The organism is Candidatus Aegiribacteria sp. (assembly GCA_021108005.1).
Classification (GTDB): domain Bacteria; phylum Fermentibacterota; class Fermentibacteria; order Fermentibacterales; family JCC-6; genus Aegiribacteria.
Genome location: JAIORS010000134.1, coordinates 1 through 55,642, shown reverse-complemented (window position 1 = coordinate 55,642; position 55,642 = coordinate 1). Strand labels below are relative to the sequence as shown.

General features: G+C 46.5%; 40 protein-coding genes, 2 tRNA genes, 3 rRNA genes and 1 pseudogene. 29 read left to right on the top strand and 17 right to left on the bottom strand.

Annotated features, from left to right (window positions below; all coding sequences use genetic code 11):
- From K8S15_08115 to K8S15_08090, 6 genes are all read left to right on the top strand, one after another.
- Positions 1 to 484 (top strand): 16S ribosomal RNA (locus K8S15_08115); the annotation flags it as partial.
- Between the two features lie 117 nt (positions 485 to 601).
- A tRNA-Ile gene (locus tag K8S15_08110) sits at positions 602 to 678 on the top strand.
- 26 nt (positions 679 to 704) lie between these two features.
- Positions 705 to 780: transfer RNA gene (locus K8S15_08105), tRNA-Ala, on the top strand.
- 108 nt (positions 781 to 888) lie between these two features.
- Positions 889 to 3,893: ribosomal RNA gene (locus tag K8S15_08100) — 23S ribosomal RNA — on the top strand.
- A 65-nt stretch (positions 3,894 to 3,958) separates the two neighbouring features.
- Positions 3,959 to 4,075, top strand: a 5S ribosomal RNA gene (rrf, locus tag K8S15_08095).
- 89 nt (positions 4,076 to 4,164) lie between these two features.
- Positions 4,165 to 4,311, top strand: a complete 147-nt coding sequence (locus K8S15_08090; GenBank protein ID MCD4775997.1) for a hypothetical protein — start codon at positions 4,165 to 4,167, stop codon at positions 4,309 to 4,311.
- Here the strand turns inward: K8S15_08090 and K8S15_08085 are convergent.
- Positions 4,278 to 6,602, bottom strand: coding sequence for a T9SS type A sorting domain-containing protein (locus tag K8S15_08085; protein MCD4775996.1), 2,325 nt, complete (start codon positions 6,600 to 6,602; stop codon positions 4,278 to 4,280). The two genes, K8S15_08090 and K8S15_08085, sit on opposite strands and share 34 nt — an antisense overlap.
- 262 nt (positions 6,603 to 6,864) lie before the next feature.
- Here K8S15_08085 and K8S15_08080 point away from each other — a divergent pair, with 262 nt between their 5' ends.
- Complete coding sequence (locus tag K8S15_08080; protein MCD4775995.1) at positions 6,865 to 7,674, top strand: hypothetical protein; 810 nt, start codon at positions 6,865 to 6,867, stop codon at positions 7,672 to 7,674.
- 87 nt (positions 7,675 to 7,761) lie between these two features.
- On the opposite strand, the gene K8S15_08075 is transcribed toward K8S15_08080, so the two are convergent.
- Positions 7,762 to 9,450 carry a hypothetical protein gene (locus K8S15_08075; protein MCD4775994.1) on the bottom strand — a complete coding sequence of 563 codons (1,689 nt, stop codon included), beginning with the start codon at positions 9,448 to 9,450 and terminating at the stop codon, positions 7,762 to 7,764.
- A 221-nt stretch (positions 9,451 to 9,671) separates the two neighbouring features.
- Here K8S15_08075 and K8S15_08070 point away from each other — a divergent pair, with 221 nt between their 5' ends.
- Positions 9,672 to 10,214, top strand: coding sequence for a 4Fe-4S binding protein (locus K8S15_08070; GenBank protein ID MCD4775993.1), 543 nt, complete (start codon positions 9,672 to 9,674; stop codon positions 10,212 to 10,214).
- On the opposite strand, the gene K8S15_08065 is transcribed toward K8S15_08070, so the two are convergent.
- Both K8S15_08065 and K8S15_08060 read right to left on the bottom strand, forming a co-directional pair.
- On the bottom strand, positions 10,206 to 10,814 hold the full coding sequence (locus K8S15_08065) for a response regulator (GenBank protein MCD4775992.1): 609 nt from the start codon (positions 10,812 to 10,814) through the stop codon (positions 10,206 to 10,208). The two genes, K8S15_08070 and K8S15_08065, sit on opposite strands and share 9 nt — an antisense overlap.
- 12 nt (positions 10,815 to 10,826) lie before the next feature.
- Positions 10,827 to 13,211 (bottom strand): PAS domain-containing protein, encoded by a 2,385-nt coding sequence (locus K8S15_08060; protein ID MCD4775991.1) that lies wholly within the window; start codon positions 13,209 to 13,211, stop codon positions 10,827 to 10,829.
- Between the two features lie 110 nt (positions 13,212 to 13,321).
- On the opposite strand from K8S15_08060, the gene K8S15_08055 reads away from it, so the two are divergent.
- The 3 genes from K8S15_08055 (at position 13,322) to K8S15_08045 (ending at position 16,269) form a co-directional block, all read left to right on the top strand.
- Positions 13,322 to 13,753 (top strand): cache domain-containing protein, encoded by a 432-nt coding sequence (locus K8S15_08055; GenBank protein MCD4775990.1) that lies wholly within the window; start codon positions 13,322 to 13,324, stop codon positions 13,751 to 13,753.
- Complete coding sequence (locus tag K8S15_08050; GenBank protein ID MCD4775989.1) at positions 13,750 to 15,153, top strand: FAD-dependent oxidoreductase; 1,404 nt, start codon at positions 13,750 to 13,752, stop codon at positions 15,151 to 15,153. The genes K8S15_08055 and K8S15_08050 overlap by 4 nt, the downstream gene beginning before the upstream one ends.
- A gap of 144 nt (positions 15,154 to 15,297) precedes the next feature.
- Positions 15,298 to 16,269: a cyclic nucleotide-binding domain-containing protein gene (locus K8S15_08045; GenBank protein MCD4775988.1), complete on the top strand. Its 972-nt coding sequence runs from the start codon at positions 15,298 to 15,300 to the stop codon at positions 16,267 to 16,269.
- A gap of 94 nt (positions 16,270 to 16,363) precedes the next feature.
- On the opposite strand, the gene K8S15_08040 is transcribed toward K8S15_08045, so the two are convergent.
- Positions 16,364 to 18,016, bottom strand: coding sequence for a T9SS type A sorting domain-containing protein (locus K8S15_08040; GenBank protein ID MCD4775987.1), 1,653 nt, complete (start codon positions 18,014 to 18,016; stop codon positions 16,364 to 16,366).
- A gap of 427 nt (positions 18,017 to 18,443) precedes the next feature.
- Between K8S15_08040 and K8S15_08035 the strand changes: the two genes are divergently transcribed.
- Together K8S15_08035 and K8S15_08030 are read left to right on the top strand one after the other, a co-directional pair.
- A complete protein-coding gene (locus tag K8S15_08035) occupies positions 18,444 to 21,119 on the top strand; it encodes a TonB-dependent receptor (protein MCD4775986.1) in 2,676 nt (891 codons plus the stop codon).
- A gap of 20 nt (positions 21,120 to 21,139) precedes the next feature.
- Positions 21,140 to 22,165 carry a hypothetical protein gene (locus tag K8S15_08030; GenBank protein MCD4775985.1) on the top strand — a complete coding sequence of 342 codons (1,026 nt, stop codon included), beginning with the start codon at positions 21,140 to 21,142 and terminating at the stop codon, positions 22,163 to 22,165.
- Here K8S15_08030 and K8S15_08025 read toward each other — a convergent pair.
- On the bottom strand, positions 22,162 to 23,232 hold the full coding sequence (locus K8S15_08025; GenBank protein MCD4775984.1) for a hypothetical protein: 1,071 nt from the start codon (positions 23,230 to 23,232) through the stop codon (positions 22,162 to 22,164). The two genes, K8S15_08030 and K8S15_08025, sit on opposite strands and share 4 nt — an antisense overlap.
- A gap of 275 nt (positions 23,233 to 23,507) precedes the next feature.
- Here K8S15_08025 and K8S15_08020 point away from each other — a divergent pair, with 275 nt between their 5' ends.
- The 5 genes and pseudogenes from K8S15_08020 to K8S15_08000 all read left to right on the top strand — a co-directional run bounded on the left by K8S15_08020 (position 23,508) and on the right by K8S15_08000 (position 28,189).
- Entirely contained in the window at positions 23,508 to 24,440 is a 933-nt protein-coding gene (locus K8S15_08020; protein MCD4775983.1) for an ABC transporter ATP-binding protein, read from the top strand.
- On the top strand, positions 24,437 to 25,201 hold the full coding sequence (locus K8S15_08015; protein ID MCD4775982.1) for an ABC transporter permease: 765 nt from the start codon (positions 24,437 to 24,439) through the stop codon (positions 25,199 to 25,201). Before K8S15_08020 ends, K8S15_08015 begins: the two co-directional genes overlap by 4 nt.
- 14 nt (positions 25,202 to 25,215) lie before the next feature.
- Positions 25,216 to 26,346, top strand: coding sequence for a hypothetical protein (locus K8S15_08010; protein ID MCD4775981.1), 1,131 nt, complete (start codon positions 25,216 to 25,218; stop codon positions 26,344 to 26,346).
- Positions 26,347 to 26,392: 46 nt separating this feature from the next.
- A pseudogene (locus K8S15_08005) lies at positions 26,393 to 26,488 on the top strand (type II toxin-antitoxin system YoeB family toxin).
- 144 nt (positions 26,489 to 26,632) lie between these two features.
- On the top strand, positions 26,633 to 28,189 hold the full coding sequence (locus K8S15_08000) for a hypothetical protein (protein MCD4775980.1): 1,557 nt from the start codon (positions 26,633 to 26,635) through the stop codon (positions 28,187 to 28,189).
- Between the two features lie 49 nt (positions 28,190 to 28,238).
- Here K8S15_08000 and K8S15_07995 read toward each other — a convergent pair whose 3' ends face one another.
- Positions 28,239 to 29,111 (bottom strand): linear amide C-N hydrolase, encoded by an 873-nt coding sequence (locus tag K8S15_07995; protein MCD4775979.1) that lies wholly within the window; start codon positions 29,109 to 29,111, stop codon positions 28,239 to 28,241.
- A gap of 132 nt (positions 29,112 to 29,243) precedes the next feature.
- On the opposite strand from K8S15_07995, the gene K8S15_07990 reads away from it, so the two are divergent.
- On the top strand, positions 29,244 to 30,671 hold the full coding sequence (locus tag K8S15_07990; protein ID MCD4775978.1) for a Do family serine endopeptidase: 1,428 nt from the start codon (positions 29,244 to 29,246) through the stop codon (positions 30,669 to 30,671).
- 91 nt (positions 30,672 to 30,762) lie between these two features.
- Here the strand turns inward: K8S15_07990 and K8S15_07985 are convergent, their stop codons facing one another.
- The 3 genes from K8S15_07985 to K8S15_07975 all read right to left on the bottom strand — a co-directional run bounded on the left by K8S15_07985 (position 30,763) and on the right by K8S15_07975 (position 34,437).
- Complete coding sequence (locus K8S15_07985; protein MCD4775977.1) at positions 30,763 to 31,458, bottom strand: hypothetical protein; 696 nt, start codon at positions 31,456 to 31,458, stop codon at positions 30,763 to 30,765.
- A 126-nt stretch (positions 31,459 to 31,584) separates the two neighbouring features.
- Positions 31,585 to 32,724 (bottom strand): amidohydrolase, encoded by a 1,140-nt coding sequence (locus K8S15_07980; GenBank protein MCD4775976.1) that lies wholly within the window; start codon positions 32,722 to 32,724, stop codon positions 31,585 to 31,587.
- 36 nt (positions 32,725 to 32,760) lie between these two features.
- Positions 32,761 to 34,437: a glutamine--tRNA ligase/YqeY domain fusion protein gene (locus K8S15_07975; protein ID MCD4775975.1), complete on the bottom strand. Its 1,677-nt coding sequence runs from the start codon at positions 34,435 to 34,437 to the stop codon at positions 32,761 to 32,763.
- Between the two features lie 189 nt (positions 34,438 to 34,626).
- On the opposite strand from K8S15_07975, the gene K8S15_07970 reads away from it, so the two are divergent.
- Together K8S15_07970 and K8S15_07965 are read left to right on the top strand one after the other, a co-directional pair.
- On the top strand, positions 34,627 to 35,031 hold the full coding sequence (locus tag K8S15_07970) for a PadR family transcriptional regulator (GenBank protein MCD4775974.1): 405 nt from the start codon (positions 34,627 to 34,629) through the stop codon (positions 35,029 to 35,031).
- Positions 35,024 to 35,905 carry a sensor domain-containing protein gene (locus tag K8S15_07965; protein ID MCD4775973.1) on the top strand — a complete coding sequence of 294 codons (882 nt, stop codon included), beginning with the start codon at positions 35,024 to 35,026 and terminating at the stop codon, positions 35,903 to 35,905. Before K8S15_07970 ends, K8S15_07965 begins: the two co-directional genes overlap by 8 nt.
- Before the next feature lie 155 nt (positions 35,906 to 36,060).
- On the opposite strand, the gene K8S15_07960 is transcribed toward K8S15_07965, so the two are convergent.
- The 3 genes from K8S15_07960 to K8S15_07950 form a co-directional block, all read right to left on the bottom strand.
- Positions 36,061 to 37,017 carry a methyltransferase domain-containing protein gene (locus tag K8S15_07960; protein MCD4775972.1) on the bottom strand — a complete coding sequence of 319 codons (957 nt, stop codon included), beginning with the start codon at positions 37,015 to 37,017 and terminating at the stop codon, positions 36,061 to 36,063.
- Positions 37,007 to 37,333 (bottom strand): MGMT family protein, encoded by a 327-nt coding sequence (locus tag K8S15_07955; GenBank protein ID MCD4775971.1) that lies wholly within the window; start codon positions 37,331 to 37,333, stop codon positions 37,007 to 37,009. Before K8S15_07955 ends, K8S15_07960 begins: the two co-directional genes overlap by 11 nt.
- 92 nt (positions 37,334 to 37,425) lie before the next feature.
- Entirely contained in the window at positions 37,426 to 38,178 is a 753-nt protein-coding gene (locus tag K8S15_07950; protein ID MCD4775970.1) for a sulfite exporter TauE/SafE family protein, read from the bottom strand.
- 136 nt (positions 38,179 to 38,314) lie between these two features.
- Between K8S15_07950 and K8S15_07945 the strand changes: the two genes are divergently transcribed.
- Together K8S15_07945 and K8S15_07940 are read left to right on the top strand one after the other, a co-directional pair.
- On the top strand, positions 38,315 to 38,689 hold the full coding sequence (locus K8S15_07945) for a hypothetical protein (protein MCD4775969.1): 375 nt from the start codon (positions 38,315 to 38,317) through the stop codon (positions 38,687 to 38,689).
- A gap of 41 nt (positions 38,690 to 38,730) precedes the next feature.
- Positions 38,731 to 39,174, top strand: a complete 444-nt coding sequence (locus K8S15_07940; GenBank protein MCD4775968.1) for a hypothetical protein — start codon at positions 38,731 to 38,733, stop codon at positions 39,172 to 39,174.
- A 28-nt stretch (positions 39,175 to 39,202) separates the two neighbouring features.
- On the opposite strand, the gene K8S15_07935 is transcribed toward K8S15_07940, so the two are convergent.
- Entirely contained in the window at positions 39,203 to 39,736 is a 534-nt protein-coding gene (locus tag K8S15_07935; GenBank protein MCD4775967.1) for a PUR family DNA/RNA-binding protein, read from the bottom strand.
- Positions 39,737 to 39,772: 36 nt separating this feature from the next.
- On the opposite strand from K8S15_07935, the gene K8S15_07930 reads away from it, so the two are divergent.
- Positions 39,773 to 41,488 (top strand): YgiQ family radical SAM protein, encoded by a 1,716-nt coding sequence (locus K8S15_07930; protein MCD4775966.1) that lies wholly within the window; start codon positions 39,773 to 39,775, stop codon positions 41,486 to 41,488.
- A 70-nt stretch (positions 41,489 to 41,558) separates the two neighbouring features.
- On the opposite strand, the gene K8S15_07925 is transcribed toward K8S15_07930, so the two are convergent.
- Positions 41,559 to 44,318 (bottom strand): PAS domain S-box protein, encoded by a 2,760-nt coding sequence (locus K8S15_07925; protein ID MCD4775965.1) that lies wholly within the window; start codon positions 44,316 to 44,318, stop codon positions 41,559 to 41,561.
- Between the two features lie 400 nt (positions 44,319 to 44,718).
- Between K8S15_07925 and K8S15_07920 the strand changes: the two genes are divergently transcribed.
- The 4 genes from K8S15_07920 to K8S15_07905 all read left to right on the top strand — a co-directional run bounded on the left by K8S15_07920 (position 44,719) and on the right by K8S15_07905 (position 51,592).
- Entirely contained in the window at positions 44,719 to 46,710 is a 1,992-nt protein-coding gene (locus K8S15_07920; GenBank protein ID MCD4775964.1) for a hypothetical protein, read from the top strand.
- Complete coding sequence (locus K8S15_07915) at positions 46,707 to 48,185, top strand: cobalamin-dependent protein (protein MCD4775963.1); 1,479 nt, start codon at positions 46,707 to 46,709, stop codon at positions 48,183 to 48,185. The genes K8S15_07920 and K8S15_07915 overlap by 4 nt, the downstream gene beginning before the upstream one ends.
- A gap of 112 nt (positions 48,186 to 48,297) precedes the next feature.
- Complete coding sequence (locus K8S15_07910; protein MCD4775962.1) at positions 48,298 to 49,506, top strand: FIST C-terminal domain-containing protein; 1,209 nt, start codon at positions 48,298 to 48,300, stop codon at positions 49,504 to 49,506.
- 4 nt (positions 49,507 to 49,510) lie between these two features.
- On the top strand, positions 49,511 to 51,592 hold the full coding sequence (locus tag K8S15_07905) for a PAS domain S-box protein (GenBank protein ID MCD4775961.1): 2,082 nt from the start codon (positions 49,511 to 49,513) through the stop codon (positions 51,590 to 51,592).
- Positions 51,593 to 51,663: 71 nt separating this feature from the next.
- On the opposite strand, the gene K8S15_07900 is transcribed toward K8S15_07905, so the two are convergent.
- Positions 51,664 to 53,466, bottom strand: coding sequence for a T9SS type A sorting domain-containing protein (locus tag K8S15_07900; GenBank protein ID MCD4775960.1), 1,803 nt, complete (start codon positions 53,464 to 53,466; stop codon positions 51,664 to 51,666).
- Between the two features lie 310 nt (positions 53,467 to 53,776).
- Between K8S15_07900 and K8S15_07895 the strand changes: the two genes are divergently transcribed.
- Entirely contained in the window at positions 53,777 to 55,261 is a 1,485-nt protein-coding gene (locus tag K8S15_07895; GenBank protein ID MCD4775959.1) for a hypothetical protein, read from the top strand.
- Positions 55,262 to 55,337: 76 nt separating this feature from the next.
- Here the strand turns inward: K8S15_07895 and K8S15_07890 are convergent.
- The coding region (locus tag K8S15_07890; GenBank protein MCD4775958.1) for a type II secretion system protein GspG at positions 55,338 to 55,642 on the bottom strand (305 nt) is incomplete at its 5' end.

The following is a 55,642-nucleotide window of genomic DNA, read 5'->3' as shown; positions in this document are numbered from 1 at the left end:
TGTCGTCAGCTCGTGTCGTGAGATGTTGGGTTAAGTCCCGCAACGAGCGCAACCCTTGCTGTTAGTTACCATCGGGTAATGCCGGGGACTCTAGCAGGACTGCCGGTGATAAACCGGAGGAAGGTGGGGATGATGTCAAGTCATTATGACCCTTTACACCCTGGGCTAACCACGTGCTACAATGGTCGGTACAAAGGGGAGCAATACCGTGAGGTGGAGCAAATCCCATAAAGCCGGCCTCAGTACGGATTGCAGTCTGCAACTCGACTGCATGAAGCTGGAATCGCTAGTAATCGTGGATCAGCATGCCACGGTGAATACGTTCCCGGGCCTTGTACACACCGCCCGTCAAGCCATGGAAGTTGGTAGCACTCGAAGTCGTCGACCCAACCTCGTGAGGGAGACGCCGAAAGTGAGACTAATGACTGGGGCTAAGTCGTAACAAGGTAGCCGTACCGGAAGGTGTGGCTGGATCACCTCCTTTCTAAGGTGTACAATGAATGGTTAAATCCATTCATGTTACTCAGGTTGAGCGCAGGCCAGGCCTGCGATTCCGTCTTCTCCTTAACAGGTTAACCTGGAGAGATCGCACGTCTGACATGGGCCTGTAGCTCAGTTGGTTAGAGCGCACGCCTGATAAGCGTGAGGTCACTAGTTCAACTCTAGTCAGGCCCACCACGCTTGTTACTCCAGATGATTATCTCGGGGGTGTAGCTCAGTTGGGAGAGCACCGGCTTTGCAAGCCGGGGGTCGCCGGTTCGAGCCCGGCCATCTCCACCAGACAGCCTGATAAAATAATTTCAACGAGTTTATCGTACAGTTCTTTGACATCTATGCAGGGAAAACGAGATCAAAATCCGTTTCTGTAATCTTAGTATTAATATTTGTGTAGAAGCTACTAAGAGCATACGGTGGATGCCTTGGCACAGGCAGGCGATGAAGGACGTAGTAAGTTGCGATAAGCTTCGGTGAGGTACAAACAACCTTTGACCCGAAGATTTCCGAATGGGGAAACCCACTCAGGCTAATCCCTGAGTATCCCTTTACTGAACACATAGGTTTAGGGAAGCAAACCCGGAGAACTGAAACATCTAAGTACCCGGAGGAAAAGAAAGAGAATTCGATTCCCCCAGTAGTGGCGAGCGAAAAGGGAACAGTCCAAACCGAGCGGCGTGTAAGCAGCGCGTGCGTTGCGCCGTCGGTGTTGCGGGAAGTAATCGGAGGAGCGCGTATCTCCTCGGATCGAAATGTCATTTAGCAGAATGTTCTGGAAAGTACTCCCAAAGAGGGTGAAAGGCCCGTAAGCGAAAAATGACACTGGATCTGGAATACTCTCCCAAGTAGTGCCGGACACGTGAAATCTGGTATGAATCTGGGCAGACCACTGCCTAAGACTAAATACTCGCCTGTGACCGATAGTGAACTAGTACCGTGAGGGAAAGGTGAAAAGTACCGCTGGCGCGGAGTGAAATAGTACCTGAAACCGTATGCTTACAAGCAGTCGGAGCCCCCTTGAGGGGTGACGGCGTGCCTTTCGTATAATGAGCCGGGGAGTTACTCGTATGTAGCAAGGTTAAGGCCTTAAGGGCCGGAGCCGAAGGGAAACCGAGTCTGAATAGGGCGTATAGTTGCATGCGGTAGACCCGAAGCCAGGTGATCTACCCATGGTCAGGATGAAGCTTGGGTAAAACCAAGTGGAGGTCCGAACCCACTAATGATGAAAAATTAGGGGATGAACTGTGGGTAGGGGTGAAAGGCCAAACAAACCTGGAAATAGCTGGTTCTCTTCGAAATAGCTTTAGGGCTAGCGTCGTGCAAAAATGTACCGGAGGTAGAGCACTGGATGGGTGAGGGGGCCAACAAACCTACTGACCCCAACCAAACTCCGAATGCCGGTTACATGTTCCACGGCAGTCAGGCTACGAGGGATAAGCTCCGTAGCCGAGAGGGAAACAACCCAGACCACCAGCTAAGGCCCCTAAGAGTACGCTGAGTGCATCAAAGGAAGTGAGAGCGCTCAGACAACTGGGATGTTGGCTTAGAAGCAGCCATTCATTTAAAGAGTGCGTAATAGCTCACCAGTCAAGCTTTCATGCGCCGATAATAATCGGGGCTAAGCGTACCGCCGAAGCTGTGGACTCCGACCTTTGGTCGGAGTGGTAGAAGAGCGTTCCATTCGCGCCGAAGGTGTTCTGTAAGGAATGCTGGAGCGTATGGAAGTGATCATCCCGGCATCAGTAGCGACAATGAGGGTGAGAAACCTTCACACCGATAGCCTAAGGTTTCCTGGGCAAGGCTGATCCGCCCAGGGTTAGTCGGATCCTAAGCCGAGGCCGAAAGGCGTAGGCGATGGGAAGCAGGTTAATATTCCTGCACCACCGGATAGGTGTTTGAGCGATGGAGTGACGCAGAAGGTAGGGTCATCCGGGTGATGGAAATCCCGGTTCAAGCTCGTAGGGAGAAGAGACAGGAAAATCCGTCTTTTTGTTAATTCTGAGGAGTGATGACGAGAGCCCTAGGCTCATAAAGTGACCGGTTCCATGCTGCCAAGAAAAACTTCTAAGCGAATCTATCAGGTGTCCGTACCCCAAACCGACACAGGTAGGCAAGGAGAGAATCCTGAGGTGTTCGAGATAACTATGGTTAAGGAACTCGGCAAAATTATCCCGTAACTTCGGAAGAAGGGATGCCAGATCTGGTGAAGATGCTTGCCATCGGAGCTGGATCAGGCCGCAGTGAAATGGCCTGGGCGACTGTTTACTAAAAACACAGGTCTCTGCTAAGTCGCAAGACGATGTATAGGGACTGACACCTGCCCGGTGCTGGAGCGTTAAGGGGAAGAGTTAGCCTTCAATTATGTTGGCGAAGCTTAGAACTGAAGCCCCAGTAAACGGCGGCCGTAACTATAACGGTCCTAAGGTAGCGAAATTCCTCGTCGGGTAAGTTCCGACCCGCACGAATGGTGTAACGACTTGGGCACTGTCTCAACCATGGACTCGGCGAAGTTGCAGTAGCGGTGAAGATACCGTTTACCCGTGGAAGGACAGAAAGACCCCGTGCACCTTTACTGCAGCTTGACATTGGCTTTCGGCGTATAATGTGCAGGATAGGCGGGAGACTATGAAACCATGGCGCCAGTTGTGGTTGAGTCGCCCTTGAAATACCGCCCTTTGTATGGTGGAATTCTAACGGAGAACCGTTATCCGGTTCCCGAACAGTGTCAGGTGGGTAGTTTGACTGGGGTGGTCGCCTCCTAAAGCGTAACGGAGGCGCACAAAGGTTCCCTCAGCGCGGTCGGCAATCGCGCGTCGAGTGTAAAGGCATAAGGGAGCTTAACTGCGAGACAGACAAGTCGAGCAGATACGAAAGTAGGTCTTAGTGATCCTGCGGTCCCGAGTGGAAGGGCCGTGGCTCACCGGATAAAAGGTACGCCGGGGATAACAGGCTTATCGCCACCGAGAGTTCATATCGACGTGGCGGATTGGCACCTCGATGTCGGCTCAGCGCATCCTGGGGCTGGACCAGGTCCCAAGGGTTGGGCTGTTCGCCCATTAAAGCGCTACGCGAGCTGGGTTTAGAACGTCGCGAGACAGTTCGGTCCCTATCCTCCACGGGCGTAGGAAGTTTGAGGGGTTCTGCTCTTAGTACGAGAGGACCGGAGTGGACGCACCTCTAGTGTACCGGTTGTCCCGCCAGGGGCATCGCCGGGTAGCTATGTGCGGACTAGGATAAACGCTGAAAGCATCTAAGTGTGAAACCGGCCCCGAGATTAGACTTCACGATCATTTATGATCCTTAAGGCCACTCAGAGACTATGAGTTTGATAGGCTGCAGGTGTAAGCATGGTAACATGTTCAGCCGAGCAGTACTAATCGGCCGTGAGGCTTCTACACTAAATATTACTACGGTTATAACGGATTTCTTGATTTCCTGCATAGATTTGAAAGAACTGGCAAATGCCGGTGGTCTTAGCGGAGGGGCCACACCCGTTTCCATTCCGAACACGGAAGTTAAGCCCTCCAGCGCCGATGGTACTAGTTGGGTCACCTTCTGGGAGAGTAGGACACTGCCGGCTTTAATTTCGCAAAGAAGACCCCCGGGTTTCCAACCCTCCCGGGGGTTTTCTCGTTCAGTTCACGCATAGGAGGGTAATATGAGCTTTCAATGGATGCTATCAGAGGCATCTTCGAAGGTGAGATAACCAACTGGAGTGATTTGGGCGGAAGTGATGAGATCATCATTACCGTAGCCAGAGAAGAGGGACGGTCAGCTGGGTATCACCTTAACAGCATCATTCTCCGAACTGCCTGATGATTACCAACTGTGATAACTGCAAAATAGATACCCTGCCCAAGCGATTCTCCGGAGTTGTCTCTGCCATCCCAGAAGAGCAGCAGCTCTCCGGCGGGACGCATTTCTTCCATAAGCGATGCAACCTGCCTGCCGCTTATATCGTAAACCACAGCAAGCACCTTGCTTGAAGTCGGCAGGGTAAGACGTAATGCTGTCGATGACGTGAACGGATTGGGATATGCAGGGAAAAGAGAAGGGGGCATCATTCCCGGAGCTGTTTCCCCCCCCTCAATACCGGTCGGGTAGCCTGCAACCTCCAGAGATGGATCACCAAAAAGGTTGACATTGTATAGATTCCCGTACTCGTAGATATGTGACCAGCCGTAAACGGTCGTAGCATCGTACTTGCCGTCGTACAGGGCAACTCCCACATGCTCGCCTTCACTTATAAGGTAACGGTTGAAATCGAAGCATATCTGCTCCGCTCCGCCGGGGTTATTTTTCCAGTCTGACGAGATAGCCGAAGGTCTCGAAGCGCTCACCATGCCTACCGCTGAGCCAGACCCCGGTTTAGTTGCAAGGTCAATGCCCAGGTTCCCCCATGCGTTTGGTTCAGGATAACCCACATTGCACGAGATCGCAAATACAACCGAAGGATAATCATCATCCAGATTGGTTGAAGTAACAGTGTTAAGCAACGAGAGGTTATAAAACTCTCCATTACTCGATTCGGGAACACCATCACCGTCATCCCATTCCCAAACCGACCGAGAGACACTGTTAGACCAGCCATGTCCTGACCAGTTGACCACCGCAAACTGGCCGTTGCGCCAATGATTGATAAATACACCCTCACTCACAGCTGGCCAATCGAACAGAGATGTCACGATACCAAACTGTTCACTCATGTGTGTGATATTCCAGCCGTCCATAAGACCGGTTTCGATGGAGTCTATCACAGAAGCTCCGTCAATAAACGGATATCCGCTGAAATTCTGATTCTCAAAAAACAGAATGGTGGTCGGATGGAGAACATTCTTTTTCCAGCTCCCGGCATCCTGCTCAAAAGTAACGGTTTTATTAAGGGTGTACGTAATACGACCGGTGTCATTCACCGGAATCCTTCCAACATAGATCTCCGGAAGAAAGTCGGGAAGATCCTGGTTGTACTCACCGACAAATCCATCTCCGTCCAGATCCCAGGACAGCGAATCAGGATAGGACAAGTCTGTGTAGTACTGGTCGGTGGGCGTACCTGGCGCGAAAAGATTTGGATTGGACGGATCATATACGTGAAAAGACGAGTCAGGATAGCATATACGCATCGGGACTGTGGCATAGTCACCTACAAAGAGTACATATTCAATTCCCCATAGCCCGTAGTACTCCCTGAGGAAGTTCCTTATCTGCTCCTCCAGATCCACACCCGGCTGATCAGCTATCAAAGGGTCGGTTGTAAGAACGGTTTTCAGACTGTACCCGAGTTCCGCCTTCCATGCGGGAAAAGCGGATGATGTAACAGAGCCGATCAGGTCGCTGGTGGTTACGATAACGTAATCGTACAGATCGTCAAATTGCGCCTCAATTCTGCTGGAAGTGTATTGTCCGGCGAATGTCCGGTAGTTGATAAAAAGCCGCTCTGCCCTTTCATCGGCAACGCAGTCTGCAAGGAGTCGCTCTATATGCTCCGCCTCGGCATCTCCCTCGTCAGGCAGCGTGTAGTTAATGGCTACATCAACACGATCATGGTAAATAAGCCGCCGGGAAATCGGATGATAGGTGATCGGGCAGAAAGCTATCGATGCATAAGAGTATTTGCGAAGGGTGCCTGCTCCGGATAGCCAGGCGATCCTGTCAGGATACGGTTGGTCACTGAGGTAAACGATTTCGTGGTTTGCATGCCACTCTTCATCAAGCCTGACAAGCTCTTCTTCCAGATACGGTGTGTTGAGAAGAGGGAGAACTCCCTCGAATGGCTGAATGTCGTAATAAGAGGGTAATTCATCTGCACCGGAACCGATCACGTCCACAGATACCGCTCTGGCGCCCGGGGGAAGCAGAATCTGGAATCGTTTCATGGGAAGCATGGGCTTTCCGGGGGTCATCAGCTGGCTGAAGCCTTCCATCTCTATTCTGTGACCATCGAGATTTTGAACTATTTCATACTCTCCGGAATGGAGACTTACCACCAGACTCCCTGAATAGGCAGCGGCTATCGATGTCACTGCAAGAAGAACAAACATCTGCAGAAGGACTCCGGACGAAGTACATCTACTCCATCGACTTGTATTCAATGCTACATTTTTCAAAGTATGGTCTCCTTGTCTGATAATGGTGAAGTGGTTTCTGATAATCAATCCAGTATTTCCGGATTCTTCATAGCAATTACCCTGTTCAACAGGCTGTTTTATTAGCATCATTCATTGACGGTAAAGGTTCTAAATAGTATTACAATTATTCTGTTGATAAAAAAGATGCAGAAACGGATACGATTTAGTATAGTAGTATTATAAAGAAATAAGCCTTTTGACAGGGTTCGTTACGATCCATTAAACAAAAAAGGAGTGAAAGATGAAAACTGTGGCACTTTCGATTCTCGTTTCGCTGTTGCTGGTCATTCCTGCAATTGCAAGCGAGACCACTGAGGATACAGGAGCTACTCTTCCTGCAGATATTTCCGAAAGTGGCAATGCCGGGCCCATCTGGGATGGACCCAAGGATGTCCTGTGGGATAACGGTCCCCTCGTTACAAGTGTCGGAACGGGTGTTGGCGGAGCTGACGAATCCATTGTGGACGCTTCGGAGGTTGTTAACGGTTTCGGTTGCCAGTGGGGAGCAGATATCAGGCTGGCTGATGACTTCACGGTTCCATCAGGAGAAACGTGGGAAATTAGTACCTTAACGGTGTTTGGCTACCAGACAGGTTCCGGACCTCCATCAACTATCCTCGAATGTTATATAGAAATATTCGACGGACACCCCGAAACAAGTACATCCGTTTATGGCGATCTTTTCACTGATGTCATGACTTCTTCGTCATGGATGAACTGTTACAGAGTTAAACCTCCCACTTCGGGCACAAGTACCGATAGACCCATTATGGCCAATGTATGTGAGTTTGCATCTCCTATAGTCCTATCGGAGGGAACATACTTCCTTGTCTGGCAGCTTGATGGAACCGGGTCATCAGGTCCCTGGACTCCACCTGTTACAATAAACGGCCAACTGAACACCGGGGATGCTATTCAGTATTTCGATTCCATGTGGAATCCTATAGACGATAGCGCTTCACTGGAGCCAAAGGGACTTCCATTCATACTTGAAAACAATTCAGGTGCCCTCGATAATGAAACCTGGGCTACAATAAAGACGATATTCTAAGCGAGTAGCATCTAAGATAAGAAGGGGATATGGCAGTTATGCCATATCCCCACATCTATTTTACCGGAAACATCAGGCGGGTGCAGGTTACGGGAGCAGTAACAGTTTTGCCACACACTGAGCAGAGCCCACTCTGGCACGGGCGTAGTAGATGCCCGCATTAGCGTGAGTACCGGCCTGAATGTCTCCGTTCCACTGAACCGATGCCTCTCCATCTGAAAGAACATCAGCTGTGAGCCTCTGAACGATTCTCCCCTGCAGATCGTAAATATCGATCGTCGGATTTGCAGCCGCGATAGTACCGTTCCAGTTCAACTGAATATCAACAACGCTGCTGAATGGGTTCGGAGTAAGGATGAGATCGATATTTGTTGTGAGTTGTGATGGATCAATAGAAATTCCAAGAGGATCATATGCGGTGAACTGATAATCAGGGCCACCGGAACTTGAAACACTGGCTATAACAAGAACAATCTGGTCGAGGGGATTGGTTAGGTTGTTTATTTCAAGTGATCCGCTTTGTGTTGGCTCATCAAGAGTCATCGGAAGAACCACGATGGAGTCTGGACGAAGAAACAACACCCGAACACCGAATTTGTTGCTATCGGAACCGTCAAAAGTAAGCGTGAGATTCTCGATAGAGATAACTTCAAAACGGTAGTAGTCTGTCGCCCAGTTATTTACTGTCCCATTGGCAGCCACAGGATACGATGAATATGTTTTTGCGTAAAATGGGGGAAGATCATCACCGATATAACCGTACCTTCCATCTACGAGACTGGTGTCATCCAGGAAATTGGCAACTGACCAGTCAATAAAAATATCATCGGTGTTCTCAGAATAGCCGAAATCATCAAGGACGTTATCGTAACCGGCCATGGAATTGGCAGGCTCATGCACCAGCGCGAAAACAGCAGGATGTCCGCCGTAACGCTCAAAGAAGTAGAGTGACCAGAGATAGGTCTGAATGTAATCGGCCCAGTTACCGTCCCACACCGTCAGGTTGTTGTCGGGGTGGTTGTTGAACGATGTGATTACGTCAGGGTGTCCGTAAAACCACATTGCGAGTTCGGCCATACCCTCATCAACCCATGTGCTTTCATCATCATCGTATTTCCAGTGGATCAAGTGCTCGAACTCATGCGCTGCTACCGCGAGCATATAATCTCCGGAAGGGCCTCCCGAGCTTGCGGTATTGAGGTAGAGAACCTCACATTCGTTGCTTGGATAACCGGGAAATGTGCCATCGGGATACTCATCGAAGTAGAAAAAGAAGCCGTCTGCAGCTACATGGAAGTTGTACCACATAAGGTAAATACGTGGATCGTTATCAAGTTCGTCCGGAGGAACCCCGAAAGAGAGGCTGTCAATTTCATAAATGCCCCGGTTGGGATAGGGGCCGATACTGGAGTTTTCCCAGTGCTCAAGGATGGAGTCCACATCAGCCTGATTTATTGTTACATTCCATTCACAGTCTCTGACCATTACATAGCCACGGTCGCTCTTCCCGCGAACCACGCACGTGTCCTGTATGAAGTGGGGCGGCATAGACTCCCATGTGAAAAGGTACCAGATCCACGAATCTCCGACCTGCGGATTTGGTGGGGGAGTGAGGCGAACTTCAGAATCTGTCACACGGTCGATGGGACCCATTTCTTCAAGGGATGGGAGCTGAATCTCATGGCTGAAAGCAGGCTCCTCCCCGAAGGCAGAAACAGTGAACACAGCTAGAATCGTTACCAGTATCATTGTTCCGTTACAATTGCTTAAAAACACCTGATTCCTCCAGAAGCAAAAGAAAATAGTTTAGTTCCTACTGATGAAATATAGTCTCACTTATATCCCAAAACATAGAGGCATAATCCGGCAAACCATATGAAGTCGAACAGGTTTGCTGTTGCATGATCAAACGTGACGGTGATATTGCTCAATCACCATGCCTTGGAGTATATTTTAATCTGGATAAGTAACATGCTAATATTTCAATTACTGTCGCGATGATCACGGCTGAAATCCAGAGAGGATGTATCTCAGTGTTTTTCAGGAGTAGATGGATTACTGCAGCGATTTTATTCACACTGGTACCTTTAACGTATGCAATAATATGGATATACCAGGTTGATCCACTGATATGCAACGGGTGCGGTAATTGCATTCCGTATTGCACGACAGGTGCCCTTTATATGGATGGTCCTGATGCGGTGATTGACCCTGACCTTTGTAATGGGTGTGGTAATTGCGCTCCCCACTGTATACGCGGAGCGATTTACAAATACTGGTACGAAGGACTATCGGGGGATGAAACCGAAGAACAACTGTTATTCGGGCCAAACCCCTCCTCAGGGCTTGTTCTCCTGACAGGAGCAACTGTCGGCAATCAGGTGGAGGTATTTGATGTCTACGGAAGGCTTGTGTTATCGACTACTGTTTCGTCTGACGGAGAAGCCCTGATTGATCTATCCGATTTAGCTTCCGGAAACTACCGTATTCGGGTTGGCAGCAATGAATTCCAGATTCTTACCGGCTTTCTACTACTCTGAATTGGATTCAGGATACAATTTTTTTCTGCATACCGGACATAATTCGCGACTGAACTCTGCTTCTGAGTGTTTTTGTATGTAGTCTTCCAGAGTATGCCATTCTCCTTCCTCATCCTTGATCCTTTTACAGTTCCTGCAGATTGGGAGTATTCCGGTAAGTTGCTTTACTCTTCTCAGAGCCTCCTGCAGCTTGTTACTCTGTTCTCTTAATTTGGCCATATCGCTGAATCGCGCAAGAGATACTTCAATTGCCCTCATCAGTTCAAGTGCTTTCGGTGGTTTCACAACGTACGCGCCTACTCCTGCCTCGATAGCTTTATCTGTAAGGTCTTCCGTTTCGTACGCGCTCAGTATAACAACCGGAGTCGGGAAGTGCTTCTGAATCAGAATGGCAGCTTCAATCCCGTTCATTCTTGGCATTCTGATATCCATGACTACTACGTCAGGATGTAACAATCTCACCATCTCAACAGCCTCGTGCCCGTCTTCAGCTTCTCCAGCTATACTGTATCCAAGCTCTTTTAGCATACCTTTCACCATCTCGGATACAAGATGATCATCCTCGACAACCAGAACGGATATGTCGCTTCTTTCAGTCATTATCTGTCCTTTCTATATCACTTCGTTTTCAGTGAAAGTTATTTCAGTTATCGCTCCGGCATCATTGGCCATAGTCAATTCGCCCTGCAGATTTTTCGAAACCATATTTCTAATAATGTCAATTCCCAATCCTGATTTTTCCATCCGGAGCACTTCACCGGGAAATCCCGAACCGTTATCCCGGTAATTTATACTGATCGTACCGGACTCATCCTGATGAATATTCACTGATATCCGTAGGTGTTCAATGTCTCTAAATGCGTACTTCATAGAATTCCTGACCAGTTCATTGAATATCAGCGCAAGTGAATGAGCCTGGTTCGAGTTAACCTTGGCATCTGAATCATGTACTGTAGAGAATACTCTCTGTCCTCCCGGTTTGACGGATATGGTACCGCTGATTATTTCTCTGGCCAGCTCGCTGATCTTCAGAGGCTTCCAACCGGAATTTGACAGCATGCTGTGAACTGTAGCGAGTCCCTGTACTCTTCCTATTAGACTGGGAACAAAATCACTTATGCTCTTTGTCTCCTCAGTATACCGCAGCTGTGCGTAAAGAAGTCCGATAATTTCGGATAAGTTGTTTTTTACCCTGTGGTTCACTTCCTTAAGCAGAGTAGCATTCATTCTGGCTTCTTCATCAGCTTTAAGATACATATTCCTGAGTTCGGTTTCCATTCGATTTCGCAGAAGCGCATTACTCATCGCGACTCCCACAATCCGGAGAAGATCGATGATGTCTTCGCTCCACGTTCTTTCCCGGTGAACCGAATCGAATCCCAGAAAACCAATCAGATTCTCGCCATGTACAATTGGAACTGCCACCATCGACTGATTGCACAGCTGTTCGAGAATAGCCTTTTCAGCTGAAGCCTCCTCTGGAAGGTTTGCAACGGAGGGAATGCTGATAGTATCGTGTCTCGTCAATTTGCTTATCCACCATGGAATGGAAGTAAAAGGAAGATTCTGAAGATTATCTATATGGGTTTCTATTGCATCAGCACACCATTCATGAGTATTGGATACTGTTCGGGCCGCATTGTCAACCTGAAACAGGTACGATCTATCAGCCTGGATAGATGTACCGACCTTCATAAGCGCATCGTTAATGCCAGGATTAAGAGCGTTTCCCTGCATTTCAATAAACCCGGTGGATATATCGATTAAAAGGTTTTCGAATCTGCTTTTGAAATCGAGTTTTTCCTTTGCTTTTTCTGAGGCTGTGATATCTTGCAATATAGCAAGAACTCCATCAGGAAGAGATGAGAAGAATACATTCCAGATATGATCTTCGTGTTCAACCAGAACATGTCGTGGCTTTCCTGTTTCAAACACTTCTCCGAATTCCCGGATTAGTACTTTTTCCAGTTGTCCTGAAAAGACGGTACTTACCAATTCCCCATTAATTGATCTGTTATCAAGAACATTCTCAAGTACTATGTTGCTGAAAAGAATCTTCATGTTTCCATTAACCGCAAGAATGGGGCTTCCTATCCGTTCCAATAGAATCCTGTGTTTTTCTTCACTGACTCTCATTCTGTTCTCTGCTCTGATTCTGCCTATAGTTCCACTGATTTTCTGTACTATTCCCTCAATTTCATCGTAGACGGATGGCGGTATGTCCTTTTTTGTCCTGGAGGCGAGAAAAAGCACGGCTTCAAGTTTTCCAAGGTGTTTTATTGGCAGGAGAGCATTTATTGACATTTGATCCGTCTCGTTGTGCTCCTCCGGGAAAGGTGAATGCTCATCGTACTGAAGATAGATGGTTCTCTCGTTTTTCATTAGCATACCCATCGAGGAACCAGCAGAATAGTATTTATTGTTCTCAACAAACCAATCCGGTAACCCTCTGTATTCGATAAGTTCAAAAGTATCTGTTTCATGATTAAGTAAATACACACCGCCTGCATCAACAGTATTGAACTGCAGAACTGCTTCCAGAGAAATCTGCACAGCGGTATTCAGATCAGTTGTTGAGCTGAGGGCAATTCCAAGATCACGATGAAACCGCAGATAATCATGAGTGTTTATATCATCATCAACGATGAACTGGTTACATAAAAAGTAATCAGTTTCATCATTCTCCTGAGCCTTAACGACAGTGCCAATTGATAGTACGGTGATCCAGTTATTGTCCTTTTTTTTGAGGCGATGAGTAGCACGGAATACTGGAATTATTCCATCCCTGCACCTGAAAACCTCATGCATGATATAAACGGATTCGTCGGGATGGAGCAGATCAAGCCAGAAATCAATATTGTGATCGATTTCAGAGGAAGAAAACCCAAGCACATTTTCCCAGACTTCGTTGAACTCCACATAGCCTGTCTTCAATTCCCATTTCCAGATTCCGGCGCTTTCACTTTCCAGAAGGCCGGATAGTTCAGCTGTATTCATTGTGCTTTCCGTGTTCTAAATTTATTCTCTTTTACTCCATATATAATAACTTCAACATATAATAAGCTACAGTCAAGGCGCGTGTACTCAGGAACAGGTGTAATTCATTTCTGCCATTTTCCTGCTGGCGCTGTTACCGGGATGCTCCGGAAGATAAATACCTTTACATCTACGATACGAACGGCAACAATCTCTTCCACGCAGGAATGCTCGAATTAGAGGGGCAGAATCTGCGAAGCATATTGGACATTGACGGCAAGAACATCTTCAACATGATTATCGAAGCGCTGGAGGATACTTATAATTCACACGCATGGGTGCATTACGTATGGTGGGAACCGGGCAGCTTCTACCCCGTTCCGAAATCATCTTGTCACTTCAGAGTATCCACTCCGCAGGGCGAGGATCTGATTGTGGGGGGAGGAATGAATTACCCTCTCGAAGAGAAAGAAGGTGATTATGAACCAGATAGTCAACCTGGATACTATATTCAAGAAGAAAAACTAGTTTTGTATCGCATGCTTAAGGAGAACAACAGATGATCGGAATATCTAAAAAACCGGGTAAGGTCGCGGTTCTGGGAGCAGGTCTTACAGGTTTGAGGGCAGCGGATGTGCTTTCCGAAAACGGTGTGGACGTTGTTGTAATTGAGAAAGAGGCGTATCCTGGTGGTCTTGCTCATACATTTCAGCAGAATGGATTCCACTTTGATCTGGGACCCCACCGGTTTCATACTGAGAATTCAGAAATACTTCAGATGGTAGAAAAACTTCTTCCGGGTGAACTTCTGGAGCTTCAAAGATTAAGCAGAATTCATCTTCTTGACAGGTATTTCATATATCCCCTTTCCTTCGGTGATGTACTAAAAAAAATGCCCCTCCTGAAAGCGGCAGGTATGACAATGAGCTACTTCATGGAAAGAGGGAAGAACCTTTTTTCTTCGGGAGAAAAACCATCCTTTAAAGAATGGGTAATAAGCAGATTTGGAAAGAAGTTATACGATCTGTATTTCGGTCCATATACGGAAAAACTCTGGGGCTGTCCGGCAGAAAAGCTTTCCTCCGACTGGGCAAGCCAGAGAATATCGGTTCCGAAACTTACGGATCTGGTAAGAGCTACAGTATTTCCACAGAAAAATTCAGCCAGGAGCCTTGTAAGCAAGTTTCACTACCCGAGGGGTGGAATCGGCAGGATATCCGAAGCGCTTGCAGAAAAAGCGTTCTCCAGGGGAGCGGATTTCATTTATTCCACCAGCCCTGATTCCATCCAGCCTCTCACCGATGGCGGGTACAGCATATCTTCAGGCGGAAAAGATATAAAGGTTGATGGTATTGTGAGTACAATTCCAGTAACTGAATACGTTGAATTGTTGGGTAACACTCTGTCTGAGAACATTCACAACTGTTCAGAGAAGCTCCATTACAGGGCGATTGTGTTTCTTGTGCTGCAGCTGAAGACTGGAATCATGGCGAATGACCACTGGATATATATACCTGAGGAAAAGTACCTGTTCAACCGAATCTCAATACCCGGGAACTTTGATGCTGAATTGTCTGAAAACGGTTCTCAAATGGTGTTCGAGTTTACCTGCATGGAGGATGATGATATCTGGTCGGGGGACCGCGATCTGCTTGAATCAGCAATTGCGGGAGGAATTGAGCTTGAGCTTTTCCGGAGGGATGATGTTATGGGAAGCATGCTTACTCGGAAAGCTCACGCATATCCGGTTTACTCTTTGGAATACTCCGATAATATATCAACAGTGCTTGACGCTCTTGACGTTCTGGAATCTTCAGTTACAACAGGTCGCCAGGGATTGTTCAGATACAACAATATGGATCACTCCCTGGAAATGGGAGAGTACGCAGCACTGGAGCTTCTGGGGCGGGGAAGCGTGCGGCAGCGGTTTGAATGGACGCGGAAAACATGGGCTGACGGCTGAGAGTTCTAAGATGATTTGACATAGCCCGCCAATTACTGGTATTGTTTTCACAGATGAAGAAGACCACAGATACGGAATTACGGCAGTAATTAAGCTCATTGGCTGGCATGATAGTTGTGATTTATTGACGGTTGAGAGGTTTCCATGAAAAAAGACAGTCTTTTTGATACTGATGATATCCTGTCCGAGAGCGGTGTAAGGGAACTATTCGAGTGCATAGAAGTGCGCGAATCGGATGTACTTGTCAAGCAGGGCGGTTCCGGAACTGACCTTTTCATTGTCGAATCAGGGCAGTTCGTTGTAACGGATGATAAAGGTGGGAATCGAATCCTGGAATCACTTGGAGAAGGAGACGTTTTCGGCGAAATGGCCTTCCTGGGGGGTGAGGAGCGGTCGGCAAGCGTTACCGCGAACACAACAGGAACCTTATTGAAGCTCTCCCGGAAACCCTTCGTCGCATTCCTCAGAAAGAACTCCATTCCAGGAACCAAATTTCTCCTTTTTCTTGAAAGGCTAATTGTTGAAAGGCTGAGAAAGGCCGATGCGCTCAGGCATCTTATCTCAGGAGACCAGGATCTCAGCGAAAAGCATGAACTCAGAAAGCTGAGGGCCGATATCAGGGCTCGAAATAAAAGACCACTGTTGTCCGCGGATGACCCCATACTGTCGGAGATGTGTCAATGGATTTATGCAAGAGATGGTCAGATACTGTTCCGACAGGGAGAAAGAACAACGGATCTCTTCATAATAAGGAAGGGTAAAGTTATCGTTGTTGATGATAACTCCGGAGAATTTGTCCTGGGCAATTTCGGAGCCAATGACGTTGTAGGTGAAAGATCATTCCTTGACGGCAAACCAAGGACGACAACCGGGAAAGCCTCCGGGAGCGCAGAAATACTGATGTTTTCAAGAGAAACTCTGCAAGAACTTCTGGATAAGAACACCAACATGGCAATCAGTTTGAACCTTGGCCTTGGAAGTCTTCTGGCGCGGAGGCTCAGCATGGCCAACAAAACATTGAGGCTTCTTACCTATGAAGAACTGAGGGAAAAAGCGGAGGTCTCAAGATTACTCAGTGAAATGCGAAAATCCCTTCGGATAAAAACTCTCCATTGAAAAGCACCCGTTTTCGTAATTGTCCGATATGAAAAACCGCCCGGAGCTTAGCCCCGGGCGGTAACCTGATACAATTCAGGTTATTTCTGAAGAGTTATCTTACCATCATCATTCTATGAGTCTGACTTATGCCATCAGCGTTGAGGCGACAGAAGTACACACCGGGAGATACAGCAGTGCCGCTGAAGCTATTGCCGTCCCACAGTACCGAGTTTGATCCTCCGTTAAAACTCTGGTTATCGGCCAGAGTTCTTACAAGCTGTCCGGCAATGTTATAGATTGAGATCGTAACAGGACTGCTCTGCGCGAGATTGAAGCTGATATTCGTGCTGGCGCTGAAGGGGTTCGGGGTATTGCGAATCATGCCGGGTTCAACAGATCCCTCTGGTGAGTCATCAATTCCAACATTACTATACCAGTCGTACATGAGCCTGTAGTTGCTTGTAAAATTAGTATAGAGAATTGCCGAATAACCGCTTCCGTTCCAACCGGCGCATGGGCCCCAGTTTCCGGTGGCATTGAAATCGTTGATTCTTAAGGGTATAGTGAAATTGGTAGGATCACCAGCCGCTGCCCAGCAAAACATAACTGAATCTCCAGGATCCACATTGTAAGCGACTGTAAGAGCTCCGGTGGTTTTACGTGCTCGGATGGAACCTAACCTCTCATCTTTGCCGGTGCTGAATAAACTGCCGTATGCCCAGCTCACACCGCTGTTGGCGCTGTGGTAGTACCCGAAGTTGTCATTCGAGCCAAACTCGAATGTAACCGTTATCCAGCCTACCTGCGTGCCAGAATGATTGTAAGCGATATCAACATTCTCAAGATCATCCCAGCTACCAGAGCCCATTACCTCTTCTGAAGCGAGCCAGCTTGAAGCATTATCAGTACTTCTCTTGATTCTGATTTCCGGAACGTCACTTGTCGGGTCATAAATCAATGCTATTGATACATTACCGCCTGCACCTGCTGCTACTGCTGGACGGGGATTAGTAACTCTGGGATTGCCGTAAATATTCGCGTCGTCAACCCAACCGGCTCCGCCAATCGCGTTCCTTACAGCCCGAATACTTTGTATTGTTTCATCTACTACATAGGTTATATAAGCGTAAGCTCCGTTGCCTACATCTGCATCCATGTCAGCGTAATAAACATCAGAGGCCGCCTGCTCCCAGACTGCTGATGTTCCATTGGTTCTCACCCTTCTGGTCCAGAGAACATTGTCACCGGATTCGATCCAGACACCCATCATTACGACCCATGAATTTCCGCTGCCATCCTTGACTACACGGATCTTCGGAAAAGATATACTGCCATCAACATTGCTTCCGTAAATGAAGAAGCTCCAGGTTGCGCCGCCGTCCTGTGAGCGGTAGACTACAAGACTGTCGCCTGTGAAGTGATTGGTATCGAAAATGGCGTAGATGTCGCCGGTGATTTCATCGATATCAAAATCCTGGCCGGTACCAACGCGACCGGGATAGACTATAATGTCATTGTCCCAGTCGTAATCGGGCCATACAGAGGAACCTTCATATCCCCAGATAGTAGCTCTCTCAATGGGGGAAACGTATTCAAATGCTGAAGAGGGGTCGTTGATATCCGATAGGGTTGCAGGGTCAAGTGGTTCCGGTGGCGCAACGTAGTCTATTCCACCAGAATTCTCCGTCGAGAGTATTTCGAGATCTTCAGATGTACCTGCGAAGAGCAGGCTGAAAGAAAGCAAACAAAGTATCATGTATTTCATAGATATCCTTTCTTGAGTTCTGGATTTGAAACTTAATTACATTACAGTTCGAAGTTCATCCTCCCCTTTCTGAATTGAATCTATTTTATACACTACATAAAAGCAACAAACATGTCAATATATCCTACCATGATGGTATGAAATAATTTAGGCAATATTACATTATTGAATTGATTATGAATGTTCATGGGCGGAATAAGCTGCTTAATCCAAAACGGATATTTGAAACCAGGGGTTATCGACTGGAGCACAAAACAGGTGAAACGGCAGTAAGCGTTAGCAGGGAACTTGTATAATCCGTTCACAACAGACGTACTATGGACACCGCGGGTCAAGTAATGTAAGTTTTCGTGACCGTTTGAATATGTTCTGGAATTCCATGAAGGGATAACTATGGTTACTGCTACACTGAAAAACCGGTAATCGTATGAATTGTAATACACCTGTAATAAATCATCATCCCGGATGTTCGATTCTGCTTACTGCTGTTGTATCCTGCCTGCTGCTGGTCAGCGGAACAACCTCCGCAGCTGTTACCGGCACAATTGCTGGATTCGCCAGCAGTAATAATGGAGATATACTTGTAGGGGTAAGTGTAATGATAGAAGGCACACCTTACGGTTCAATGACTGACGCCAATGGTGAATATTACATTCCCCGCCTTTCTCCCGGAACATATTCAGTCACCGCAAGAATGGTTGGAATGGGATCCGTGACCAAAGAGGGTGTTGCCGTGGTTTCAGACCAGGTCACCCGGATTGATTTTATTCTTGAGGAATCCTCTTCTGGAGGCACCGTCATCCAGGTAACTGAGCAGAGGAACCTGATACTTGAAAACGTACCATCCACCATACATGTGATCGATCGCGAGGAGATAGAAACGATGCCTGTTGCCGGGGTGCTGGATATCGTACAGCGGCAACCGGGAATTACGGCACAGGGAGGGGAAATCCATATAAGGGGGGGGAGATCCGGTGAAGTAGCCTTCCTGCTTGATGGTGTTTCCATGCGTTCTCCCGTGACGAACGCATTTGTTTCCGGTATCCCGCTTTCCGCGCTTTCTGAGGCTTCAATAACTACTGGCGGACTCAGTGCCCGTTACGGTAACGCAATGTCCGGCGTGGTCAATATGGTAAGCAAAGAAGGCGGTTCCAGATACGAAGGTGAATTCCACGTCCGCCACGGTGACATGTCGGTGTTCGGTTACGAGAGCGAATCACGAAATTATTCTGAACCTTCCGAGAATGATAACTATCGAAGCGATTGCATTAACTGCGAACTTGCATTCGGAGGGCCTGAACCCATAACAAGTTACCTTCTTCCAGCTATCGGGATCGATCTGCCGGGTGAAGTCAGGTTCTTCGGCGCATGCGAATGGATGCGGAGCGGTTACGATCTTGAAGACAGCCGCGGCAACTGGGAGAACAACTGGCAGAATCTTATTAACGGAAGCGGTAAGCTAACCTGGAGACCCACAGGCGGAACAAAGATGTGGGTCAACGGCCACTATTACTACAGGCAGAACGGGTGGGATGAATGGACCTGGTCCCTCTACGATCATTCGGCATACATAAATGAGGAACCCTACCTGGCTCGTAATCCCGATTACGCAATTCCCATCAGATTCGAAGAGGATTATGGTTTTACGATCGGTCTTACTCAGATGCTCAGTGAAAGATCCTTCATGGATTTCATAGTCAGCTGGAACCGTTTCTGCCAATGGCAGCGAATCAGAGTTGAAGAGGGAGAATATCTCGGCGAGGGATTTTCTCCATCAGACTGGATATTCTTTACCGCTCTTGAGCCGAGAGTTGCCGATTCAACGGGATTTTACCATTCAGGTATCCATCCCGATGTCTGGCTTGAATCAAGCAATTATGTCACGACAGCAAAACTTGATTTTACGGGTAAGCTGAACTCGGTCATGGAATTGAATACAGGGCTGGGAGCGAGCTACTACGATCTTTACGATTACAGTGCGTACATTGAAAATTGGCTCACAACGTACGCCAGCCTCTGGAAAGCGTACCCGTATTCCGGAAGCGCGTACGCGGAATTGTCTTCCCGTTTTTCCGGGGGCCTTGTGCTTAATACTGGTCTCCGTTTCGATTATTTCGAACCTAACGCTGAAATACTTTCCCACGATGATTTCAAGCTTCATACCGTATCAGCGAAATACCATTTAAGCCCGCGGATAGGAATGACGAATCCAATATCGGACAGGGATGTATTCTTTTGCACGTACGGGCACTATTTCCAGATGCCCAATATGAACCAGATGTACTTTGGAACCGATTACAATGCATCTGAAACTGCCACTATCGTTGGAAACCCGGATCTTGATGCACAGCGAACCATAAGTTATGAGGCAGGTCTCAGACATCGTTTCACCAACCGTGCCTCAATGGCCGTATCAGGATTCTACAAGGATATTACAGGACTTGTCAGAACATCAAGTCACTACAGCGAGAGTTTCGGAAATTACTTCCAGTACAGCAACGATGAAAGTTTCGGTTCGGTTCGAGGGATGGAAATTAATTTTGTAAGACTTCCTGGAGATTACATTTCGGGAAGCATCAATTACACATACTCGATTGCGCAGGGGAAGTACTCATCGGCTACTTCCCAGTACGAATATTCTGCACAGGGTGATACCATCCCACCTTCGGAGGACAATTACCTTGACTGGGATCAGCGGCATGTTGCTTCCGCACACTTCAACTACGCGCTTCTCCGGGGAAGCGGACCCCGGGTTTACGGTATTTACCCTCTTGAGGGTATCGAGCTGGCCGTTGATTGTACCTACGGAAGCGGTTTTCCATACTCTCCGCCTTCGGGGGCATCTGATATTCCCAGAGTTAACACCGAACGCTACCCCTGGACTATGCAGACAGATGTAAAACTGTCACGCCGTATCTGGGTAACCCCCCTCGAATTCAGGGCCAGCATCACAATCTACAACATGTTCAACAGAAGCAACCTGGACAGGATATACGATGTAGCTTACTATCAGAGTACAGGAGAGCCAGGCGGTATTATGAATAATCCCGGAGCTTATTCACCTGCAAGGCATTTTCTGCTTAGTCTTGACATATACTTCTAAGTCATTTGAAGGAGTCATCAATGAAGTTCGTCTATATTCCCATTACAATACTGCTGATGGCAGCCCTCGGATGTCATGAGGTAACGGAATACCAGAGTAACGACCAATCATGTATTACATTCATCCGTTCCTCAGATTGGAAGGTGGAAAGAACCATGGGGGGGCTTGCTCAGGGGCGTACGATTATTCCCGACGGATTGAACAAACTTATTCTGCTCAGCTCCGATGGAACCTTATCCAGAATAGACTCAGAAGAAATGATGGTTGACACTTCCTACAGCATTGGAGGAAGCTCCGGAACAGGCTACAGTGAAGCGGCAATTGCAGATAATGGAAATCTTTACGTCATGGGTCCCGGGTCTCAACTCATAGAGGTTGATCTTACCAGCAATTCCGTCGAAGACCAGTTCACACCAGGGTCGAAACCCGAAGCGATCTGTGCATCTTCAACCCTGGGCAGACTTTACTTCATCGATACCGTAGAGGATTGTATAGGTGAGATATGGACCAGCAATAATCATACCGGATTTACCAGCAACACCAGTTATCCACTTGCCGATATAATGATTCAGCGGACGGGCGGACGTCATATAGTAGCGGTCTGCTCGAATAATGAAGGATCGATATACGGCATATGGTTGAACCTGTCAGAAACTGCAAGACTTTTGACAGTTAATACCGGAGCGCCCTGTTCCAATGTTATTCCAATAAACATGGATTCGGTCTACGTTGTGAGCTGTCCTGAGTGGACTGGTGATAATGGTTATATCTGTTTTGTTCAGGGGTATGTCGTGCCTGTTGATATCGTGAAAATAGATGTGGAAGGACATCCGATAGATATGTGCTTCAACAGTAATACAGGTCATGCTGGAAACCTTTACGTATTGAGCAAAACCAATTCGGGGAATACAGTGATAACAGTGTTTGAATTCCCGTTTCATTACATGGAACCAGAAGTGGCTTCCGTTATCAATATCGATGGATTCCCAAGAGATATTGCCGCACCCTCATACGGGGAGTATCTGATAGTTCTTACATCGGATTAGCGAGCCGTTTCCTCAGCTATCCATTCAATAGCGTATTCAAGCACGGGATCGTGCCCGGCAAGAAAATCCGCAGGTGTTGTCCGAACGTAAATATCGGGCAGTATCCCGTTTCCTTCTATTGATACGGTATCGGCGGTAAATACTCTGGCAAATGGGCAGGTAATGAGTGTATCCTCCCATAGAGGCCAGTATATCTGATCGAAAAACCCGGGAATGTTTCCACCGCCGCCCGTTGTATCTCCAATGATCGTTATGTGGGACATCTGATTCATTACCGACGCGAAAGCTTCCGCCGCTCCTATGTTCTGTTCCCCCGTAAGGAGTACGACTGGTTTATTGAAAGCCGTTGGTTGTGGCAGTAATTGATATGTGCGGAGCGGTGACAGGTCATCGTGTTCAGGACCTGTTCTGTGTTGCGTAAGGAACGCGGTTCTGTTCTGATCGGCGAAGACGCTCGCAATCTGTTTTGAGGGAACCAGAGACACGCCATCACTCATTCTTATATCGATTATCATACCGGGAGCATCGAGATGCTGTACCATTTCATCGTTGAAGTGTGTAAAAGTGAAGAAATAATCGAAGTACCCTATAGCGAAGTAGGGTATTGTATCGATAACGCAATGGCCCCACATGGCGCCCATTGAAGAATCCCATTGGAAATCCCACGGTTCCAGCAGTTCCATCAGTACCGAATCAACGTAGTTTACCTCAATTTCAGGTGAGTATATTGGAATAATTCCATGAGAACATCCATAGAGCCATGCGTTCTTATCCTCAAGCGTGCCCACCATCTCGGTTATAAGGGCCTGGGCTTCTTCGAATGAACTGGAGTTTCCCGCAAGCTGGCTGTATTTATCGTGAATGGCATCCCAGTCAACATCCGTTTCGTCGAACCCGACGTACCTCTGATCGTAAAGCTCCCATACCAAATCGATATATGATTGATAATCGTTGATCTCAGGATGGGTGGGAGGGTCGTCAATGCAGGAAGTGAGGGTTACAAATACTGCAATAACTGCGGGAATCAATCCACCTGCAATCCTGTATCCGCTTCTTTTCCGGTACATAATCCTCACAATTTGGATGAAGTTGCTGTGTTCTTATTGACAGCATGTACAATAGTGATTAAATGAACTTGAGACCAGTATACTGAGACCCATAATCCGCTTGATTAACTTCCTCAGGATTTTAACAGGATCAGGTCAATCTTGTTATTGTCGTTACTTGATGAGACTGCGGCAGAAAATAAGACAATAGAAGATGCTTATAAACAGTATCACCGATTGCGCGAAAATGCAGTATCTTATTTGTTATTCATTATCCTTTTCTACAGGAGGAGCAATTGTCTGATAGCTGTATTCAAGTATCGAATCTGGTGAAAACCTACAAAGACATCACTGCGGTGAATGACATCTCGTTCGAAGTGCAGAAGGGGGAAATCCTCGGAATACTGGGTCCCAATGGGTCAGGCAAGACAACCACGATGAAATCCATATTGGGACTTATCGAATTCGATTCGGGAGAGATCCATGTCAACGAAATGAGTATTCAGAAAGAAAGAAAGCGGATCATAGCGGATGTAGGTGCAATACTTGAAGGAGCGAGGAACATTTACTGGCATCTCTCCCCCCGGGAAAATCTTGCGTACTTTGCCGGGATAAGGGGGTTATCATTCAAAGCGGTAAAAGAACGTGCGGATTATCTCCTTGAAAACCTTGGTCTTATTGATGATGCAGACAAAGAGATTCGGGAGTTTTCTGCCGGAATGAAGCAGAAATCAGCAATGGCATGTGCGTTTATTCATGACCCTGCAATTCTTCTGCTGGATGAACCTACACTTGGTCTTGATGTGGAAATAAGCCGTACAATCAGGAACTGGCTCACCGAAGTAGTGAAAAATGAGAAGAAGACAATTCTTATAACATCCCATAATATGGATTTCGTTGAGTCCACCTGCAACAGAATTCTCATTATCAGAAATGGTGAGATAATCTCCCACGAGACTCTTGAGTCGCTGAAGGAAAAGTTTGCCAGGAAGTTCTTTAAACTTACGCTTGATATGGAACCATCGACATCATTACTCGATTCCCTTGATTCAATTGGTGATGTTTCCCGTGAGGGTAGCACTGTCAGGATTAGCCTCGAGAACGCGAATCAGATTTTTCCTCTGGTGGATGTACTGAAAAAAGCAGATGTGAACCTGAAGGATTTCAGAACGGAAGAGAACGACCTTGAAGAGATATTCCTGGAGGTCATCAGGGAGAAGACACAATGAAAATGATCAATCTCCTTACAGCAGAAGCGAAAATGATGTACTGGAGTCTCCGAAGGTATTTCTTCAACACGATAGCCATGCTTGTTGTGATGTTTCTTATCTTCATGGGATTGTTCTGGGGTGTTAAAGCCATAGGTGGCACAGGTATCAGCGGCGATTCACTTGACAGCATGCTGGTAGGTTACATACTGTGGGTAAGCGCCATGCTCGCTCTTCAGAATACTGGAACTGAAGTTCTGACCGAATCCCAGAGAGGAACCCTGGAGCAGCTATACCTTTCGCCTATGGGGGCTGAGAAGATATTTTTCGGAAGAGCTGTTGCGAACATCGTATTCAATTTCATCTTCATAACAGCGATGCTGTATCTTTCCATGTTCACAACTGGAAGGTGGATGAGCATTAACCTTCCATTCCTTTATGGAATGGTGCTTATATCGACCCTATCCCTTGTGGGGATCAGCTTCATGCTGGGGGGTATAAGCCTTATTCACAAGCGCATCGGAGCGGTTAACGGAATTCTCTCGTTCGGACTTATCGGATTGATGCTGCTGCCCACTTATCCCATCACTCCTTACGCTTTTCTTCCCTTTGTTGCCGGAGCGGCGGTAATAAGGAATAACGCTGTTTCGGGAGCCGCCTACCCATTATGGTGGTATCTCTTCATTGTCGGGAACAGTATAGTCTACCTCGCGCTGGGTCTGTCCATTTTCAAGGTTATTGAGAAAAAGGCCCGAAGTCTGAACAAGATGGGCCAGTACTGATTGGGGCGATGCTTATGAGCAAAACGAAACTTTTCAAAGCTACTGCCACTCCACTTGCCTCCATCTTCGGCAGCGGCTTTCTGGTTATTGTACCTATACTGGCGGGAGCTACCGGAAAATTCTCATTGTTCGCCATGATCGCCATTTGCGCACTCGCGTATTCCATAGGGTGGGTGATCAGGTTCAACATAGCCAACGCTGAACCTGTGCTTGATGCCCGAAAAGCCAGTAAAAGCACCTTCTATCTTGATAGCATCTCAGATATCGCGCTGGTACCCGCATATGTCATCTCCGTATGCCTTTATCTCCGGATACTAAGCTCCTTTCTCATGAACGGCCTTGGCCTGGTGACTCAGTTTAACGAAAGACTGGTGACCACCGGAATAATTCTTCTGATATGCATTGTAGGTTTTATTAAAGGGCTCGAAGTGCTTCAGAAGCTTGAAGACTGGGCCATCTGGGTAACTATGGCGATCATAGTTATTATGATTGTGGGTTTCGGACTGCATGACGTCTCTCTTTCTTCCGGACCCGGTATTGAACTTCCCTCATATCCTGGTCACAGCATACTGCATATGCTGGCTATACTTGGCGGTACGCTGATATGTGTTCAGGGTTTCGAAACATCTAGATATCTGGGAGAAGTGTACAGCACGGAAATGAGAATAAAATCCTGCAGACTTTCGCAGATAATCGCCGCTGCCGTCTATATCGTTTTCATTGCGGTTGCTATTCCGCTAATGCACTACCTTACCGGCCCCGTAAGAGATGATTCGCTCATAGTCCTTGCCGGGAAGGCTTCCATGCTGCTCCCCGTACCGCTTATCGCCGCTGCCGTTCTTAGCCAGTTCAGCGCAGCGGTTGCCGATACACTGGGTGGACAGGGCAACATGGTTGAGGCCACAAGGAAAAAAATAGGCCATAAAGCCGCCTATCTCATAATGGGCGGAGGTTCAATTGTCCTGGCCTGGAGTGCGAGTACTTTCCAGATAGTCGCCCTCGCTTCAAGGGCTTTTGCATTCTACTACATGCTTCAGTGCTTTGTTGCCGTTACCGTTTCAAAGAGCGTTATCAAGAAATTATGCATGATCTTTCTTGCTCTGATCCTGCTGGCAATAACCCTGTTCGCTGTTCCTGTGGGCTGATTCGGTTTTTCAGGAACAAAGTCAGTAACTCATCATTCAATGAGTCTGGTCGAGAAGGCTTACCCGGGAACACCGCATCGTGTACCTGGTTCGAAATGATCGTATCGATTTCCTTCAAGCTCGATTTCACTATCACCGATAGATATCAAACAAAGCCTCGGATCAATAACATTGGTTGAAGTAGTTCTATATGTCGACATACAAAATATCAGCATTTTTTAATGGTATTTACGATAACCATTGTCAGCTATATCTTAGTAATGAATATTTTACTTTGGAGGTAACAATGAGGTTTGATGAGGCAATCAATAATATATACCCGGCAACTGTTCTTAAGCGTATAGCCAGTGCTCATGTAGTTGATTATCGAAATCTAAAAGAGGATGAACTCCGGGATGCTCTGCTTGCTGTTAAGCCACAATACCTCCATGAAGAAACTGTCTCAGACAGTATTGAGAAAGCATTCTTCTCTTCTGATAACCTCTGTACAAGAGTCTTATCGAAGCTGATACTGATAGATATTCTAACTGAGCAGCTTGGTTTCGGAATACCATCCGATGAACTTGAAGAAAAAGTTGTCTCAATGGAACAGAACATAGTTGATAGATCCAATGAAGTAGAGCTTGCTGATCTAGCAGGAAGCAAGAACAGTGATATGTTTGAGAGTCTTGAATTGTATAATTTCGTGCTTGGTGTAGCCTGGGAACATAGAAATACTAAATCTCCGGATGAAGCCAATCTCCTTAGAAGACTGAGAACCAGATTAGGAATTACTAAAGGGCAACACCGCATACTTGAAGCGAAGCTTGGAAAGTATCCTAAAGCGAATAATGAGCTTCATAGCCGATCTGAAATAAGAGATTCTAGGAACATTCTGCAAAAACTGGGGCTTTTGTTCCAGATAAGAAACGACCGAGGGTGCTATTTTGATCTAATTCCTGAAGAGCTTGCAGAGGTTATGAAGAAACTCTTCAAGAAGGAAATGAGGCGTGATGGTTATACAATCATGATCGCATATAAAGCTTTCAGAACAAAGGCTGTTCTTCAGAGTATTCTAAAATCTGAAAACGCTGATTTCAGCCCATATGATAACCTTTCACAGCTCAAGGGTAAAATCTTAGAAAGGGTTTCTCCATGCAGAACTCTTAACTTCTTCAATAAGGATGAATTACATAATTGGTGTGCTGAGATCGGACTCACAGTAGGGGGGTCAAAGGAACAGCAGATCACCCGAATTATTGAATATTATGATTCAATGCAGATTAGGAATGTTGAAGACATTGAAGATGAGAGAAAAATCTGGTATGATGTTTATACTGCTCTAGCCTATAGAGATAGACAGCATTTAAGAGCTGAGAGTGTTATCGATAAAGATATTGAAATTGAATCAAAGTTTGAAAAGGCAACAGATTATCTATTCGAGAAATATCTCAACCATTCACCCTTAAACCAACCTGGAACAAACAAACCCGATGGGCTATTGAGCTTTAAAGATATGTATATCATGTGGGATAACAAAAGCAAGGAAACTCCTGGTGAAGTTGATTTGAGTTTTCACTTAAAGCAGTTTCACTCGTACATGGAAAATGCTAATGCTAATAAGCATGTACCCATATTTCTGGTTATTGCTCCAGCGTTTACTGATACATCTGAGGCAGTTGCAATAAGATATGCTTCTAAGAATATTGGACGTAACATTGTTCTAATAGCAGCGCAGGAATTAAGGGAACTTGCAGAGGAATGGGCAAGCGATAACAACAAAAATCGAGAGGATCCATTCCCCCTTGGATTACTTGCCCGACCAGGAAGGTTCAAAAGAGAAGCATTGGGAAAGCTATATTAGGATAGTGTAACTTCACATCCATTATTCGAACCTTACAATAAACCAATACTTATTCCCATGTTCTCAGCTCCTGGACAGTTATTCCGTTATCCTGCACAAGGGCAGACCTGTTCTTTGGGAAACCTGACCAGGTTATAATGGTCTGTTCATCAATTGATACTCTCCATATTCTCTGAAAATCACCGTCTATTACGATGTACACCATTCTTTCAAGAGGATCGAATACCATGGATGCTTTTGTGCACCATACAGGGTCTCTATTAACAGCGGCTTCGAGTGTTCCGATCGCTTCTGACAGATCGAATGAGCTGTAGTTCTCCTCAATATACGCAAGGGCTCTCCTGTACCTTTCATCTCCCACTCCGACGATTTCCTCCAGCGAAGTATTTGCAAAATCCGCGATCTTGAAATTCGTCATTACAATCCAGTTCCCATTGATTCTTGTGATAAAATTTTCTCCATTTTCCGCCTCAGCAATAAGTGCGTTTCCCGACGGGTCCGCGATCAGAGCATGCAGTGTCAAATCGTACAGGTTAATAAGCTCCACCGAATCGATGATACATTCCACCTCATCAACTAACGCGCATTCATCGATGGCAGTGTTGAAAAGCTGATAGAGAAAGAGTTCCCCCTCTGACTGTTGAGCTGAGCCTTCGATCATGGGACATTGATACTGAAGGGATGAGAAGAGACCGCGTTCGTTCATGCCGACAGTCGGAATCCAGATCATCATGTCGTTATCATAGAATTCCATTGTAAATACTCTGAAGTCATCAATATCGGAAACAGAGAACCTGATATCGGACTCAGGCGGATAATCGAAATTCATTCCGTACCATACTTTATCAGCGTATACCGAGTACCCGGTGCAGCCGATGGATATTGAAACAAGCAGAAAAACTAAGAAAGCAGATACTCGCATGATTATCCTCTTTTCATTACAGAGTGCGCCGAGTGATTGAGGAACTAAATCCTCATTTTTGAAATATATTATATCTGAAGATCAAGAAAATTAGCAAATGCAATTTTTGCTTTCTATTATGGAGGAAAAAACATGGAAACAATCAGTTATAAAGGAATTACGCAGATATTTCTGCTTTCATTTTTACTTATCGGAGTGTTTTCTACAGCTGGATTTGCTGATGCAGTTCCCGAGAATTCTACTGCGGTATTCGATCCTCACATGTTTAGCGATATGTTTGTTGAAATATCGGAACTGGTGGGTCCCAGCGTTGTGACCATCACATCGCAGACCACTGTAATCACAAGGGTGCCCTCATTCCCCGGTTTCTCCAGTCCGTTCATGACGGAACCCTGGGAAGATTTTTTTCAGATGCCACAGGAACAGGAATATACCATGACAGGTATTGGCAGTGGCGTAATCCTTTCAAACGATGGGATGATTCTTACAAATCATCATGTTGTTGGTGAGGCGGACGAATTTGAAGTGGTCCTGCAGAGCGGAGAAAGATATTCCGGAGAACTCGTGGGAACCGATCCTGAAACTGACCTCGCGGTTATCAGGATCGATGCAACCGACCTGCCTGTAGTAACAATTGGTGACAGCGATGAATTGAAGGTTGGGCAGTGGGTACTTGCCATAGGATCACCCTTTGCTCTGAGTCAAACGGTAACACAGGGAATAGTAAGTTTCATTGGAAGATCCGATGTCGGTCTTGCCGCATACGAAGATTACATTCAGACAGATGCCGCCATAAATCCCGGTAACAGCGGAGGAGCCCTTGTTGACCTGGATGGAAGACTCGTTGGTATCAACACAGCAATCGCCACGAGAACCGGCAATTATCAGGGAATTGGATTTGCCATACCCGTTAATGTCGCTGTAGATGTTATGGAAGATCTGATTACACATGGATACGTGAGAAGGGGTTGGCTTGGCGTTACGATACAGGAACTCACTCCAGGCCTTACCGAGCATTTCGGATTGCGTGAGAGTGATGGCGGAATTCTGGTATCACAGGTTCTAAGCGATACACCGGCGAGCGCCAGCGGTATTCGCAGGGGGGATGTAATACTGACTATCGATGGTAAAGGCTTTCGGACGGTAACCGAGTTCCGGAATATGGTTGCGGAAGCTGATCCGGGCAGCCAAATCGAGGTCGGGATTTTCCGGGATGGAAGAAATGTATCCATTCAGGCAGTACTCGGCGAAAGGGCCGTCGATGAGACGGTTGTATCATCCACATCTTCAACCTCATCAGATTTCGGGTGGGCTCTTGAAGAGCTGGATAGAGAAACCGCTGAAGCCCTTGGTGATCCTTCTCTTAGAGGCGTTCTTGTAGTTGATGTCAGACAGTCCGGCAGGGCCAGCAGCGTGGGTATTGTTCCCGGAGATGTCATTCTGGAGGTTGACGGTTTTAAAGTTACTACACCGGAGGAAGTAGGTAGACTGATCTCATCTGCTGACGATGTGCTGCTTCTAATCTGGCGACAGGGACATTCTGTTTACTTCATGCTGTAATCCGGATAGTCCTTGGTTCTTTTTGAAATATGCGGAAGAATAGTACATGTACTTCAGATTTGTACCGGATTTATATAAACTCCACGCAGTATCAGAAAAGAGATTTTACGAAAGCCCAGGAACTGCTCTTTAGATCAAGGGTTGTCTCATCCGTTATTTCAACATCGTCAAAGGAAACATCCATTGAAGCGGAACCGCCGGTATTGGAATCGTATCCGAATAAAGCGAAGACCCCCGGATCCTGATAAGAATTATCTGTAACTGTAAGATTCCATACAACAGGCTCATCTCCGGCATTACCTGTCCAGTATTTCCCGCCGATAAGATTTCCGTTCATCTCAAGCCTTAGCCAGTACTCCTGTCCATACGAAAAAGAAACAGGCATCACACCAAGTAACTGCCCCTGTGCAATTCCTTCTATTTTTATGATAACCAGATATTTATCAGTTTCATCGATTATTATAAGCAGGCCGTATCCTTGAACCATGGTAAAGTTTCCTCGCCCGACTATTCCGAACATTTCCCCTTCGTTTGCCATCAAATTCACTCTGCACGAGTAATCCGACACACTCATGCCCCCCACAATGTCGCTTATCCAGGAATCGGCCCAGACCGTATCCGGAGCTGTGTGGGTAAAGCAGTATCGTCCAGCCTCTACCGTGTACGAGGCTCCGGTGGGAAATTCGAACCATCCGTCTGCATTGCCATCGTTGAAATCGTCACTTACAAGTACCGTTGAAAACGATGCTGCGCTGATAACAATTAAAGATAAAATCGCAGTTTTCATGATTTCTCCTATCCAGAAATATTTTAACATCCTTCAAAATTTATTAAACACCCAATTAGTAAATATGGGATCAATTTGAGCATGTCAATCTTAAGAACTGTAAAAATTGGTAGATTATGGTACCTGTTAATTCAGCAGCTCGTTGATGATCTCAATGAAGATATCGACTCCTTCTGCAATCAGTTCGTCTGGGAAATCGTACTGTGGGCTGTGAAGCGCTGGAGTGCCGGTGCCAGCACCTATTCCGAAAAGAGCTCCCGGATATTTCATTGTGAAATGACTGAAGTCCTCGGACCACGGGAATGAGGCAACTGGTCGAACTATTTTCAGGCCAAGATTGCCGGCTGCTGTTCTTATTGCATTAACTGCTTCTTCAGAATTATTCGTGACCGGGAATTCATTCGTCCAGCTGATTCTGCATTCCAGCTTATGAGTTTTAGCGATAGCATCAGCTATCTCTTCAGCCCTTTCTGATATTGTATCCATCGTCTCGGTACTGCGGGCTCTGAGTGTAGCCATTACGCAGCCTTCAGAAGGAGATGTTCCGAAGGCTCTCTCGCCCACCCGGGCATGTATGACAGTGGCCATTGCTGGATCATCCGAGGAAACCGGAGTTTGTGAGAGGTTCGTGAAAGCCTCGATTAACTGCGCAACTGCAAGTGCTGGATTTCTTCCCATGTGGGGTTCAGACGCGTGGGAGGGAACTCCAGTAAGTTCTACAACGATGCCTCTGGATGCCGAAGCGAAAACCCCGTTCTTCAGAATGATACTTCCCAATGGGAAACCGGGAAGATTGTGAAGAGCAAAAGCGAAATCGGGTTCTATATCAACAAATTTGCTATCGGTGATTACTCTAAGGGCACCTTCACCGGTTTCTTCCGCAGGCTGGAAAAGCAGAACAATTGAACCCCTGGCAGGATGGTTTTCATGGAGCCGGGCAGCAACTCCCATCATAATCGTCATGTGACCGTCGTGGCCGCATTTATGGGATACTCCATCGGTAATGGAGTTGTGAGGAATATCCATAATTTCATTTATTGGAAGAGCATCCATGTCGCATCTCAGGAGGATTCTCGGCCCCTGTTCCGATCCTGTAAACTCAGCGGCTATGCCATTACCTCCCAGGCTCGTTATAAGCCTGTTCGGTTCGTATCCCGTGATATGATTCAGTATAGTGGTTGAGGTGGAATTCTCCATACCTGAAAGCTCAGGATTCCTGTGCAGTAAATGCCTTAATTCGATTAGCCCAGCATCAATATTGCCGATTCTTTCTGCCCTTCAATTCACAGTATGAATGTTCTGTTACTGGTTCTTCAGGATTCTCTTCCAGGTATCTCTCAGTGAGATTGTTCTGTTGAAGATCATGTTTTCTTCGGTTGAATCTTCATCCTTGCAGAAATAGCCCTTTCTCTCAAATTGGACCGGTTCGCCGATTTCCAGATCCGCTGCTGATGGTTCGATTCGGCATTGGTTCAGTATTTTCAGAGACTCATCATTTATTGTATCAATGAAGTTGTCGGACGCAAGGGGGTTCTCAACATTGAACAATCTGTCGTAAAGCCGGATTTCCGCTGCTACTGCATATTCCGCTGAGACCCAGTGAATCGTGCCCTTTACTTTTCTTCCGTCCGGGGCGTTGCCTCCCCTGGTATCCGGATCGTATGTGCAGATCAGCTCTTTTACATTGCCCTCGCCGTCTTTCACAACGTCAACGCATGTAATTAAATAAGCGTACCTGAGGCGGACTTCCCTTCCGGGGGCCAACCGCCGGAATTTCTTATGGGGTTCTTCCTGAAAATCATCCCTCTCTATGTAGATCTCCCTTGAAAACGGAACCATCCTGGTTCCAGCAGACTCATCTTCGGGATTATTTATGAATTCCAGCTCCTCATGTTTGCCGATCGGGTAGTTTTCAATGATAACCTTCAGGGGATCAAGAACCCCCATAAATCTATGAGCTCTTCTGTTAAGATCGTCCCTTATGCAGTATTCCAGCAGTGCCATGTCAACCGTGCTGTCCCTCTTTGCGATGCCGATCCTGTCTGTGAAATCTCTGATCGCCTCGGGGGTATAACCACGCCTTCTGAGGCCGGAAAGGGTCGGCATTCTCGGATCATCCCAGCCTGATACAAGACCATTTTCAACAAGCATGGCCAGCTTGCGCTTGCTCATGATTGTGTAAGTGAGATTCAACCTTGCGAATTCGATTTGCTGAGGATGAAAGATATCCAGCTGGTCGAGGAACCAGTCGTAAAGCGGGCGATGGTCCTCGAATTCGATTGAACAGCAGGAATGGGTTATTCTCTCAATAGAATCCTCGAGACAGTGAGCGTAATCGTACATGGGATAGATACACCATTTATCGCCGGTTCTGTGATGGCTTTTCCGCAGTATGCGATAGATGGCGGGATCCCGCATGTTCATATTCGGAGAAGTCATATCTATTTTTGCGCGAAGGGTCCTGGCGCCATCTGGAAACTTACCCGCTTTCATTTCTCTGAAGAGATCGAGGTTCTCCTGCACAGATCTGTTTCTCCAGGGGCTGTTTCTACCAGGTTCTGTCAGGGTACCTCTGTAAACGCGGACTTCCTCTGCTGAAAGATCGCATACGTAGGCAACGCCCTTTTCTATCAGCTGTTCAGCGTATTCGTACATATTGTTGAAGTAATCTGAAGCGTAATAAAGTCTGTCTTCCCAGTCGAAACCCAGCCATCTGATATCCTTAATTATTGATTCGACGTATTCAACGTCTTCCTTAACAGGATTTGTATCATCAAAACGAAGATTGTAAAGGCCATTGTATTCCTCCGCGATGCCGAAATCAATGCAAATGGCCTTTGCGTGTCCTATGTGAAGATAGCCGTTTGGCTCAGGTGGGAATCTGGTATGTATCCTGCCATCGTGCTTTCCATCCCTGATGTCCCTCTCAACGATCTCCCTGATAAAATCGATGCCTTTTTCCTTGTCTTCGGCTATCATGGTACTCCCTGATTAAAATGGAATTCATTTCCCGCGCGGATATCATAATAAAGGAGAAACAATTCAGCAGTATGCTGGAATCCATTTTCCCGTACGATGATCCAAGAGTACAGTTCATCTTGACATAGTATTAAGTTATTAGTAGTATTCATACGCAATGATATCATTCTGCAGAAGGGAGCAGATTGAATGACTAGATTATCCCGATCCGGGAATAAGGCGGTAACAAACGCCGAAGTTGTAGATAGAAAATACAGGAAGGAACTCAGCGCAGGTATGACTTCACTGGCTCTTCTGAGTATTCTGAATAATGCGGATGAGCCAATGTATGGATACCAGATAGCAAAATCGATGGAAGAGGACGAGAAGCAGACAGTTCCACTTATAAAGCACGGAGCCCTTTATCCTGTTCTGAGATCTTTAGAGGGTAACGGTCTTCTTGCAAGCAGGGTGGAGCCATCCGTCTCAGGACCGCCGCGGCGCTATTATAGAATTACAAATGAAGGCCGGGAAGCACTCAGGCGATGGGTGGGAATCTGGAAGAGAACCGGCAGGTTGATTGACAGGATACTGGGAGGTGTCCCCAATGATTAAGCTGATTGAAGATTACCTGAATGCTTTCAGAGAAGAACTGAAAGGAAGCGACAGAGCAACCATACAGGACGCATTGTCCGATGCGGAGGATCACCTGAGTACAGCTCTTGATACAGAACTGTCCGAGCATCCTGAGGAAACTAAGGAAGAAGCAGCAAAGAGTATCATTTTCAGGTACGGTGAGCCTGTGGAAGTGGCGGAACACTATCGTAATGTGGAAAAATTTACTACTCCCGCTCTTTCTTCTGCGAAACGAACCGGACAGGGATTGTCCGCATTCATTGGTGTAATTGCTGATCCCTCAGCCTGGGCCTCGTTGCTGTATATGATCCTTTCACTGGCTACAGGTATAATTTACTTCACATGGGCTGTTACAGGTATTTCCCTTTCCGCAGGACTGTTGATACTCATCGTAGGTGTTCCACTTGCCTGGTTGTTCTTTCTTTCTTTCAGGGGTCTTGCGTTCGTTGAGGGCAGAATAGTTGAAGCGCTTCTTGGCGTTAGAATGCCCAGGAGAGCGGTATTTGTAAGAAAGGGCAAAGGATGGTGGGGAAGTGTTAAGGGAATATTTTCAGCGGGAAGTACATGGTCTTCGCTTATTTATCTGATACTTATGCTGCCGCTGGGCGTGTTGTACTTCAGTGTATTCATCACTCTTATATCAGTATCGTTTGCACTGATCACCGATCCCATATTCGAGCTTATTCTGAAAGTACCCGTATTCGATTTTCCAGAAGTCTGGTGGACTCCCGTCTGGCTTATGCCCTTTATTGTTCTGGCTGGAGTTGTGCTTTTTCTTTTAACGTTGCGCCTTGCGAAAATTGCGGGAAAACTTCAAGGCAGGCTTGCTAGAACCATGCTGGTAAGCGGATAAGAGAGAAAAGGGGTCAAATCTTTACTCTTGACATTATCTTGATACTAAATGAAAGACGTCAAACATGGAACTAAAACTTTTAATGAAATACAATAATGATAAGAGTGAAATGTCAAGAGTAAAGATTTGACCCCACTTGTCCTAAACTGCCCGAATCATCCTTCCGGCTTGAATCCCCTTATGCAGAAAAAGTGAGAGCCGTTGATGCCACCATAGTAGGTTTTGTTTTCCAGTTGATTCAGAATTATCGGTTCGTACTTCTCCTGCTTCTCCTCACTGTTTTTTTTGTACCTGTAATAGGTGGACAGTGAACCGCCTCCGGCGAGGAAACATTCTTTGTATTCCTTCCAGAGCAGCTTCCTTGTGCCCTCATCTTTATCCTTGATATGTTCAGGCATTTTCTCAATACTGTACTTCTGTACTTCCGTCTCGTACGGTGGATGGATGAAACGGGGGGAATCATTGTATAGAGCATCGATATTCATCAGCCCCTGGTCAGCCATCATTTTAGGAACTCTTGTACCTATTCCCCAATCCCCCCTTCCGAGTTTTTTTCTCCCTTCAGCCCAGATCAGCTGCATCTTGAATTGCTCAAGTTTCTCCTTGATAGAAGGTGAGTGTACCGAATTCGATACAACGCTGAGCGACGAGGATATGTTGTCCGGTTCCATGCACATGATAACGCCGCCGGGTTTTGTTATCCTGATCATTTCGTTCATAGCGTCTTCGGGAAACTCGAGGTGCATCAGCAGCGTCTGGCACATTACCCAGTCAGCGCATTCATCGGGCAGGGGGATGTTGTATGTAGAGCCATTCGCGAAAAACGCCCTGCCGCCCTCTGACCATACAAAAGAAGTTTCCTTTGCCTCCCGGAGGAGTTTGATAGAGCAATCAACACCGATGTAAGTACTGCCAGCGCCGAAGTGCGGCCAGAAGGTCCAGCCCAGATAGCCGAGTCCGCATCCGATATCAACCGCAGTTATTCCGCTTTTTAGGTTAAGCCATGAGGCTATTCTTTCAATGGTGCTTTCGCGCCAGAGGTATTTCCTTTGATCGACAATATGCTTCTTCAGATCCTTTTCGGACCAGTCTCTTCTGTTCTTATCTGTCATCTGATTCGTGATCGGTCGGAAGTCCTGGCCAGCCGAACCTGTCCAGGTTTACAATTCCCCTGGTGTTGAAGATAATCCCCTCGCTCTCCAGCATTTGTCTCTGTGCAGAGCACGTTTCTCCACTGCTTCTGACGCTTATACTTCCTCTGCTGTTAATGACTCTGTGCCAGGGGGTATCACTTCCAGGAGGAACAGAGGACATCGCGTAGCCCACGTTTCTCGCGGAGCATCTTCCAGCTATCCCCGCTATTTGCCCATAGGTAGCGACGCTACCAGGGGGAATCATGCTCACTGTCGAGTAGATTCTTTCGTACATAGATTCCTTCCTGTCCACACGATACACTCCGTTTCAGGGTCTTCCACTTCACCATACAATATAGTAAATACTCAAACCTGTTTGACGATCTATTAAAAAAGCCCCAGCATTTTTGCCGCCATAGCTACAATTGCGGCAGCCAGTATTACTCGAATCCATTTGTCGCCCTTTTTTATAGCAAAGGTGGAGCCGAACCATCCCCCTGTAGAAGTTCCTGCCGCGAGAATAAGCGCGGGCAGCCAGCGGACCTCTCCGTTGATTATGAAAACCACGAGGGATGGAAGAAGGTAAGCTGAAATGATAATAATTTTCAGACTGTTCGTTTTAAGGAGAGAAAGGCCTCCCAGAATGGAAAGAGAGAAAATGATAAGGTATCCTGTTCCGGCCTGAATGAAACCGCCGTAAATACCTATGAAGAAAAACAGGAAAACCTGCAGAACCGGGTGTTTGAGCTGTTCTGCGCAGTATTTGATGGAATTCTTTTTCCCCGGGCGGAGGACAATTGCGAGAGCTAGAACCATGATGACTGAAAGTATGGTGCGAAAGGTGTTTTCCGGTATGTCCTGCACAATTATGGACCCTATTACTGCACCGGCCATTGCCGAAGCTCCAAGTTTTAATCCCTGTCTGGTATCCCTGAACCCGTGTCTTCTGAAATTTTTGACAGCGATAATGTTCTGTAACAGCACAGCTATTCTGTTTGTTCCGTTTGCAGCAGTCGCAGGTAATCCACCCAGCATCATCAGAAGGGGTATTGTGAGAAAAGAGCCACCACCCGCGTTGACATTAACAAAACCGGCGGCAGTGCCTGCAAGAAAAAGCAATATTGCGTTAAGAGGAGTCATTTCATATTGTCTTTCCATTAGTATTGAGTACTGACACTAATAGGCAAGCGGGATTTCGCCAAGGTTGCATTTAAATGTTGAATCCCGTGTCATCATTGATGTATCCTTCAATGCGTGAGGGGTGAATGGAGGGGAAATGTTAAAAGTAACTGTAGTCGCAGTATTGATGATCATTCTTACGGGAGCAGTATCGTGCGGATCATCCACACCCGCGGGACCGCGAGAAATCGCGCAAAGTATGCTTGAGGCAGCACAAGCAAGGCAATACGATGAAATGAAGAGTTACATGTCAACGGAAATGCAGGCAGAGTTCAACGAAGCTATGCTTGATGGAATTGAAATTGTGTCATTTTCTATAGATGAGATCGATTACGATAACGATAGCACCGAAGTGGAAATTGAATACAAGATTACAATTAAGGAGATCGGTTCCGGCGAGACGGATACCGATGATGAAGATATGGATCTGGAATTGAATTCGGATGGGAAGTGGGTAATAGTCGATATGTGATCGGCTGAAAACCTGAAGAGTAGTACGGGAGAATTGTTCTTATGCACATAGCAGTCTATTTCATAGCAGGTTCACTGTTTCTCATGATGGGGCTTGTACTTCTGGTTCGAAAGCTCAACTATTCCGCCATGGCGGAAATATCGATGAGATATCCTGAGCACAGCAGGATTATTACATCCCCTGTGGCGAACCTGTTCGGGATAAAATCCCGAGGAATGAAACAGGTAAGAGGTAACGGTACTCTTCTGCTTACATCTTCACAACTTTACTTCAGGATGCTCCTGCCAAAAAAAGAAATACTGGTACCGCTTCGCAGCATTACCTCTGTTGAGACTCCCAGGAGTTTTCTGGGAAAGACGAAGGGGAGGAAACTCCTGAAAATTGATTTCAGGAATGATACGGGGGGTACGGATTCCGCAGCATGGCTTGTAGCTGATCTTGAAAAATGGGTTGAAGCCATCAGAGAATCAGCAGAATTGAATTGACAATTACCCCTGATCTTGAGCTGTATTTTTACACTACTGCTTTTTCCTCCTTTTCTATAAGACCCAGCTTTTCCAGTCTGAGGGTTATTGCATAGCTGCTTCTTTTCAATTTAGATGCAATATCGTCTCGCAGTGTATTTTTTCGGAATTCTTCCTGCAGAATACTTTCTTCTTCCTCTGTCCAGGTTTTTCCGCTGCGTTCGTACTTGCCGGATGAGCCATCCTGTGGCAGGTTTCCTCTTTTTTCGGCGGCCATCCTGAGTTCATCAGCTGCTTCTGAGAGCATGGCACCAATTTCTTCAAGGTTTTCTTCGAAAAGAAAAACCCTGTTCTGGTCGAAATCGGAATCGGATACTCTGCGGGATTCCGTTAATGAAAGGTAGAACCTGTCGTTGACGGCCTGCCTTACATCTATGAAGTAAGTTGTTCTTCCGGCCAACACCCTTCCGCTGAACAATGATTCGTTCTGGTTACCCATTTCTTCTTCTCCCTTCAGTGTAAACATCCGTTCACCACCAGTGTCCGCTTTTTTTAAGGGCTTGTCAATACCCGCCTGCTTCAAGTACCTTCATGATTCGGGAAGGAATTGGGAGAAATTATGATAAAAGCAGTTTCCTTTTTACCGGTTACACGGAAAGAGATGGAAACCCTTGAATGGGATTTCTGCGATATCATACTGATTACCGGGGATGCATATGTAGATCATCCTTCCTTCGGAGCGGCTGTCATAGGCAGGTATCTTGAAAACATGGGTTATAGGGTGGGAATCATTCCCCAGCCGGATATTTCGTCACCTGATGATTTCCTGCGGCTCGGTGTTCCGAAGCTATTCGTTGGAATAACTTCAGGGGCGATGGATTCCATGGTTAACCATTATACATCTCTAAAAAGAATCCGCTCCAACGACGCATATTCCGAAGGGGGAAAGCCCGGGAGAAGGCCTGACAGGGCATTGATGAAATACGTAAACCTCGCTCAGAGAACGATGCCTGGTGTTCCGGTAGTAATTGGGGGTATAGAAGCCAGCCTGAGAAGGCTGAGTCATTACGATTACTGGAGCGACAGGGTCAGAAAATCAATTCTGCTCGATACAAAAGCGGATATTCTTGTATACGGAATGGGAGAAAAAGCGACGGGCGAAATTGCCGGTGCCCTGTCATCCGGTCGGGATATCAGTGGAATCAGGGGTACCGCGGTTTACACCAGCGAAAAATCCCTTTGCGAAATGGATCTTGATCAGTACATCGAACTGCCTTCGCACGAAGAGGTCTCAAGCAGTTCGGATTCGTTCATGGAAACGACTAAGATTCTTGAGAGTGAAATCAGCCCCTTTTCAGGCTCCACTCTTATTCAGAAGGCCGACAGCCGTGCTGTTATCGTCTATCCGCCACAATATCCGTTGAGTACCGATGAGATGGACAGTGTATACGATCTGCCATACTCCAGGGAACCTCATCCGATTTACACCGAAGAGATTCCGGCGTTCAGTATGATACAGAATTCGATTACAGTTGTTCGTGGTTGTGCGGGAGGCTGTAGTTTCTGCGCCCTGGGGCTGCACCAGGGAAAACTGATAAGCAGCAGGAGCCGCAATTCAGTCGTACGGGAAGTAAAAACGCTTACAGGCAAACCATATTTCAGGGGAACGGTTACCGATCTGGGTGGCCCCACCGCTAATCTTTACGGTCTTGGCTGCGCCGGCGGCGAAGCTCTTCACGAATGCAGAAGGTATTCATGCCTGTATCCCGACATCTGCGAGAATTTTAAAACGGACCACAGCCCGTATATTGAACTTCTGGATGCAGTCGCGAACATCTCCGGTGTACGAAATGTTTTTGTTTCCAGCGGTATACGATTCGATGTAGCCCTTCGCGACAGGGGCTTCATTGAAAAACTGGTAAGGGATAACGTGTCTGGATACCTTAAGATTGCTCCTGAACACTTCGATCCGGATGTTCTGAAACTGATGAGGAAACCTCCCCCCGATATTTGGAGAAGATTCAAGGTTCTTTTTGAAGATATCTCGCAAGAAGCGGGTAAAGAACAGTATATAGAACCTTACATACTCGTTGCTGCTCCTGGCTGCGATATGAAACAGATGCACAGGGCGGCAGCAGAACTCAGGAGCCAGCGCATGCGGCCCGAAAAGGCTCAGATATTCCTTCCAACTCCCATGACCATGGCAACGGCTATGTACCTTACCGGTATCAATCCGGAAACTGGTGAAGAGATTTATGTGGCCCGAAAACCTTCACTGAAAAAGAACCAGCTGGAATCACTTCCGGGTCACTTTCAGAAAAAATCCACCAGATAGACCATCTATCATCATTTTATTTGCTGATATTGCTATAAGGAAATATCGATCAGAACATTGCAGGATGGTATCAGCTTCTCAGTATGTCTCGGATAGTTGAAGTCAATTCCCGAATATCAATTGGTTTCCCAACTATCTTACTGACATTCTTCCGCCGGATATCTTCATGATTTTGCAGACCGTAACCTGTCATAAGTACTATAGGAATCTCCGAATGAAGTTTTCTTATTTCTTCTGCCAGATCCAGTCCGGTCATTCCTGGCATGGTTAAATCGGTGAGTACAATATCGTATTTGTTTTCAGCTTTGCGAAATGACTCCAGTGCGTCAGCAGGAGTATTAAAAGCATCAACTTCGTAGCCAAGCTGCCTTAGAATTTTTTCCAGCATCCTTGTAACAGCTTCCTCATCATCAACGATAAGAATCGCCTCATGTCCGTAATGAAGAGAATCGTCTTTTACCTTAACTGGTTTTTCAGCCTCTTCTGTAACAGGGAGATATATATGAAATGCCGTGCCTTTGCCCGGTTCGCTGTATACAATGATTTCTCCGTCATGGCTCTGTACAATGCCATGTACTATCGAAAGGCCCATACCACTGCCCTTGCTATAGCCTTTAGTTGTGAAAAATGGTTCGAAAATATGACCCAGTATATCGTCGATTATTCCGTGACCCGTATCGCTGACAGTCAGACGAATGTATTTCCCCTGCTTGAGGTTAGGATAAGAATCTGCAATGGTTTTATCAACATATGCAGGTTTCAATTCAATAGTAATTACTCCTCCTTCCCTTTCCATCGCCTGGTAAGCGTTAGTACATAAATTCACAACAACCTCATGCATCTGTATCGGGTCGGCAAGAATCACCGGACAGGATTCGTCGATATTCCGCTTGATTTCAATCGTTGCCGGGATGGATGGACGCATCAGTTTTAACGCTTCATTTACAATCAGGTGCAGTCGAAGCGGTTCTTTTTCTTTTTCCATCTGCTGGCTGAATGTCAGTATCTGATTAACAAGATCTTTAGCGCGGTTGGCTCCATTAAGGATCTCTTCAAGATCTGTGCGGACAGGATTATCAGATGGCAGGTTCGACAGAGCCATGTCGGTATAACCGATAATTGGAGTAAGGATATTATTGAAATCGTGAGCGATTCCGCCTGCCAGAGTACCTATGGTTTCCAGTTTCTCCGTCTTGAATAGTTTTTTCTGCAGTATCTCCTTCTGTCTTTCCAATTTCTTTTGTTCGGTGATGTCGATGTCCGTGCCTCGATAACCTAGCAGGTTTCCTTCTTCGTCAAGGATTGGAAGGCCGCTTGTCAGGAGCCATACGATGTTTCCGTTTTTATGAACGTTACGATTCGGAAATCTGAAAAGTGGTTTCTTTTCAGAAAATATTTCAAGGGTTGCTTTTTTCAGCGGCTCAATATCATCAGTGTGGAATAGATCGTACGAATGCTTCTTTCCCACGATTTCCTCAGGTTTGTATCCAATCAGCTTCTCCACTACAGGGCTTGCGTAGGTATACAATGCATTTGCATCAACTTCCCATATCCATTCCTCCGCGCATTCGGATACCTGCCGGAAGCGTTTCTCACTCTCGCGAAGCGCTTCCGTTGCTTTCCTTCGCTCGGTGATATCTCTTACAATGCTCACCGCGCCCCATTTATCCTTTATTCTCACGGAAGAGATTGACAGCTCTACCGGAAATTCTGTCCCGTCCTTCTTCAAGGCCACCATTTCCATTGTTTTCCCGATAGCAGGCCCTTTGCCAGAATCCGCGAATTTCCTGAAACCCTTTCGAAAGACTTCAATAAAACGTGGCGGCATAAGAGTCGCGTGAAGATTCTTTCCAATAATGTCTTCCGCTTTATAACCGAACATTTCCTCTGACGCTTTGTTCCAATGACAGACATTTCCATCATTGTTCATCATTATTATCGAGTCTTCTGCGGAATCACTGATTAACCTTAATTTTTCCTCGCTTTCCCGCAGAATGACTTCGTTTTCGTGCTGTTTGCGGAGGAACCCTGATGCTACTACTCCCCCTGTCAGACAGGCAAGAATAAGCGCGGCTCGCATGTACAGTACGTAAGATGGAATTCTCAGAGCAAACAAATCGAGAAAAGAACTGCCGGAATGAAATGTATAGTATCCGAGAAAGCTGTCAACAATCCAGAAGAAAGCGCCGATCAGAAGCGCAAAGCCTATGATATGAGCTGTTTTCCTGTATGAAATGCTTTTTCTTAATTTGAGGAATTTTCTTACGATACCAAGGTTCAATAGTACGTCCGCCAACAGCAGAATTATGTAAGCTACAACGAACTGCTTTATTACTACGAAGTGTGAAAAGCTCATCGGGATTACGTTTGATGAAGCCGGAGCCAACCCCCAGGCAGGTGGATTCCATGTAATAGCCCATCTTGATAATGTATAGAGATTAATTGTGTTCAGTATTCGAAATGGAAATTCAACAGCGTACATGCTCAGCCACCATTTACATTTCTTCTGTTTTCTGCGAAGGTTCGCAAAATAACCATGCCATACTATCCAGATTGTAAATGGCGGCACAACGAACAATGTGGCATAACCGTTGGCAGGACCCCACAGCCACCACATCGTTTGACAACCACCGGCCAAAGCGGACAGCAAACCGTATTTCCATCCCCAGGCAAGCGTTATCAGTAACGGAAACAAAAGACCTATCAGAACCGTCGCGGTATATGGAGGGAAAGAAAAATCTATAGTAACGAAATTTGCCGCAAACCCAAGCAGACCGAAGGAAATTGAAACAAGACTTCTATAAACAGTGTATTTCTTCTCCGCTTTCATTTTGCTTGTTCTTCCGGTTTATATGTTCAATATGCATTTATCACTTTGTTACACTACTTCCAGACGCAGTGTACAGTCAACCTCGAATATAATCGACGTATCATCCAACTCCACGATAGCAATAAATACAAATATAGGTGCATGATACATACTATCCGGATATCTGTTTGAGAATCACGTTTTCTTCGTTCAGTTATCAGAACGTGTTACCAGGAGGATTCGCGAAGTTCGTTTTGTACAGGTGATTTGTCTGTACGCAATTTATTCGTATAATAAAGGTATTGAATTCTAGGGGTACGAAATCTGTTGTTTAGGGGTTGAATAGCGGAATGGAATATTTGCTTTATTATGTTGACTGTCTATGTATAAATACATATCTCGATTCACAGGATAACAATATATGCGAACGCGTCGGCCCATATCGATCAATAACAGCCTTGTTCATGGAATATGCAACTACTCCTGCAGGTTGTGCGGTATTAATAAAACGAACTACAGAGGCCCGAAAGAATTTCAGCCGTATATTGTAACAAGAACCCTTATCGAGCGAATACTTGAAGCTGCCGGATCCGGTATATATGTGCGTTATGTAGCTAATTCCGGTGATGGCGAGGCGACACTGCATCCGGAGTTTGCTGACAGGTTAAGGATGTTCGGCGAGATGCTCAGGGAATGGGATGCATCCATCGTACCTCCACCGGAAATTTCCGTTGTCACGAACGGTTCATCGTTAAATAAATCAGAGATATTGGCTCCCTTCGCAGACAATTGCATTTCGTTGATCATCTCTTTCCCGACCAGCAATCCCGAATCGTACGGGTTGATAATGAAGGGTGACAGCGGGCAGGGAGAAGCCCTGCTGTCCGGAGTGCTGCCGGGTATTGAAAAGGCGATGGCTCTCCGCGCGGGCGGATATCTTTCCAGACTCTATTTGCACATCTCCCCCCCAGAGACTGAGATCATTAGACGTGATTTTCCCGAAACGATTAACAGTTTAACTGAAATCGCGCGAAGGGTTGAACTTAGAGAGATAGAACTTGTTCTTTTCCCCGCGACAAGTAACCGTTCCGGCTTGCTGCGCAACTCCGTTGCGGCAGTAGAGATGTACAGCGATTTCTTCAGACGCTACAACGGGCAGACCGTCAATGAAGTGAAAATCAGAATGCAGCTTGTGCTTAAGCGGTTCTTCCATAGTACATCTGAGATAGGAGACCTTGTCAGGTGTTTCAGATTCCCATGTCTCTGGAACGCCAATTTCTTTATTGCCGCAGATGGAAGTTCTATCTGCTGTAACGATCAATCAGTGCGAAATCCGCTGGGCAATATTCTGTATGAATCGATAGATACTCTTATGCAATACAAAGAGCAGTATTTACCCGGAGAAGTATGCGCCGGCTGTAACCAGTCACCACAGATGTTAAAAGGATCCTTTCAAGCGGTGCTTTTCTCCTTTCTGGCAAGGCTGCGCCTGTCGATTGCACGGATTCGTAACAGATGTTCAAACTCAGGTGATAGTACAACTGCAATAGGAGATATCGCTGCTTCAGTGGACGACATGATCATTGAAAATGATTGCGAAGGTGAAAGTATCGATTCCAAAGATGGAAATAAAAACAGTGAATTCGCGGATTCCAGACTTACCAGGAATATTGATGAGATGAAGGATGCATTCAATTTAGTATATAGAACGTATTTCCAAACCGGCCTTCAACAATCAAATTCATCTTCGATGAGAATTGGTTTTCACGATATTCTACCTTCAAGTCATTTACTGATAGTAAAAAACGATGGGAAAGTCTGCGGCACACTTACTCTTGTAAGAGATACTAATGGAAAGCTTCCAATCGACGAGCTTTTCAGTGAAGAGATCGCAAGAATCCGGGAAACTGGTTCTCTTGTTTGTGAACTGTCTGCTCTTGCTGTAGATGCGGACCTCTCGAATGGAGAAAGATGGGGGATTCTGCTGTCTCTGTTCAGAAAGGCGTTTATTCTAGGTCATGACCTTTTGGGCTGTACCGATTTCTGCATGATGATACATCCGCGTCATTGTACCTATTATCAGAGGAAATTCTATTTTGAAAAGATCGGAGATGCAAAACCGTTCGAAAAAGTGAACGGAGCGCCAGCTGTTCCTATGAGGCTCAATCTAATAACAGGCAGGGAACTGGTACGAATAAACGATCCGCAACTGTATCAGTATTTCTATGGTGGTGAGCATCAGATTATCAAAGAGCAGACAATGCGTGAACTGAATGACCGGCGAAACCCCCACGGCATTGAGTATATTAACAGTTTAAGCGGAATAAAGCCGAATCTCCTCGAGGGTATGGCAGCGCACGAAAAACAGACACTTTCAAGTTACTACCCGGAAATGAGAATGGACCAACCGTGAAGATACTTCTGATCTCTTCAAATAGAGAGAGACATCCCTGGCCGGTTCCTCCTCTCGGAGCCTGCTATGTTGCTTCAAGCCTTGAACGGGAAGGCTTTGAAGTTCAACTGCTGGACATACTTTTTTCCGGCAATCCGCCATCCGAGATAGCAGACAGGATCAATCAGTTCGCGCCGGATCTGGTGGGAATATCGATCAGGAATATTGACAATGTTGACCAGCAGTCCCCCTGCTTTTACCTGGAGGATGTCAAGAAGAATATCGTTGATCCTGCACGAAATGCTGCGTCAATGCCACTCGTTATAGGAGGCTCAGCTGTAAGCATCATGCCAGAACGGATCATGGATTATCTCGGTGTGGATTACGCCATATGCGGGGAAGGCGAGAACGCTTTTGTGGAATTCGCGCGCAGGGTTGAATCCGGATCGGATATCTCTTCTATCGACGGGCTTCTGTACAGAAAAAAGGAAAGGATTGTAAGGAATCCCGTCCGGAGAATTGAGAACCTCGATGACCTGGCTTTGCCTCGGATGTACAGGTGGGTCGACTGGAAAAAGTACAGCCTTGATTACGCTCCGTACTCCATTCAGACTAAACGTGGCTGCGCCCTGAAATGCAGCTACTGTGTTTACAACGAAATCGAGGGATGCAGCTACAGACTGAGAGATCCTGCATTAATTGTTGACGAGATCGAGGATATTGTAGCGAACTGTAAGCCCAATGTGATAGAATTCACCGATTCCACATTCAACATTCCGCTGGACCATGCCATTGCCATCTGCCGGGAGATTATCAGGAGAAAGATCAGGACCTCTTTCAATACCATGGGGATCAATCCGTCAGCCGTTACCGCGGAGCTGGCGGGACTGATGAAGGAGGCAAATTTCATAGAAGTGTCCTGTACGCCCGAATCAGGTTCTGAGAAAATGCTGAAAACACTGGGTAAGAATTTCACAGTGGAAAGTGTTGAACTAGCCGCCAGGGTTTTAAACGATAGCGGTATACCGGTGGTCTGGTATTTCCTCTTCGGTGGGCCGGGTGAGAACGAGTCCACTATCAAAGAGACCTTCAGGTTCATCGATAAGAACATCGGCAGACGGGATCTTGTTTTCATTACAAGCGGTATAAGAGTGTTACCTGGTGCGCCACTTTACGGCTATGCTCTTACAACCGGTCAAATTTCTGTTAATTCGGATCTATTGAGGCCGGTCTGGCTTCAACCGAAGGAAATCAGTATAAAAGAAATGCTTTACATGATAAACAGGGAAGTAATCAACCACTCGAACTATATCAACCTTCAGGATAATTCGGAGAGTACCCTTCTGGCGCGAACTCTTAAGAGGTTGTACTCGGTTCTCAGGCTGAAGGAGCCTCTCTGGACTAACATTATGCGAAGAGATTTAATATATAGAATATCCGGATATAATCGGTACAGATTGAAGAACCTGGAGAAGGAATACCGCAAGGGATTTTGAAAGGATGGCATTTATCTGGAGGATACTGATTCGATTGATTACTAAACGATTTACTGAGTAGGGGTTTACCTGAGTTCATCTAGGAGAAATATTAATCTGGAAGAAGGAGAAAATGGCTTATGTAGGTATCAGCAGCGATACGGATTCGGAAAAGGCCGGCAGGGAAGCCGCCGGCCTGGCGAAGAACCAGTTCAAAAACAAGGAATCCGTCTCGTGGGTGCTGGCGTTCTGCGGCGGCAGGCATGAACCTGACAGTGTTCTCACGGGAATAAGATCCGAGCTTGGTGACGTAGCGGTTTACGGCGGGGCAACGGCTGGAATCATTACGAACGACTCACTTGGATACACGGGCTACGAATGCGGCCTTGCCGCATTCACTTCCGATTTCACTGCACCCGGCTTAGTGGTGAATAACAATTTAAAAGCGGGTGAGTTCAAGGCTGGAAAAGAGATCGGTCTCGCTCTGGATGAATTGACGAACGAAGGCGACACAGTACTCATTTTTTACACCAACCTTCGATCAACACCGCCCCCTGTACTCTATACCGGCAGCACGTTGATGGACGGTGTATATTCTGGCCTTAAGAAAGATACTCTGAATATAATCGGTTCGGGCCTGGTTGGAGATTTCACATTTTCACCCAGTTTCGTTTTCGATGGCCGCGGAGTAGTCAAGCATTCAGTTATCGGGATAATCCTTTCGGGGGAATTGACTCCACATACTACCATAATGCATGGATGCAAACCTATCAGCTCATTTAAGGAAATAACAAAGATCGATGGCCCTGTCCTCTACGAACTTGATGGCCGTCCCGCAACGGATGTTTTCAGCGAGATGCTGGGGATTGACCCTGAAGATATATGCAACTCAAAAATCCCTTTCATAGTTACTCTCGGTAAGAAGTATGGAGAACCGTACTCCCCCTTCAATGAACAGATGTATGTAAATCGCCTTATTATTGATTCAAACCCTGAAGAGGGTTCTGTAACTATCTTCGAGGCGGATTTCCAGCAGGGAGATATTGTTCAGGTAATGTCGCGGGACAATCAGTTGATGGTTGAATCCGTTAATAAGGGAACCACAGAACTGCTCGAAACCGTTGACCTGGGAAAAGCGAAGTTCGCCCTCTATATTGACTGCGCGGGTAGAGCTTCCAGCTTCAGCGGTTCTGAGACCGAGGAGGCTGACGTCGTCAGGAAGACAGTTGGTGGAAGTATGCCATTCCTGGGCTTCTACTCAGGTGTGGAGATCGCACCGCTCCTTGGCCGCAGCCGCCCGCTGGACTGGACAGGAGTTTTGACAATATTCACAAATGGATAGAACTATGAATGATATTAAAGCGGAGAGAGATTACTATCGCCGGCAATGTGATGAGCTTGGCCAACGGATATTAAGATTACAGCAGGAACTTACCGAAGTTCGAAAAGATGTCAGGCGATCACGAACCACCAATTCGCTTATTCTGAAGACATACAATCTGATCAACAGTGATGTCTCTATCGAGAGTATTGAAAACCACTTCTTCCAGGCTATCATGAGCAGCATGTCGGCTGATCGTATCTTGATTTTTCGATACGATGAGGTAACTGATAGTTTCGTTTCAGAATACACTCTTGGTTTAAAAAAGGATACTAAGCTGGTAATCAAGCTACCCGGCAGGGCACCGGAATTTCTGTTTGTAAACTCGACAACGGAGCCGGACGCTATTGCTGGAGCTCTCTGCGGTGCAATTGAAACACCATATATCCTGTGGACTTTCAACCGGCATGAAGGAATCGCGCTCTTAATCGGCAATAGTACCGAGGATAAAATATTCCGTTTCCCCTTTGAGGAGAAAGACCGGAGTACTGTTGAAAGCTCTCTGAGTGTGTTTATCGATATTGTCAGACGCAAAGAAGCTGAAAAGGCTTTGCTGAAATCGGAGGGAAGGTATCGAAGGCTTGTTGAGTCTTCACCGGAATCCATCTTCATCTTCCATGAAAGTAAGCTTAACTTCGCGAATAATGCCGGGATAAAGCTTCTGGGCGCGGAAAGTCCGAACGAGATCATTGGAAAGCCACTTCAGGAAATTATCCATCCGGACGATTACGAGTCTGTGAAAAGCTCAATAACCGAGATGTTGGGAAATCATCATGAAATCCCTCTGACGGAGAGAAGGTTCAAAAAGGTTGATGGCTCCGTTATCGATGTAGAGATGGTAGCCATACCATTTGCTTATCCGGAAAGGGCCGGGGCTCAGATCGTTGCGCTTGATATTTCTGAACGTAAGAAGATGGAGATGGAGCTTTTGAGAATTGAGAGAATAGAATCCATTGGTGTGCTTGCCGGTGGAATCGCGCATGATTTCAACAACATTCTAACCGGAATACTGGGCAATATTGACCTGGCAAAGACGTTTTCAATCCCGGAAAGTGAGGCTTTGAGGTTTCTGCATAATGCTCATTGCGCAGCAACCAGAGCGAAGGAACTGACTCAGAAGCTTCTCACATTCTCCAAAGGCGGTTTGCCTCTCAGAACAACTACTTCGATTTCGGAGATAATTACCGATTCTGTGAATTTTATTCTAAGCGGTTCCAACATCCGCTTTGAATACAATCAGCCTGATGATCTCTGGGCCGTTGACATCGACGTGGTGCAATTCAGACAGGTCATCGAGAATTTAACGATCAATGCGCATCAATCAATGCCTGCCGGAGGTCTTTTCACCATTCGAGCAGAGAATATCGCGGAGATAACAGGACATGTTCTTCCGCTGAAAGATAGAATGTATGTAATGGTGACCGTAAATGACCAGGGAGTCGGTATACCTGAAGGAAACCTTCTGAAGATATTTGACCCATACTTCACAACAAAGGACAAAGGGAGCGGATTAGGTCTGGCAACTGCGTATTCCATAATTAATAAACATGATGGCTTGATAACTGTCGAGTCAGAACCGGGACATGGTACAACATTTATCATCTATATTCCAGCAACCAGAGAAGAGCCTGAAACCGTAATAAAGGATGAAGAACCTCCAAAGGCAGGCAAGGGCCACGTACTGGTTATGGATGATGAAGAAATGGTCAGGAATGTTGCTGTTGAAATGCTGGGCAGCCTGGGGTTTGAGGCATTTGCTGTTAAAGACGGGCGGGAAGCAATAGAAGTTTACACCGCCGCAAAGGAATCAAAAAACTCCTTTGACGCGGTTATCATGGACCTGACTATTCCGGGAGGAATGGGAGGAGAAGAGGCAATAGCAGAACTCCTTGAAATTGATCCTGATGTTAAAGTGATTGTATCAAGCGGTTACTCGAACAATCCTGTATTGGCCAATTATTCTGATTACGGATTCACGGCTACCATAGCAAAACCATTCAGTCTAAAAGAATTGAGTAATACCTTACTCAAAGCAACGGGAGCCTGATCCGAAATCTCACCTGATAATGAAGCGGCGGCCTTCTGGCCGCCGCTTGCTTGTATGATCAGGATTTACGTCTATTTCAGTATTACAAGACTTCTAACATCGGTAAATCCGCCAGCTTCCATCCTGCAGTGATAGATACCGGGAATCAGGTTTTCAATACAAACCTGATAATTACCGGCTTCGATCTCTCCGTCAGCTATCCTGGCCACAACGCGCCCGGACATGTCGAAGATGCTGAGATTAACATTGCAGATATTGGGAACATCGAAAGCGATGACGGGAGCACCGAAGCAGGGATTGGCAGATATTATACTAAGAGTGAATTCATCTGCGGGACTGCTGGAGCCGGCGATACCGACTGACAGCCAGTCGATGGTGACATCCTGCAGTATTGGAATTACCGGAGAATCGCCCACGTCAGTTGTTGAGAGAATCGCTTTGTACTGAATGTAGTTATCACCGTCACTGACATACGAATCGATTGAGCCCGGAGAAGTGATGTCGGCGGACCAGGAGCCCATTGCAGCTGAGTTATCGGAACTACGCAGCTGGAAGATGGCATCAGTGTTCGTCGGTGTTGTTGCTGTCCAGGCAATAGTATTCCAGTCCGGATCTTCCTGTGCGTCAAGTATTGATGATTCCAGCACACCTGTGCTTTCGAACAGATCGTACCAGTCAACCCTGTCGCTGCTGTTGTCACAGATGAGAGCTTCGTTCACGCCGTCGAGGTTAATATCAACGCCTGCAACGAAGTATGGACCATTGTATTCATCCGTTATAAGGTGTTCGACCCATGAGGTTCCTGTACCATTGTTCTCAAACCAGTACGAAACATCTAAATTAGGACTACAGACAAGAACATCCTGATCGCCGTCCTGATCAAGGTCGTAGAAGCTGGAGTAAACCGGGTAGTCGATTGTTGTAATCGTATGCCTGGCCCAGCTGGTTCCGATGTCATCAGTGTTTTCAAACCAGCAGAGACTGTCACCGGACATTGCTGCGCAAAGGACATCGAGGTATGTGTCGCCGTCAATATCAACGAACCACGCATGGCCTGCCCCGTTATAGGAACTGCTTATGCAGTGATGTGTCCAGATGAGGCCTGTTCCGTCGTTTTCCCACCATGACAGAGAGTCACCATAGTAGGCACCGGCCACTACATCAAGATAACCGTCTTTGTCGAGATCGGCCACGTTTCCACACCTTGGCCCATTTGTCGCGCAGATGTTATGTCTTGTCCAGCTGAAACCGCCAACACCGTCATTCTCGTACCAGGCAACCGTGTCGCAAGCGTATGCGGGTACGACAATATCAATAAAAGCGTCAGCGTTCATATGAGCTGCAATCAATGTTCTGACCTGGTTAGCGTATGGAGACTCTACGACCATGTGAGAAATCCATCCGGAACCTGTACCGTCGTTTTCGTACCAGACGACGGAATCACCGGAGTAATAGCCGGCAATTGCATCAAGGTCACCATCGTTGTCGATGTCTGCAAGAGCGGCTGTGTGAGGATCGTTACCCGCACCAATGAAGTGACGCTCCCAGAAATAGCTGTCACCGTCAATGTTCTCGAACCATACAAGGGAATCCGCATAGTATTCACAAACAAGAACATCTATGTCACTATCTCCGTCAATGTCGCCACAGACTGCCCATCTTGGACCGTTAGATGATGATGAGATATTATGCTCTAAACTCAGGCCGATTTCCCCTGTTGTCAGCCAGGATATACCGCTCGATACATCGAACAGCGTTCCCCAGGTTGTTACTGGACCTGGAGTGCCAGGCCCACCTACCCAGTCAGTCTGTGTTTCTGTGCCGTCAGCTATACAGATGCCGACAAGCATGACAAGCGCAAGAAAAATTTTCATATTAAAAACCCTTTCTGATTAATGATTTGCCTAATTCTAAGGATGGTGAATATATGTAAAGACTATGGTACGCACAAGCTACGCTATATAGTCAATTGCATTACCATGATATGTCGTCGTAAACAGTTGTGCTGAAAGATGATAAGGACATTTCATGTATATCCCGGGATGTTCACTTTCAAGTACCGGTGCTCCTGTCATTCATTCACACGTCGGTTTTCTCGGGAAACCGCTGTTTTTCGGATCGGAAATGTGCTATAGAACATGAATTATGATAAATTTGCCTCAACTGCTCGAAAGGTGAAAGGGAATGCGAAAAAGAAAGATACTTTTATTCAGTGTAATAACTATTCTAACATCGATGTCATCGGCCCGGATAGAACCGGATGTGCAGTGGACAAAGATTTTCGGTGGAGGTATTTATGAGTTCGGGAGGTGTGTTCAGCAGACAACGGATGGCGGATATATCGTTGTAGGCGATACTGACTCCTTCGGATCAGGCAATTTTGACGTCTGGCTCATTAAAACCAGCAATCTGGGTGATACCCTCTGGACAAAAACCTTCGGAGGTGTGGGAGAAGACCGCGGATTCTCGGTAGATCAAACCACAGACGGGGGATACATCATAGCTGGCTATACCAGTTCCTATGGAGCAGGCGGTCTTGATATCTGGCTTATAAGAACCGATAACGAAGGCGATACTCTATGGACAAAAACATTTGGTGGATCATTCTGGGACTGGGCGACATCGGTACAGCAGACCACTGATGGAGGATACATTCTTACAGGTATGATACAACCTTCCTTCGGTGCAGGCTGGAATGTCTGGTTGATAAAAACAGATTCCAGTGGAGATTCCGAATGGGAAAGAATATTCGGAGCAGATGATTACGACAATGGCATGTCGGTTCAGCAGACCGTTGATGGCGGTTACATTGTTCTTGCCGATACCTATTCCTACGGAGCGGGGAGCAGTGATTTCTGGCTGATAAAGACCAACAATCTTGGTGATACTCTCTGGACGAACACCTTTGGAGGAACCGGCTGCGAGCGCAGTCATTCGGTACAGCAGACTGCGGATGGCGGCTACATTATGGCTGGTGATACCAGATCCTATGGTTCAGGTGATTACGATGTATGGCTGGTTAAGACAGATAGCGACGGTGGAGGTGTATGGACACGGACTTTCGGCGGGGTTGAAGAGGATTGCGGCTGTTCGGTACGGCAAACCGTTGATGAAGGATATATCATTGCCGGTTACACTGAATCCTTCGGAGCCGGTAATTTCGACGTCTGGCTTTTAAGAACGGACGACAGCGGTGATACTGAATGGTCAAAGACCATAGGGGGAGAAAATCTTGATAGGGGCAGATCGGTGGATTTAACTGCGGATGGTGGATTTATCGTTGCCGGAAGTACGTACGACTATTTTGCAGGGGAATACAATATCTATCTGATAAAGCTGGGTCCGGAGACATCGGTTTCGCAGCCGCAGTCCGGTTCAGCGCCTGAACAAGTCGGCATTAGCATCTGCCCCAATCCATTCAATTATTCAACAACGATTGCTTTTGATGTTCCGTCGGGGGTTGACGGAACGGTGTCCCTTTCAATCTACGATATTACCGGCGGAATAGTGACGACACTCATTAGCGAGCCTATGGCGACCGGGGCTTATTCTACGGTTTGGAACGGGACTGACAGGAGAGGGCGCAGTATCACTCCGGGTGTGTATTTCTGCAGGATAGAAGGCCCTTCATTCAACTGCACGAAGCGGATGATTCTGTTGAGAAATTGAGGTAAATATGACCTGTCAAAATGTTTACGAATGCAATGAAAGATTCTGTTTACTCGACGTATACTCGGATGGATTGCTACCAGTTAGGTACTCCGTTCACGTACATTCCATGATTGTTCCTGCAGTTTCTGTTCCAACCTCTGAGTCTGAAGTTATCGTAATTCCTCCCGGTAATTCTATATCGGTAATGAGTGCCGCAGGAGGGACATTTAAGCTGTTCCCAGTTCAGAAGGTACTCCTCAGTTGCTGAGAAATTCATCCATCTGTGTCCTGCATTCGCGTAGGGGTAATGACCGGTTGAGCCATAGTACATATGAAGAGCGCCCGCCAGATTTCTCATGTTATGTCTGCAGCTCTGCGTTTTAGCCTGTTCGGACAGAT

What these genes read in the sequence shown, in the direction of transcription:
- K8S15_08090 (MCD4775997.1), top strand. Translation starts at nt 4,165, where the DNA reads ATGGATGCTATCAGAGGCATCTTCGAAGGTGAGATAACCAACTGGAGT.
- K8S15_08080 (MCD4775995.1), top strand. Translation starts at nt 6,865, where the DNA reads ATGAAAACTGTGGCACTTTCGATTCTCGTTTCGCTGTTGCTGGTCATT.
- K8S15_08070 (MCD4775993.1), top strand. Translation starts at nt 9,672, where the DNA reads ATGATCACGGCTGAAATCCAGAGAGGATGTATCTCAGTGTTTTTCAGG.
- K8S15_08065 (MCD4775992.1), bottom strand. Translation starts at nt 10,814, where the DNA reads ATGACTGAAAGAAGCGACATATCCGTTCTGGTTGTCGAGGATGATCAT.
- K8S15_08060 (MCD4775991.1), bottom strand. Translation starts at nt 13,211, where the DNA reads ATGAATACAGCTGAACTATCCGGCCTTCTGGAAAGTGAAAGCGCCGGA.
- K8S15_08050 (MCD4775989.1), top strand. Translation starts at nt 13,750, where the DNA reads ATGATCGGAATATCTAAAAAACCGGGTAAGGTCGCGGTTCTGGGAGCA.
- K8S15_08045 (MCD4775988.1), top strand. Translation starts at nt 15,298, where the DNA reads ATGAAAAAAGACAGTCTTTTTGATACTGATGATATCCTGTCCGAGAGC.
- K8S15_08040 (MCD4775987.1), bottom strand. Translation starts at nt 18,016, where the DNA reads ATGAAATACATGATACTTTGTTTGCTTTCTTTCAGCCTGCTCTTCGCA.
- K8S15_08035 (MCD4775986.1), top strand. Translation starts at nt 18,444, where the DNA reads ATGAATTGTAATACACCTGTAATAAATCATCATCCCGGATGTTCGATT.
- K8S15_08030 (MCD4775985.1), top strand. Translation starts at nt 21,140, where the DNA reads ATGAAGTTCGTCTATATTCCCATTACAATACTGCTGATGGCAGCCCTC.
- K8S15_08025 (MCD4775984.1), bottom strand. Translation starts at nt 23,232, where the DNA reads ATGTACCGGAAAAGAAGCGGATACAGGATTGCAGGTGGATTGATTCCC.
- K8S15_08015 (MCD4775982.1), top strand. Translation starts at nt 24,437, where the DNA reads ATGAAAATGATCAATCTCCTTACAGCAGAAGCGAAAATGATGTACTGG.
- K8S15_08010 (MCD4775981.1), top strand. Translation starts at nt 25,216, where the DNA reads ATGAGCAAAACGAAACTTTTCAAAGCTACTGCCACTCCACTTGCCTCC.
- K8S15_08000 (MCD4775980.1), top strand. Translation starts at nt 26,633, where the DNA reads ATGAGGTTTGATGAGGCAATCAATAATATATACCCGGCAACTGTTCTT.
- K8S15_07995 (MCD4775979.1), bottom strand. Translation starts at nt 29,111, where the DNA reads ATGCGAGTATCTGCTTTCTTAGTTTTTCTGCTTGTTTCAATATCCATC.
- K8S15_07990 (MCD4775978.1), top strand. Translation starts at nt 29,244, where the DNA reads ATGGAAACAATCAGTTATAAAGGAATTACGCAGATATTTCTGCTTTCA.
- K8S15_07985 (MCD4775977.1), bottom strand. Translation starts at nt 31,458, where the DNA reads ATGAAAACTGCGATTTTATCTTTAATTGTTATCAGCGCAGCATCGTTT.
- K8S15_07975 (MCD4775975.1), bottom strand. Translation starts at nt 34,437, where the DNA reads ATGATAGCCGAAGACAAGGAAAAAGGCATCGATTTTATCAGGGAGATC.
- K8S15_07970 (MCD4775974.1), top strand. Translation starts at nt 34,627, where the DNA reads ATGACTAGATTATCCCGATCCGGGAATAAGGCGGTAACAAACGCCGAA.
- K8S15_07965 (MCD4775973.1), top strand. Translation starts at nt 35,024, where the DNA reads ATGATTAAGCTGATTGAAGATTACCTGAATGCTTTCAGAGAAGAACTG.
- K8S15_07960 (MCD4775972.1), bottom strand. Translation starts at nt 37,017, where the DNA reads ATGACAGATAAGAACAGAAGAGACTGGTCCGAAAAGGATCTGAAGAAG.
- K8S15_07955 (MCD4775971.1), bottom strand. Translation starts at nt 37,333, where the DNA reads ATGTACGAAAGAATCTACTCGACAGTGAGCATGATTCCCCCTGGTAGC.
- K8S15_07950 (MCD4775970.1), bottom strand. Translation starts at nt 38,178, where the DNA reads ATGACTCCTCTTAACGCAATATTGCTTTTTCTTGCAGGCACTGCCGCC.
- K8S15_07945 (MCD4775969.1), top strand. Translation starts at nt 38,315, where the DNA reads ATGTTAAAAGTAACTGTAGTCGCAGTATTGATGATCATTCTTACGGGA.
- K8S15_07940 (MCD4775968.1), top strand. Translation starts at nt 38,731, where the DNA reads ATGCACATAGCAGTCTATTTCATAGCAGGTTCACTGTTTCTCATGATG.
- K8S15_07930 (MCD4775966.1), top strand. Translation starts at nt 39,773, where the DNA reads ATGATAAAAGCAGTTTCCTTTTTACCGGTTACACGGAAAGAGATGGAA.
- K8S15_07925 (MCD4775965.1), bottom strand. Translation starts at nt 44,318, where the DNA reads ATGAAAGCGGAGAAGAAATACACTGTTTATAGAAGTCTTGTTTCAATT.
- K8S15_07920 (MCD4775964.1), top strand. Translation starts at nt 44,719, where the DNA reads ATGCGAACGCGTCGGCCCATATCGATCAATAACAGCCTTGTTCATGGA.
- K8S15_07910 (MCD4775962.1), top strand. Translation starts at nt 48,298, where the DNA reads ATGGCTTATGTAGGTATCAGCAGCGATACGGATTCGGAAAAGGCCGGC.
- K8S15_07905 (MCD4775961.1), top strand. Translation starts at nt 49,511, where the DNA reads ATGAATGATATTAAAGCGGAGAGAGATTACTATCGCCGGCAATGTGAT.
- K8S15_07900 (MCD4775960.1), bottom strand. Translation starts at nt 53,466, where the DNA reads ATGAAAATTTTTCTTGCGCTTGTCATGCTTGTCGGCATCTGTATAGCT.
- K8S15_07895 (MCD4775959.1), top strand. Translation starts at nt 53,777, where the DNA reads ATGCGAAAAAGAAAGATACTTTTATTCAGTGTAATAACTATTCTAACA.